At 75.5% G+C, this 56,619-nt stretch carries 57 protein-coding genes and 3 tRNA genes (1 of these 60 only partly in view); 13 read left to right on the forward strand and 47 right to left on the reverse strand.

Annotated features, from left to right (window positions below):
* Positions 1-226: 226 nt before the first annotated feature.
* From lepB to HL054_RS14520, 15 genes are all read right to left on the reverse strand, one after another.
* Complete coding sequence (lepB, locus tag HL054_RS14450; protein ID WP_369139704.1) at positions 227-1,288, reverse strand: signal peptidase I; 1,062 nt, start codon at positions 1,286-1,288, stop codon at positions 227-229.
* A 145-nt stretch (positions 1,289-1,433) separates the two neighbouring features.
* The gene (gene rplS / locus HL054_RS14455) at positions 1,434-1,790 is read right to left on the reverse strand and encodes a 50S ribosomal protein L19 (protein WP_369139705.1); all 357 of its coding nucleotides are present in this window, start codon (positions 1,788-1,790) and stop codon (positions 1,434-1,436) included.
* Between the two features lie 173 nt (positions 1,791-1,963).
* Positions 1,964-2,476 carry an NUDIX hydrolase gene (locus HL054_RS14460; RefSeq protein ID WP_369139706.1) on the reverse strand — a complete coding sequence of 171 codons (513 nt, stop codon included), beginning with the start codon at positions 2,474-2,476 and terminating at the stop codon, positions 1,964-1,966.
* The gene (gene trmD, locus HL054_RS14465; RefSeq protein ID WP_369139707.1) at positions 2,473-3,222 is read right to left on the reverse strand and encodes a tRNA (guanosine(37)-N1)-methyltransferase TrmD; all 750 of its coding nucleotides are present in this window, start codon (positions 3,220-3,222) and stop codon (positions 2,473-2,475) included. Before trmD ends, HL054_RS14460 begins: the two co-directional genes overlap by 4 nt.
* Positions 3,219-3,734 (reverse strand): ribosome maturation factor RimM, encoded by a 516-nt coding sequence (gene rimM, locus HL054_RS14470; RefSeq protein WP_369139708.1) that lies wholly within the window; start codon positions 3,732-3,734, stop codon positions 3,219-3,221. The genes trmD and rimM overlap by 4 nt, the downstream gene beginning before the upstream one ends.
* Positions 3,735-3,778: 44 nt before the next feature.
* Positions 3,779-4,015, reverse strand: a complete 237-nt coding sequence (locus HL054_RS14475) for an RNA-binding protein (RefSeq protein ID WP_091537518.1) — start codon at positions 4,013-4,015, stop codon at positions 3,779-3,781.
* A gap of 3 nt (positions 4,016-4,018) precedes the next feature.
* Positions 4,019-4,507: a 30S ribosomal protein S16 gene (gene rpsP / locus HL054_RS14480; RefSeq protein ID WP_369139709.1), complete on the reverse strand. Its 489-nt coding sequence runs from the start codon at positions 4,505-4,507 to the stop codon at positions 4,019-4,021.
* 208 nt (positions 4,508-4,715) lie between these two features.
* Complete coding sequence (locus HL054_RS14485) at positions 4,716-6,452, reverse strand: proline--tRNA ligase (RefSeq protein WP_369139710.1); 1,737 nt, start codon at positions 6,450-6,452, stop codon at positions 4,716-4,718.
* A gap of 81 nt (positions 6,453-6,533) precedes the next feature.
* Positions 6,534-6,704, reverse strand: a complete 171-nt coding sequence (locus tag HL054_RS14490; protein WP_369139711.1) for a hypothetical protein — start codon at positions 6,702-6,704, stop codon at positions 6,534-6,536.
* A 110-nt stretch (positions 6,705-6,814) separates the two neighbouring features.
* The gene (locus HL054_RS14495; RefSeq protein ID WP_369139712.1) at positions 6,815-7,900 is read right to left on the reverse strand and encodes an amidohydrolase family protein; all 1,086 of its coding nucleotides are present in this window, start codon (positions 7,898-7,900) and stop codon (positions 6,815-6,817) included.
* Between the two features lie 4 nt (positions 7,901-7,904).
* Complete coding sequence (gene ffh, locus HL054_RS14500; RefSeq protein WP_369139713.1) at positions 7,905-9,476, reverse strand: signal recognition particle protein; 1,572 nt, start codon at positions 9,474-9,476, stop codon at positions 7,905-7,907.
* 140 nt (positions 9,477-9,616) lie between these two features.
* Positions 9,617-9,808, reverse strand: a complete 192-nt coding sequence (locus HL054_RS14505) for a hypothetical protein (RefSeq protein ID WP_369139714.1) — start codon at positions 9,806-9,808, stop codon at positions 9,617-9,619.
* A 152-nt stretch (positions 9,809-9,960) separates the two neighbouring features.
* Positions 9,961-12,330: a [protein-PII] uridylyltransferase gene (locus HL054_RS14510; protein WP_369139715.1), complete on the reverse strand. Its 2,370-nt coding sequence runs from the start codon at positions 12,328-12,330 to the stop codon at positions 9,961-9,963.
* Between the two features lie 129 nt (positions 12,331-12,459).
* Complete coding sequence (locus tag HL054_RS14515; RefSeq protein ID WP_369139716.1) at positions 12,460-12,798, reverse strand: P-II family nitrogen regulator; 339 nt, start codon at positions 12,796-12,798, stop codon at positions 12,460-12,462.
* Positions 12,795-14,126: an ammonium transporter gene (locus HL054_RS14520; protein WP_369139717.1), complete on the reverse strand. Its 1,332-nt coding sequence runs from the start codon at positions 14,124-14,126 to the stop codon at positions 12,795-12,797. Before HL054_RS14520 ends, HL054_RS14515 begins: the two co-directional genes overlap by 4 nt.
* A gap of 338 nt (positions 14,127-14,464) precedes the next feature.
* Here HL054_RS14520 and HL054_RS14525 point away from each other — a divergent pair, with 338 nt between their 5' ends.
* From HL054_RS14525 to HL054_RS14540, 4 genes are read left to right on the forward strand one after another with little or no spacing between them, the layout of a single operon-like run.
* The gene (locus tag HL054_RS14525; RefSeq protein WP_369139718.1) at positions 14,465-15,196 is read left to right on the forward strand and encodes an energy-coupling factor ABC transporter permease; all 732 of its coding nucleotides are present in this window, start codon (positions 14,465-14,467) and stop codon (positions 15,194-15,196) included.
* Complete coding sequence (locus HL054_RS14530) at positions 15,193-15,558, forward strand: PDGLE domain-containing protein (protein WP_369139719.1); 366 nt, start codon at positions 15,193-15,195, stop codon at positions 15,556-15,558. Before HL054_RS14525 ends, HL054_RS14530 begins: the two co-directional genes overlap by 4 nt.
* A 1-nt stretch (position 15,559) precedes the next feature.
* The gene (cbiQ, locus tag HL054_RS14535; protein WP_369139720.1) at positions 15,560-16,351 is read left to right on the forward strand and encodes a cobalt ECF transporter T component CbiQ; all 792 of its coding nucleotides are present in this window, start codon (positions 15,560-15,562) and stop codon (positions 16,349-16,351) included.
* A complete protein-coding gene (locus tag HL054_RS14540; RefSeq protein WP_369139721.1) occupies positions 16,348-17,163 on the forward strand; it encodes an energy-coupling factor ABC transporter ATP-binding protein in 816 nt (271 codons plus the stop codon). Before cbiQ ends, HL054_RS14540 begins: the two co-directional genes overlap by 4 nt.
* Positions 17,164-17,170: 7 nt before the next feature.
* Here the strand turns inward: HL054_RS14540 and ftsY are convergent, their stop codons facing one another.
* Positions 17,171-18,376: a signal recognition particle-docking protein FtsY gene (gene ftsY / locus HL054_RS14545; protein ID WP_369139722.1), complete on the reverse strand. Its 1,206-nt coding sequence runs from the start codon at positions 18,374-18,376 to the stop codon at positions 17,171-17,173.
* Positions 18,377-18,448: 72 nt separating this feature from the next.
* On the opposite strand from ftsY, the gene HL054_RS14550 reads away from it, so the two are divergent.
* Together HL054_RS14550 and HL054_RS14555 are read left to right on the forward strand one after the other, a co-directional pair.
* Complete coding sequence (locus HL054_RS14550) at positions 18,449-20,104, forward strand: alkaline phosphatase D family protein (RefSeq protein WP_369139723.1); 1,656 nt, start codon at positions 18,449-18,451, stop codon at positions 20,102-20,104.
* Between the two features lie 11 nt (positions 20,105-20,115).
* Positions 20,116-20,904 carry an endonuclease/exonuclease/phosphatase family protein gene (locus HL054_RS14555; protein WP_369139724.1) on the forward strand — a complete coding sequence of 263 codons (789 nt, stop codon included), beginning with the start codon at positions 20,116-20,118 and terminating at the stop codon, positions 20,902-20,904.
* Here HL054_RS14555 and smc read toward each other — a convergent pair.
* The 12 genes from smc to HL054_RS14615 form a co-directional block, all read right to left on the reverse strand.
* Positions 20,870-24,436 carry a chromosome segregation protein SMC gene (gene smc, locus HL054_RS14560; RefSeq protein WP_369139725.1) on the reverse strand — a complete coding sequence of 1,189 codons (3,567 nt, stop codon included), beginning with the start codon at positions 24,434-24,436 and terminating at the stop codon, positions 20,870-20,872. The two genes, HL054_RS14555 and smc, sit on opposite strands and share 35 nt — an antisense overlap.
* Before the next feature lie 142 nt (positions 24,437-24,578).
* Positions 24,579-24,770 carry a hypothetical protein gene (locus tag HL054_RS14565; protein WP_369139726.1) on the reverse strand — a complete coding sequence of 64 codons (192 nt, stop codon included), beginning with the start codon at positions 24,768-24,770 and terminating at the stop codon, positions 24,579-24,581.
* A 147-nt stretch (positions 24,771-24,917) separates the two neighbouring features.
* Positions 24,918-25,217, reverse strand: coding sequence for an acylphosphatase (locus HL054_RS14570; RefSeq protein WP_369139727.1), 300 nt, complete (start codon positions 25,215-25,217; stop codon positions 24,918-24,920).
* On the reverse strand, positions 25,187-26,059 hold the full coding sequence (gene mutM / locus HL054_RS14575; RefSeq protein WP_369139728.1) for a bifunctional DNA-formamidopyrimidine glycosylase/DNA-(apurinic or apyrimidinic site) lyase: 873 nt from the start codon (positions 26,057-26,059) through the stop codon (positions 25,187-25,189). Before mutM ends, HL054_RS14570 begins: the two co-directional genes overlap by 31 nt.
* Position 26,060: 1 nt before the next feature.
* Positions 26,061-26,882 (reverse strand): ribonuclease III, encoded by an 822-nt coding sequence (gene rnc / locus HL054_RS14580; RefSeq protein ID WP_369139729.1) that lies wholly within the window; start codon positions 26,880-26,882, stop codon positions 26,061-26,063.
* A gap of 17 nt (positions 26,883-26,899) precedes the next feature.
* Positions 26,900-27,079 (reverse strand): 50S ribosomal protein L32, encoded by a 180-nt coding sequence (gene rpmF, locus HL054_RS14585; protein WP_369139730.1) that lies wholly within the window; start codon positions 27,077-27,079, stop codon positions 26,900-26,902.
* Positions 27,080-27,081: 2 nt separating this feature from the next.
* Positions 27,082-27,762, reverse strand: coding sequence for a YceD family protein (locus HL054_RS14590; RefSeq protein ID WP_369139731.1), 681 nt, complete (start codon positions 27,760-27,762; stop codon positions 27,082-27,084).
* 126 nt (positions 27,763-27,888) lie between these two features.
* On the reverse strand, positions 27,889-28,578 hold the full coding sequence (locus tag HL054_RS14595; RefSeq protein ID WP_369139732.1) for a hypothetical protein: 690 nt from the start codon (positions 28,576-28,578) through the stop codon (positions 27,889-27,891).
* Complete coding sequence (gene coaD, locus HL054_RS14600; RefSeq protein ID WP_369139733.1) at positions 28,575-29,060, reverse strand: pantetheine-phosphate adenylyltransferase; 486 nt, start codon at positions 29,058-29,060, stop codon at positions 28,575-28,577. Before coaD ends, HL054_RS14595 begins: the two co-directional genes overlap by 4 nt.
* A complete protein-coding gene (gene rsmD, locus HL054_RS14605) occupies positions 29,057-29,611 on the reverse strand; it encodes a 16S rRNA (guanine(966)-N(2))-methyltransferase RsmD (RefSeq protein ID WP_369139734.1) in 555 nt (184 codons plus the stop codon). Before rsmD ends, coaD begins: the two co-directional genes overlap by 4 nt.
* Positions 29,608-31,803, reverse strand: a complete 2,196-nt coding sequence (gene recG / locus HL054_RS14610; RefSeq protein WP_369139735.1) for an ATP-dependent DNA helicase RecG — start codon at positions 31,801-31,803, stop codon at positions 29,608-29,610. Before recG ends, rsmD begins: the two co-directional genes overlap by 4 nt.
* 3 nt (positions 31,804-31,806) lie before the next feature.
* Complete coding sequence (locus tag HL054_RS14615; RefSeq protein ID WP_369139736.1) at positions 31,807-33,432, reverse strand: DAK2 domain-containing protein; 1,626 nt, start codon at positions 33,430-33,432, stop codon at positions 31,807-31,809.
* 243 nt (positions 33,433-33,675) lie between these two features.
* Between HL054_RS14615 and rpmB the strand changes: the two genes are divergently transcribed.
* Positions 33,676-33,858: a 50S ribosomal protein L28 gene (gene rpmB / locus HL054_RS14620; RefSeq protein ID WP_439331091.1), complete on the forward strand. Its 183-nt coding sequence runs from the start codon at positions 33,676-33,678 to the stop codon at positions 33,856-33,858.
* 115 nt (positions 33,859-33,973) lie between these two features.
* On the opposite strand, the gene HL054_RS14625 is transcribed toward rpmB, so the two are convergent.
* The 3 genes from HL054_RS14625 to HL054_RS14635 are packed head-to-tail and all read right to left on the reverse strand — an operon-like array spanning position 33,974 to position 36,166.
* Positions 33,974-34,600 (reverse strand): AAA family ATPase, encoded by a 627-nt coding sequence (locus tag HL054_RS14625; protein ID WP_369139737.1) that lies wholly within the window; start codon positions 34,598-34,600, stop codon positions 33,974-33,976.
* A complete protein-coding gene (locus HL054_RS14630; protein ID WP_369139738.1) occupies positions 34,588-35,148 on the reverse strand; it encodes a GNAT family N-acetyltransferase in 561 nt (186 codons plus the stop codon). The genes HL054_RS14625 and HL054_RS14630 overlap by 13 nt, the downstream gene beginning before the upstream one ends.
* Positions 35,129-36,166, reverse strand: coding sequence for a thiamine-phosphate kinase (locus tag HL054_RS14635; RefSeq protein WP_369139739.1), 1,038 nt, complete (start codon positions 36,164-36,166; stop codon positions 35,129-35,131). Before HL054_RS14635 ends, HL054_RS14630 begins: the two co-directional genes overlap by 20 nt.
* Before the next feature lie 119 nt (positions 36,167-36,285).
* Between HL054_RS14635 and HL054_RS14640 the strand changes: the two genes are divergently transcribed.
* Together HL054_RS14640 and HL054_RS14645 are read left to right on the forward strand one after the other, a co-directional pair.
* Positions 36,286-36,519: an Lrp/AsnC ligand binding domain-containing protein gene (locus tag HL054_RS14640; RefSeq protein WP_369139740.1), complete on the forward strand. Its 234-nt coding sequence runs from the start codon at positions 36,286-36,288 to the stop codon at positions 36,517-36,519.
* A 73-nt stretch (positions 36,520-36,592) separates the two neighbouring features.
* Entirely contained in the window at positions 36,593-37,114 is a 522-nt protein-coding gene (locus HL054_RS14645) for a DUF3515 domain-containing protein (protein ID WP_369139741.1), read from the forward strand.
* Here the strand turns inward: HL054_RS14645 and HL054_RS14650 are convergent.
* The 7 genes from HL054_RS14650 to HL054_RS14680 form a co-directional block, all read right to left on the reverse strand.
* Positions 37,111-37,755: a hypothetical protein gene (locus HL054_RS14650; protein ID WP_369139742.1), complete on the reverse strand. Its 645-nt coding sequence runs from the start codon at positions 37,753-37,755 to the stop codon at positions 37,111-37,113. The two genes, HL054_RS14645 and HL054_RS14650, sit on opposite strands and share 4 nt — an antisense overlap.
* A complete protein-coding gene (locus HL054_RS14655) occupies positions 37,752-38,927 on the reverse strand; it encodes a D-alanine--D-alanine ligase family protein (RefSeq protein WP_369139743.1) in 1,176 nt (391 codons plus the stop codon). Before HL054_RS14655 ends, HL054_RS14650 begins: the two co-directional genes overlap by 4 nt.
* An 11-nt stretch (positions 38,928-38,938) precedes the next feature.
* Complete coding sequence (locus tag HL054_RS14660; RefSeq protein ID WP_369139744.1) at positions 38,939-40,093, reverse strand: cystathionine gamma-lyase; 1,155 nt, start codon at positions 40,091-40,093, stop codon at positions 38,939-38,941.
* Between the two features lie 30 nt (positions 40,094-40,123).
* Entirely contained in the window at positions 40,124-41,119 is a 996-nt protein-coding gene (locus HL054_RS14665) for an NAD(P)H-dependent glycerol-3-phosphate dehydrogenase (RefSeq protein WP_369139745.1), read from the reverse strand.
* Complete coding sequence (locus HL054_RS14670; protein ID WP_369139746.1) at positions 41,116-41,937, reverse strand: lysophospholipid acyltransferase family protein; 822 nt, start codon at positions 41,935-41,937, stop codon at positions 41,116-41,118. Before HL054_RS14670 ends, HL054_RS14665 begins: the two co-directional genes overlap by 4 nt.
* A 139-nt stretch (positions 41,938-42,076) precedes the next feature.
* A complete protein-coding gene (locus HL054_RS14675; protein ID WP_369139747.1) occupies positions 42,077-43,624 on the reverse strand; it encodes an amidohydrolase in 1,548 nt (515 codons plus the stop codon).
* Positions 43,621-45,057, reverse strand: a complete 1,437-nt coding sequence (locus HL054_RS14680) for a serine hydrolase domain-containing protein (protein ID WP_369139748.1) — start codon at positions 45,055-45,057, stop codon at positions 43,621-43,623. The genes HL054_RS14675 and HL054_RS14680 overlap by 4 nt, the downstream gene beginning before the upstream one ends.
* A gap of 87 nt (positions 45,058-45,144) precedes the next feature.
* Between HL054_RS14680 and cofC the strand changes: the two genes are divergently transcribed.
* The 3 genes from cofC to HL054_RS14695 are packed head-to-tail and all read left to right on the forward strand — an operon-like array spanning position 45,145 to position 48,822.
* The gene (gene cofC, locus HL054_RS14685; RefSeq protein ID WP_369139749.1) at positions 45,145-45,795 is read left to right on the forward strand and encodes a 2-phospho-L-lactate guanylyltransferase; all 651 of its coding nucleotides are present in this window, start codon (positions 45,145-45,147) and stop codon (positions 45,793-45,795) included.
* Between the two features lie 14 nt (positions 45,796-45,809).
* Entirely contained in the window at positions 45,810-47,870 is a 2,061-nt protein-coding gene (locus HL054_RS14690) for an RNA degradosome polyphosphate kinase (protein WP_369139750.1), read from the forward strand.
* Positions 47,854-48,822 (forward strand): NUDIX hydrolase, encoded by a 969-nt coding sequence (locus HL054_RS14695; protein WP_369139751.1) that lies wholly within the window; start codon positions 47,854-47,856, stop codon positions 48,820-48,822. The genes HL054_RS14690 and HL054_RS14695 overlap by 17 nt, the downstream gene beginning before the upstream one ends.
* A 122-nt stretch (positions 48,823-48,944) precedes the next feature.
* Here HL054_RS14695 and leuD read toward each other — a convergent pair whose 3' ends face one another.
* Together leuD and leuC are read right to left on the reverse strand one after the other, a co-directional pair.
* A complete protein-coding gene (gene leuD / locus HL054_RS14700; RefSeq protein WP_369139752.1) occupies positions 48,945-49,550 on the reverse strand; it encodes a 3-isopropylmalate dehydratase small subunit in 606 nt (201 codons plus the stop codon).
* 5 nt (positions 49,551-49,555) lie between these two features.
* Positions 49,556-50,980: a 3-isopropylmalate dehydratase large subunit gene (gene leuC / locus HL054_RS14705; RefSeq protein WP_369139753.1), complete on the reverse strand. Its 1,425-nt coding sequence runs from the start codon at positions 50,978-50,980 to the stop codon at positions 49,556-49,558.
* A 102-nt stretch (positions 50,981-51,082) separates the two neighbouring features.
* On the opposite strand from leuC, the gene HL054_RS14710 reads away from it, so the two are divergent.
* The gene (locus HL054_RS14710; protein ID WP_440347944.1) at positions 51,083-51,745 is read left to right on the forward strand and encodes an IclR family transcriptional regulator; all 663 of its coding nucleotides are present in this window, start codon (positions 51,083-51,085) and stop codon (positions 51,743-51,745) included.
* Positions 51,746-51,755: 10 nt separating this feature from the next.
* On the opposite strand, the gene HL054_RS14715 is transcribed toward HL054_RS14710, so the two are convergent.
* From HL054_RS14715 to gltX, 7 genes are all read right to left on the reverse strand, one after another.
* Positions 51,756-52,094: a hypothetical protein gene (locus tag HL054_RS14715; RefSeq protein ID WP_369139755.1), complete on the reverse strand. Its 339-nt coding sequence runs from the start codon at positions 52,092-52,094 to the stop codon at positions 51,756-51,758.
* 29 nt (positions 52,095-52,123) lie between these two features.
* On the reverse strand, positions 52,124-53,821 hold the full coding sequence (locus HL054_RS14720; protein WP_369139756.1) for a sodium:solute symporter family protein: 1,698 nt from the start codon (positions 53,819-53,821) through the stop codon (positions 52,124-52,126).
* 224 nt (positions 53,822-54,045) lie between these two features.
* Positions 54,046-54,118 (reverse strand) — tRNA-Glu (locus HL054_RS14725).
* 130 nt (positions 54,119-54,248) lie between these two features.
* Positions 54,249-54,321, reverse strand: a tRNA-Glu gene (locus HL054_RS14730).
* A gap of 55 nt (positions 54,322-54,376) precedes the next feature.
* Positions 54,377-54,448, reverse strand: a tRNA-Gln gene (locus tag HL054_RS14735).
* An 85-nt stretch (positions 54,449-54,533) separates the two neighbouring features.
* Positions 54,534-55,805, reverse strand: coding sequence for a CPBP family intramembrane glutamic endopeptidase (locus HL054_RS14740; protein ID WP_369139757.1), 1,272 nt, complete (start codon positions 55,803-55,805; stop codon positions 54,534-54,536).
* Positions 55,802-56,619: the 3' portion of a glutamate--tRNA ligase gene (gltX, locus tag HL054_RS14745; protein ID WP_369139758.1), read on the reverse strand. The gene runs 676 nt beyond the window's last position; 818 of the gene's 1,494 nt are visible here — the last part of the coding sequence; the start codon falls outside the window, past its right edge; its stop codon occupies positions 55,802-55,804. The genes HL054_RS14740 and gltX overlap by 4 nt, the downstream gene beginning before the upstream one ends.

Raw genomic sequence — 56,619 nt, forward strand, 5'->3', positions numbered from 1 at the left:
GCCGACCAGGCCACGGCGCAGGACCGGGGCGTCGGCGAGGATGAGGACGCGGGTGACGCCGCGGGGGGTGCCGACCATGGGCGTGGACACAGCTGGTTCTCCGTTTCGATTCCGATGAGGTGCTGATTCCTCCATCGGAAGGGTGAACGGAGTGCTTTAGTTCTTTTTCTCTACTCCGCGCCCATTACCGCGCCATTCTCGGAATGGCGCCGAATGGGCGGAGTCGTCATCCGGTGCCGTTCTCCCGGGCGGGCCGGGTCTGCACCGGGCGGCTGACGCGCCGCCAGCCGGTCCGCGGCGGGCGGCGCGAGGGCCCGGTGAGCCGGGCCCGGCGGGCCCGCCGGCGGCGACGCCAGGCGGTCACCGGCACGGCACCGGTCAGGCCGAGCACCAGCGGTGCCGCCACGGCGGCAGCGCCCGGTGCGGACGGCGCGGTCACCGGTCCGGCCAGCCCCTGGTCGTCGGTGCCCTGGATGTCGGGGCTGTCGAGCAGGGTGAAGCGGTCCAGCGGCCAGACGATGAGCGCGCCCTTGCCGATGACGTCGTCCACGGCGATCGTGCCGCTGTACTGGTCGGAGACGTGCCGGCGGGAGTCCGCCGAGGCCGAGCGGTGGTCGCCCATCACCCAGAGCCGCCCCTCGGGCACGGTCACCGGGCCGAACTCCCGCCCGTTCGGCCCGCCGCCGAGCGGGGAGTCCTGGTAGAGGTACGGCTCGGTCAGCGGCTCGCCGTCGACGAGCACCCGGCCCTCGGCGTCACAGCACTCGACGGTCTGCCCGGCCGTGGCGATGACCCGCTTGACGTAGTCGTCCTCGCTGGGCGGGGCCACCCCGATCGCCCGGCCGAGCCCCAGCAGCGCACCGGAGACCCAGTTGCTCGGCTCGGTCACGACGATCTCCGGCGACCAGGTGTCCGGACCGCGGAAGACCACGATGTCGCCGGGCTCGGGCTCGCCGAACCAGTACGGCACCTTGTTGACCAGCACCCGGTCTCCGGTGCACCCGGTGCAGCCGTGCAGCGTCTGCTCCATCGACCCCGACGGGATGAAGAAGGCCTGCACCAGGAAGGTCTTCACCAGCAGCGCCAGCACGAAGGCGATGACGAGCAGCACCGGCAGCTCGCGCAGCAGCGAGCCCTTCTTCTTCTCCGCCGTCCGGCCGCCGCGTCGCCGGCCGGGAACAGCGGCGGAGCCGGTCGCCGGGGTGACCTCGCCGGTCGCGGACTCGTCGGTGGCTGACTTCCCGGTTGCGCGGGGGTCGGCAGGCTCTTCGGGCCCGTGCGTGCTCATCGGGGCCAGCCTACGGTCCGCCCGGGAGCCCGCCCGTCGACCCGCCCGGGGCGCACGGCGTCACCCGGTCGGCGCCGTCCGGCCCCGGACATGCGACCGGGCCGGCTGCGCAGTGCAGCCGGCCCGGTCGGTGGAGAGCAGATCGTCAGCGGGTGACGACCTCGCGCTTCTCCTTGATCTTGGCGGCCTTGCCGCGCAGCTCGCGGAGGTAGTACAGCTTGGCCCGGCGGACGTCACCGCGGGTCAGCACCTCGATCTTCTCCACGACCGGGGTGTGCACCGGGAAGGTGCGCTCCACGCCGACGCCGAAGCTGACCTTGCGGACGGTGAAGGTCTCCCGGATGCCGCCACCCTGGCGCCGGATGATGACGCCCTGGAAGACCTGGACACGCGAGCGGGTGCCCTCGATGACCCGCACGTGCACCTTGACGGTGTCGCCGGGGCGGAAGTCGGGGATGTCGTCGCGGAGCGACGCAGCGTCGAGGGCGTCCAGGGTGTTCATCGCAGCAGTCCTCAGTCCTAGCGGGAAACTCAGCTCGGTCAAGCTCAGTGGTACGGGCAGCGGTGTCCCGGTGCGTCCGTACCGGGTGGCTGCGCTCCGCCGCCCCGGGAGGGCAGGGAGCCACCGTCGACGCGAGCCGACGGCCTGCAGCAGCTCTCTACTGTGCCACATCTTCAGTCGACGATGCGCGGCGGCCCTGCCCAGCGGCCGGCCAGCACCTCGGGCAGCAGCTCGGCGAGGCGGCCGGGGACGAAGTCCGCCGTCCCCGCGGCGATCTCCGCGGCGATCTCTGCCAGGCCCCACCAGCGGTGCGGTTCGTCGCCGCGCAGCTCCAGCTCGGTCCGGGCGAGCGGGACGACGTCGTGCACCACGTCGCGCAGCACGAAGAATGTCTCGCGGGAGTCGATGACCGCCTCGCCGAAGGAGCCGACGTGCCGGCGCAGCCAGACCGGTCCCTCCAGCGCCGCGGGCTCGACGGTCAGCCCGGTCTCCTCCGCCAGCTCGCGGACGGCGGCCGCGCGCAGGCCCTCGCCGTCCTCGACGCCGCCGCCGGGGGTGTACCAGAACAGCACGTCACCGGGGACGGCGTCCGGGCCGGTGAGCCGCGCACCGAAGAGCAGCAGCCGCTGCTTCGGGTCGAGCACGAGCACCCGGCTGGTGGGCCGGACCCAGGCCGGTGCGGTCACGGGAGGGGGTCGGCGTCCAGGACCGCCCGGTCGGCGGCGGTGAGCGCGCCGTCGGGCAGGGCGGCCAGCAGGTCGGGACGGCGGTCGGCGGTGCGGCGCAGCGACTGCGCCCGGCGCCAGCGGGCGATCGCGGCGTGGTCGCCGGAGAGCAGCACCGGCGGCACCACGTGGCCGCGCCAGTCGGCCGGGCGCGTGTAGGACGGGCCCTCGAGCAGCCCGTCGGCGTGCGAGTCGAACTCCACCGACTCGGCGTTGCCGACGACGCCGGGGATGAGCCGGGTGACCGCCTCGACCATGACCAGGACCGCCGACTCCCCGCCGGCGAGCACGTAGTCGCCGATGGACACCTCCGACACCGGGCCCGACCCGGCCGCCCAGTCGGCGACCCGCTGGTCGATGCCCTCGTACCGGCCGCAGGCGAACACCAGCCCGGGCTCGGTGGCCCACCGGGCGGCCGCCGCCTGGGTGAACGGCCGACCGGCCGGGGTCGGGACGACGAGCCGGGTGCCGGGCGGGCGGACCGCCTCCAGCGCCCTCCCCCACGGTTCGGGGCGCATGACCATCCCGGGGCCGCCGCCGTACGGGGAGTCGTCGACCGTGCGGTGCACGTCGTCGGTCCACTCCCGCAGGTCGTGCACGCCGACCTCGACCAGGCCGCGCTGTACCGCCTTGCCCAGCAGCGACTGGCCCAGCGGGGCGAGGTACTCGGGGAAGATCGTCAGGACGTCGACGCGGAACGGCGTCACAGGTCCAGCAGCCCCTCCGGCGGGTCGACGACCAGCCGCCCGCCGGCCAGGTCGACCGTGGGCACGATCGCGCTGACGAAGGGCACCAGCAGGTCCGCGACGTCCGGCCGACGCACGACGAGCAGCTCGGTGCCCTCGTGGCGCACCCCGGTGACCTCGCCCAGCGGCGTGCCGTCGGGCAGCACCGCGGCCAGGCCGACCAGCTGGTGGTCGTAGAAGGAGTCCGGGTCGTCCAGCTCGGGCAGCGCCTCGACCGGCACCAGCAGCTGGGTGTTGCGCAGCGCGTCGGCGCCCTCCCGGTCGGCGACGACGACGCCGTCCGGACCGGCCAGGGTGAGCAGCAGGGTGCCGCTGTGCCAGCGCATGCCCTCGACCGTGAGCGGTCCCCGGGCGGCGGGCTCGGTGAGCAGCGTCGCGCCGGGGGCGAAGCGCAGGTCGGGGTCGTCGGTGCGGACCTCGACGGTCACCTGACCACGGACACCGTGGGGTCGGCCGATGCGGCCGACCACCACGGTGTCGGTGGACTGCGGGGTGGCGCCGGAGGCGCCGGGAGTGCTCAGCGCCCGTCGGTGTCGACGACGTCGACCCGCAGGCCGCGGCCGCCGACACCCGTCATGACCTGGCGCAGCGCCTTGGCGGTACGACCGCCGCGGCCGATGACCTTGCCGAGGTCGTCGGGGTGCACCCGGACCTCGAGGGTCTTGCCGCGCCGGCCGTTGACCAGGTCGACGGCCACGTCGTCGGGGTTGTCGACGATGCCCTTGACCAGGTGCTCGAGCGCCTCTTCGAGCACGTCTTACTCGGCGGGCGTCTCGGCGGCCGGAGCCGCCTCGGCGGCAGCCGGCTCAGCAGCCGGGGCCTCCGCAGCGGCGGGGGCCGCGGGAGCTGCCTCGGCCTTGGGGGCGGCCTTCTTCTTGGGCGTGGTGGCCTCGGTGGAGGGCTCGCCCATGGAGGCGCGGGCGGCCTCCTCGTAGATGGCCTTCTTGTCCGGCTTGGGGGCCGCGACCTTCATCGGGGCCGGAGCCGGCTCGCCCTTGAACTTCTGCCAGTCGCCGGTGACCCGGAGGATGGCGCGGACGGCCTCGGTCGGCTGGGCGCCGACGCCGAGCCAGTAGGCGGCGCGCTCGCCGTCGACCTCGATGAAGGAGGGGTCCTCCTTCGGGTGGTACTTGCCGATGGTCTCGATCGACCGGCCGTCCCGCTTGGTGCGGGCGTCGGCGACGACGATGCGGTAGTACGGCGCGCGCATCTTGCCCAGGCGCATGAGCTTGATCTTGGTGGCCACGGTGTGTGGTGTGCTCCTCGAACGGGGTGTGGGTGCTCGCCGGACGGACGCGTGGGGGTACGCCGTGACGGAGCGATGGACACGGGCGGGGATGGTGAGAGGGCCGCCCACCGCCGTGTTCGACGGTCCATGATGCCAGACGGAGGACCCCTCGCCTCCCCACCCCCTCGCGAGCTCGGCGGCGGGCCCCGGGCGAGGGGCCGAGGGGCTAGGCCCGGACGGCGGCGAGGACCGCGGCGGCCGCCTCGGCGACGGGGACCTCGGTGCGCTCGCCGGTCGCCCGGTCCCGGACCTCGATGACGCCGTCGGCGACACCGCGGCCGACGGTGACGATCGTCGGCATGCCGAGCAGCTCGGCGTCCTTGAACTTCACCCCGGGGCTGACCTTGGGCCGGTCGTCGAACAGCACGGTCAGCCCGGCGGCGACGAGCTCGGCGGCCAGCGTCTCCGCGGCCTCGAACACGGCGGCGTCCTTGCCGGTCGCGATCAGGTGCACGTCGGCCGGGGCCACCGAGCGGGGCCACCTGAGACCCAGCTCGTCGTGGGTGGACTCGGCGATGGCGGCGACGGCGCGGGAGACCCCGACGCCGTAGGAGCCCATGGTGACGGTGACGAGCTTGCCGTTCTCGTCGAGCACCTTGAGGTCCAGCGCCTCGGCGTACTTGCGGCCGAGCTGGAAGATGTGGCCCATCTCCACGCCGCGGGCGAGTTCCAGCGGGCCGGAGCCGTCGGGCGCGGGGTCGCCGGCGAGCACCTCGGCGGCCTCGATCACGCCGTCCCAGCTGAAGTCGCGGCCGGCGACCAGGTCGAACACGTGCTTGCCGGGCTCGTTGGCGCCGGTGATCCAGCGGCTGCCCGGCACGACCCGGGGGTCGACCAGGTAGCGGATGCCGGCCTTGCCCTCGCTGCCGAGCACCTGCGGGCCGATGTAGCCCTTGACCAGGTCGGGGTGGGCGGCGAAGTCGGTGAACGGCTCGACCTCGGCCGGGGCGACCTGCGCCTCCAGCCGCTTGGTGTCGACCTCGCGGTCACCGGGCAGACCGATGACCAGCGGCTCGCGGGTGCCGTCGGGGTGCACCAGCGTGACGACGACGTTCTTCAGCGTCGACGCGGCGGTGTACCCGGCGCCCGGGAACAGCTCCCCGGCCACCGCGACCAGGCTGTCGATGGTGGGGGTGTCGGGGGTGTCCTCGACGTGCGCGTCAGGCAGCCCGTCGAACGGGATCGACTCCGGGACGACGGTGCTCACCGCCTCGACGTTGGCCGCGTAGCCGCCGGGCGAGCGGACGAAGGTGTCCTCCCCGATCGACGTCGGGTGCAGGAACTCCTCGCTCTTGGAGCCGCCCATCGCCCCCGACATCGCCGAGACGATCACGTACTCCAGGCCCATCCGGTCGAAGATCCGGATGTAGGCGTCGCGGTGGGCGGCGTAGGAGCGGTCCAGCCCGGCGTCGTCCACGTCGAAGGAGTAGCTGTCCTTCATGGTGAACTCGCGGCCGCGGAACAGGCCGGCGCGGGGCCGTGCCTCGTCCCGGTACTTGGTCTGGATCTGGTACAGCGAGACCGGCAGGTCCTTGTAGGAGCCGTAGAGGTCCTTCACCAGGAGCGTGAACATCTCCTCGTGGGTGGGACCGAGCAGGAAGTCGTTCCCGCGGCGGTCCTTGAGCCGGAACAGGTTGTCGCCGTACTCGGTCCAGCGGCCGGTCGCCTCGTAGGGCCCGCGGGGCAGCAGCGCGGGGAAGTGGACCTCCTGCGCGCCCATCGCGTCCATCTCCTCGCGGACGATGCGCTCGACGTTCCGGAACACCCGCCAGCCCAGCGGCAGCCAGGTGAAGCCCCCCGGCGCGGCCCGCCGGATGTAGCCGCCGCGGGCGAGCAGGCGGTGGCTGGGGACCTCGGCATCGGCCGGGTCGTCGCGCAGGGTGCGCAGGAACAGGGAGGACATCCGAAGGAGCACGGCACGAGTCTCCCAGGCGGCCGGTCGCCGTCGTCCACGGGTTTGCGGCCGGCCCGGGAGACCCTGCGGTCAGGCCGGCTCGGGCACGGCGCCGGGGTCGCCACCCGGGTCGTCCGGCGTCGCCTCGATCGGCGGAGGCGGCAGCTCCTCCGGCGCGTCGGGGAGCAGCTCACCCGGGTCGTCGGGCACCGGCTCGTCCGGGTCGATCATCGGCGGCGGGTCAGGCAGGGGTTCGACCATCCCCGCAGTCAACCAGCGCCGGTCCGGGCTCACCTCCCGTGCGCCTGGCTCACCTCCTGACGTGAGCCCGGAGCACGTCGGATCAGGTCACCTGATCCCGGGGGACGACGTCAGGCGACGACGACGCCGCGCAGCACCGTCCGCCGGGGTCGCTGCAGCGTGTCCAGGTCGGTGCGCGGGTCGGCGTCGAACACCACCAGGTCGGCCGGCGCGCCCTCCTCGATGCCGGGGAGGCCCAGCCACTCCCGCGCCGCCCAGGACGCCGCGGCCACCGCCGCCTCGGCCGGCAACCCGGCCGCGTGCAGCGCCCGCACCTCCTCGGCGATCAGCCCGTGCTCGATGCCGCCCCCGGCGTCGGTGCCGGCGAACACCGGCACCCCCGCCTCGTACGCCGCCCGGACGACGGCCCCGGCGCTCGCGTACAGCCGCCGCATCGTGGAGGCGTAGGCCGGGAACCGCCGCTCCCCTGCCGCCGCGAAGCTCGGGAAGTTCGCCACGTTGACCAGCGTCGGGACGACGGCGGTGCCCCGGGCGGCCATCTCGCCGATCAGCTCCTCGGTCAGGCCGGAGCCGTGCTCGATGCAGTCGATGCCGGCGCGGACCAGCCCGGGGAGCGCGTCGGTGCCGAAGGTGTGCGCGGTGACCCGGGCCCCCTCGGCGTGGGCGGCCGCGACCGCCGCGGCGAGCACGTCGTCGGGCCACTCCGGAGCCAGGTCGCCGACGCCGCGGTCGATCCAGTCACCCACCAGCTTGACCCAGCCGTCGCCGCGGCGGGCCTGGACGGCGACCTCGGCGGCCAGGTCGGCGGGCTCCAGCTCGACGGCCAGGCCGGGGAGGTAGCGCCGGGGCGCGGCAAGGTGCCGGCCGGCCCGCACGACCCGCGGCAGGTCGAGGTGGGAGTCCAGGAACCGGGTGTCGACCGGCGACCCGCAGTCGCGCAGCGCCAGCACCCCGGCGTCCCGTTCGGCGAGCGCCTGGGCGCGCAGCGCGTCCGGCTCGGTCACGTGCTCGCCGCCCGCCCCGATGCCCACGTGGCAGTGCGCGTCGACCAGCCCGGGCAGCAGGAAGCCGCCGCGGCTGACCGTCTCGGCCCCCGGCACCGGCTCGAACGTGAACCGGCCCCGGTGCACCCACACGTCGCGGTGCTCGCCCGCGGGCAGCAGCACCCCGGACAGGTGCAGGGCCGGGGCGGTCACCGGGTCAGCGGCCCTCGTCCTTGAACTGGCTGAAGTCGAGCTTGCTCAGGTCGGGCAGCGCCTGGCCCGGGGGCAGACCCGGCACGCCGCCCGGCATCCCGCCGGGGAGCTGACCGGGGAACCCGCCGCCCATGCCGCCCGGGGCGCCGATCGGCCGGCGGGCGGGGCCCGCCTTCTTGCCTCCCTTGCCCTTCTTGCCCTTGCCGCGGGCCTGGGCCTGCTGCTGCCGGCCGCGGGCCTTCTTCGACATCGGGCCCATGCCCGGCATGCCCATGCTGCCGGCCATCTGCCCCATCATCTTCTGGGCCTGGCCGAACCGCTCCAGCAGCTGGTTGACGTCGGTGACGCTGACGCCGGAGCCGTTGGCGATCCGGACCCGCCGCGAGGCGTTGATGATCTTCGGGGTGACCCGCTCGGCCGGGGTCATCGACCGGATGATCGCCGCGGTGCGGTCCAGGTCGCGGTCGTCGACCTGGGCGAGCTGCTCCTTCATCTGCCCGGCGCCGGGCAGCATCCCGAGCAGGTTGGCGATCGGGCCCATCTTGCGGATGGCCAGCATCTGCTCGAGGAAGTCCTCGAGGGTGAAGCCCTCGCGGCTGGCCAGCTTGCCGGCCATCTTCTCGGCCTGGTCGGCGTCGAAGGCCTGCTCGGCCTGCTCGATGAGGGTGAGGACGTCGCCCATGCCGAGGATGCGCGAGGCCATCCGCTCGGGGTGGAAGACGTCGAAGTCGGCGAGCTTCTCACCGGTCGAGGCGAACATGATCGGCTGGCCGGTGACGTGCCGCACCGAGAGCGCGGCACCACCGCGGGCGTCACCGTCGAGCTTGGTGAGCACGACGCCGCTGAACCCGACGCCCTCCTGGAAGGCGGTCGCCGTGGTGACGGCGTCCTGGCCGATCATCGCGTCGACGACGAAGAGCGTCTCGTCGGGGTGGACGGCGTCGCGGATGCCGGCGGCCTGCGCCATCAGCTCCGCGTCGATGCCCAGCCGGCCGGCGGTGTCGACGACCACCACGTCGTGCATGGTGCGGCGGGCGTGCTCGATCGACTCCCGGGCCACCGCGATCGGGTCGCCGACGCCGTTGCCCGGCTCCGGCGCGAAGACGTCGACGCCGGCCTGCCCGGCCACCACCGACAGCTGCTGCACCGCGTTGGGGCGCTGCAGGTCGCAGGCCACCAGCAGCGGGGCGTGCCCCTGCGCCTTGAGCCAGCGGCCGAGCTTGCCGGCCAGGGTCGTCTTCCCGGCGCCCTGCAGGCCGGCCAGCATGATCACCGTCGGCGACTGCTTGGCGTAGCGGATCCGGCGGGTCTCCCCGCCGAGGATGCCGACGAGCTCCTCGTTGACGATCTTGATGATCTGCTGGGCGGGGTTCAGCGCCTGGGAGACCTCGGCGCCGACGGCCCGCTCCTTGACCGACGCGATGAACGAGCGGACGACCGGCAGCGCGACGTCGGCCTCGAGCAGCGCGATGCGGATCTCCCGCGCCGTGGCGTCGATGTCCTCCTGGGACAGCCGGCCCTTGCCGCGCAGGCCGGTGAAGACCTTGTCCAGGCGGTCGGAGAGGGTCTCGAACACAGCACGTCCTCACAGCGGTCGGGCGTGCAGCCGTCGCCGGCCGCGGGCCGGCGGCTCGGCTCGGGCGCCCGGGGCCACCCCGGGGCCGTCACGCCACCTCACCCCAGGGTATCGGCGCCCGGGGGTCGAGCGGTGCGGTGCTAGGCGGCGCGGTCCCAGACCTCGCGCCGGGCGACCGGGACGCCGCCCACCACCAGGGCGGTGCCGCAGTCGGTGCAGGCCCACTCGGGGCAGGCGCCGCCGTCCTCGGTGTGGCCGTCGATGCAGGTCGGCTGCTCGAACGTGGTCTCGGTGGCGCAGGTCGGGCAGGGCAGGGTCTGCAGGTCGCTCATCGACGTCCCCTCTCGTCAGGTCGCCGGCTCGTCGCTCCGGCCCCTGCAACGTAGATCGGGGGTCCGACAGGACCGGGCAGCCGGCGTACCGGCGTGTCGGCCCGCCCGGGACGTCCGCCCCGCGCCGGCCGCCCCGGCTCGTCCGGAGCGGCCTACCGGGCGCCCAGCGTCGCCGGGTCCGCCGTGTCCCCGCCGGCTGCCGCCACCAGGGCCCGCTCGATCCGCGCGCGCTGGTCCGGGTCGAGCGGGGTGCCGGTCGGGTCGCAGACGTAGAAGGAGTCCAGCGCGTCAGCGCCCAGGGTCTCGATCCGGGCCGACGTGACGTCCAGCCCCTCGTCGGCGAGCGCGGTGGTGAGCTGGTAGAGCAGCCCGGCCCGGTCGCCGGCGCGCACCTCGACGATCGTGCTGGCCGCCCCGGCCACCTCCGCGTCGTGCCAGGACACCCGCGGCGCGGCCGCCCGCGCCCCGTCCTGGCGGTAGTCGGCCTCCCGCTGGCGCAGCCGCTCGGCCAGCGGCAGGGTGCCCTCCAGCGCGGCCCGCAGGCCGTCGACCAGGATCTCGGGCACCGGTGCCCGGCCGAAGCGCGGGCGGACGGCGAAGATGGACGTGGCCCGCCCGTCCTCGACGGAGATGCTCGCCGCCCGGACGTCGAGCTGGTTGAGGGCCAGCACCCCGGCGCAGCGGCTGAACAGCCCGGGCCGGTCGGGCGCCCCGAAGGTGATCTGCTGGCCGTCGGCGACGTTCTGCATCCCGACCGTGACCTCGCTCCCGCCGTCCCGGCCGGGCGTCGACGCGGTGACCTGCGGCTCGGTCGGCTCCAGCACCGGCGCAGGGGGTGGCCCGGCGACCAGGTGCGCGTGCACCCGGGCGACCAGGGCGGCGACCAGGTGGGCCTTCCACGGCGACCAGGCCGAGGCGCTGGTGGCCGCACCGTCGGCCTGCGCCACGGCGTGCAGCAGCTGCAGCAGCGCCGGGCTGCTCCCGATGGTGGCGGCCACCCGTTCGATGGTGGCCGGGTCGTCGATGTCGCGGCGGGTGGCGGTCGCCGGCAGCAGCAGGTGGTGCCGCACCACCGCGGCGAGCACGGCGACGTCCGGCGGCGAGAACCCCATCCGGGCGGCGATCTCCGCGGCGATGACCTCCCCGACGACGCTGTGGTCGCCGGGCCAGCCCTTGCCGATGTCGTGCAGCAGCGCACCGACCAGCAGCAGGTCGGGCCGGTCGACGTCCCGGGTGAGCTCGGCGGCGGCCGCGGCCGCCTCGACCAGGTGCCGGTCGACGGTGAACCGGTGCCAGGGGTGCCGCTGCGGCAGCGACCGCACCCGGTCCCACTCCGGCAGCATCCGGGCCAGCAGGCCCTCCTGGTCCAGCTGCTCGAGCACCGGCACGGCGCTGCGCCCGCTGGCCAGCAGCCGCAGGAACGACCAGCGGACCTCCGGTGGCCACGGCTCGGGCAGCGGCGGGGCGTGCACGGCCAGCACCTTGAGCGTGTACGGCGACAGCAGCAGGTCGGCCCGGGCGGCGGCGGCGGCGCCGCGCAGCACCAGCCCGGGGTCGGCGGCCGGGCGGGCGTCCCGGGCGAGCACGACCTCGTCGCCCTGGCGGACCAGCCCCTCGGCCAGCGGCTCGCGGCGCACCCGCCGGTACCGCGCCCGCGGGCGGCGGACCAGCGAGGCCTCGACCCGCCGCCAGGTCTCGTCGGCCACGAACGCCAGCCGGCGCCCGGCCAGGCTCACCTGGCGCAGCAGGACGTCGTCGTCGGCCAGCCCGAGCGCCTCGGCGACCGGGCGCTGCTCCTGGCGCACCAGCGCGTCGGTCGCCCGGCCGGTGCTCTGCTGCAGCGCGTCGCGCACGTCCAGCAGGAACGCGTACGCCTCCCCCGCGTCGGCCGGCGGCTCGTCGGCCAGCTGCGCGGCGGCCAGCGCACGCAGCACCTGCCCCTCGCGCAGCCCGCCGTAGGCCTCCTTGAGGTCGGGCTCCAGCAGGAAGCCCAGCTCGCCGACCTGCCGGCTCCGCCCCCGGCGCAGGTCCCGCAGCTGGGGCAGCAGCCGGCCGGCGTGCTGGCGCCAGGAGCCCAGGGTCGCCGTCCGCAGGCCCGCGGTGACCTCCGGGTCGCCCGCGACGTGCCGGGCGTCGAGCAGGCCGAGCCCGGCCTTGACGTCGTCCGCGGCGACCGAGACCGCCTCGCCCACCGTGCGCACCGAGTGGTCCAGCCGGAGCCCGGCGTCCCAGACGGGGTACCAGAGCGCGTCGGCCAGGGCGGCGACCTCCGGCCGGCCGTCGTGCACCAGCACCAGGTCCAGGTCGCCGTGCGGGGGCAGCTCGCGGCGGCCCAGGCTGCCCACGGCCACCAGGGCCACGCCGGTGCCGGCCGGCCCGGCGGGCGGGCTGCCGCGGCGGCGGGACACCCGGGGCGTCCCGGCCAGGGCGTCGGCCAGCAGGCCGGTCAGCCACTCGTCGACCAGCCGGACGCGCTCGGGGCGGCTGGCGGCGGTCAGGGCGTCGAGGTCGAGCACGGGCACCTCTCGGTCGTCCGGCCGCGGGTGCGGCTGGGGGGAACGGAGCCGGGGGAACGTAGCCGGGGGAACGGAATCGGCCGGGACGGCGGGTCTCCCCACCGCCCCGGCCGACGTCAGCTCACCGGGTCTGCGTTACAGGGCGTCGGCCCCGCGCTCGCCGGTGCGGACCCGGACGATCTCGTCGATCGTCGTCACCCACACCTTGCCGTCGCCGATCTGGCCGGTGGAGGCGGACTCCACCACGGCGTCCACCACGCGGGCCGCGTCGATCTCGCTGACGACCACCTCGATGCGGACCTTCGGGACGAAGTCCACCTGGTACTCCGCGCCGCGGTAGACCTCGGTGTGGCCGCGCTGGCGGCCGAACCCCTGCACCTCGCTGACGGTGAGCCCGGCGATGCCGATCAGCTCGAGTGCGTTCTTGACGTCGTCGAGCTTGAACGGCTTGACGATCGCGGTGACGAGCTTCATGCCCGGCTCCCTTCCGTGTTGCGCGCCTCGGCGCGTGCCTGTCCGCCCAGGGGCGCGGTGCTGCCACCGCCGCCCAGGGAGGCGAAGTCGTACCCGGACTCAGCGTGCACCACCGTGTCGATGCCGGTGACCTCGTCCTCCTCGGTGAGCCGGAAGCCGATCGTCTTCTGGATGGCCAGGCCGATGACGTAGGTGAGGACGAACGAGTAGGCGAGCACCGCCAGCGCACCGACGACCTGGCGCCAGAGCTGGTCGACACCGCCGCCGTAGAAGAGCCCGTCCACCGCGGCCGGGGCGTCCTCGGTGGCCAGGAAGCCGATCAGGATGGTGCCGACCAGACCACCGACGAGGTGGACGCCGACGACGTCGAGCGAGTCGTCGTAGCCGAAGCGGAACTTCAGCCCGACCGCCAGGGCGCACAGCGCACCGGCGACGGCGCCGACGATGATCGCGCCGATCGGCGAGACCGCGGCGCAGGCCGGGGTGATCGCCACCAGGCCGGCGACCACGCCGGACGCGCCACCCAGCGACGTGGAGTGCCCGTCGCGGAGCTTCTCCACCAGCAGCCAGGCCAGGGTGGCCGCACCGGTGGCGACCAGCGTGTTGACCCAGGCGACGGCGGCGGTGTTGTTGGCGCCCAGGGCCGAGCCGGCGTTGAAGCCGAACCAGCCGAACCACAGCAGCCCGGCGCCGATCATCACCAGCGGCAGGTTGTGCGGGCGCATCGCGTCCCGGCCGAAGCCGCGGCGCTTGCCCAGCACCAGGGCCAGCGCCAGGCCGGCCGCACCGGCGTTGATGTGCACCGCGGTGCCACCGGCGAAGTCGAGCGCGGCCAGGTCGTTGGCGATCCAGCCACCGACGTGCTCGTCGGCGTCGAAGTCGAAGACCCAGTGCGCGACCGGGAAGTACACGACGGTCGCCCAGATGCCGGCGAAGACCATCCACGAGCCGAACTTGGCCCGGTCGGCGATGGCGCCGGAGATCAGCGCGACGGTGATGATGGCGAAGACGGCCTGGAAGCCGACGAACGCCAGGACCGGCAGGCCGCCCTCCTCGGTGGTGACGTCCTCCATCAGGCCCGCGAGGCCGAAGAACTCCGTGGGGTCGCCGACCAGACCGGCACCGACGTCGTTGCCGAAGGCCACGGAGTAGCCGTAGACGACCCAGAGCACGCTGATCAGCGCCGCGGCGCCGAAGCTCATCATCATCATGTTCAGCACGCTCTTCGCGCGGACCATGCCGCCGTAGAAGAGCGCGAGACCTGGCGTCATCAGCAGCACGAGCGCCGCGCTGGTGAGGATCCAGGCGGTGTCGCCGGTGTTGACCACGGCAACCTCCTGAGGGTGTCGTCGGCCGGGGGCCGCAAGCGGGGGACCCGAGGGGCCTCGGGGGAACGACACCGGTTGCCCGGTGACGCGGTGCAGACGGTGCCGACCTCGTGTTTCCGGACATGGCGTCGACGTGTTTCGCCACCGTGAACTCCGGTGCGCGTGTCGCCCGGTTGTGTTCCGGCCGTGTTGCACGCCCTCCCCCGGTGCGCGCACGGGTGCACCACGTCACGTCCCGCGGGGTCCGACGACTCTTGTTGCAACTCGCCTGCAGTTGCGACGAGACTGCAAGAAGGTCCGCGCCCCGGCGGACGTCGCCCGGTTCCTGGAGGTCCCCCGTGCACGTGCCCGACGGCTACCTCGACGCGGCCACGACGGCGGGGACCGCAGCGGTCGCCGCTGCCGGGGTCGCGCTGGCCCTGCGCGGGGCGCGCCGCGAGCTGGACGAGCGCACCGCGCCGATGGCCGGCCTCACCGCGGCCTTCGTGTTCGCCGTGCAGATGATGAACTTCCCGGTCGGGCTGGGCACCAGCGGCCACCTGGTCGGCGGTGCGCTCACCGCGGTCCTGGTCGGGCCGTGGACGGCGGTGCTCTGCATGACCGTCGTGCTGCTGGTGCAGGCGGTGGTCTTCGCCGACGGCGGGCTCACCGCGCTGGGCACCAACACCGTGCTGATGGGGCTGGTCGCGATCGGCGTCGGCTACGGCGTCTTCCGGCTGCTGCGCGCGGTGCTGCCGGCCACCCGCACCGGCGTGCTGGCCGCGACCGGCGTCGGGGCGTTCCTGTCCGTGCCGGCGGCCGCGCTGGTGTTCGTGCTCCTGTTCGGCCTCGGCGGCGTCGCCGACGTGCCGGTCGGGTCGGTCGCCGCCGCCATGGTCGGCGTGCACCTGCTCATCGGCCTCGGCGAGGCGGCGATCAGCGTCGCGGTGCTCGGCGCGGTGCTCGCCGTCCGCCCCGACCTGGTCCGCGGCGCCCGGGACCTCGCGCGCGGCCCGGCGCTCGCCCCGCGGCCGGCGTCGGCCGGCCGGCCGACCGCCCCGACCGCCCCGACCGCGACGGACGCCCGGTGACCCGCACCCGCACCGTCGTGCTGGTCGGCGTGGTCGTCGCGCTGCTGATCGCCGGGGTGGGCAGCTGGTACGCCAGCTCCTCCCCCGACGGGCTGGAGGCCACCGCCGCCGAGCAGGGGTTCGACGGCACCGCCCGGGACAGCGTCACCGCGGACTCGCCGCTGGCCGACTACGCGACCGACGGCGTCGAGGACCCGCGGCTCTCCGGCGGCCTGGCCGGGGTGGCCGGCGTGCTGCTGGTGCTCGCGTTGGCCGGCGGGCTCACCCTGGTGCTCCGCCACCGGTCGTCCGGCGCGCCCACCGACGTCGAGGCCGACTCCGACGCGGACGCCGCGGCCGACGTACCCGCCGGACGCGACTGACGTGGGCGCCGGGCACGGTGCCGGCGGCTCCGGCATCACGGCGATGTACGTGCCGGGCACCAGCCCGGTGCACCGCCTGGAGCCGCACACCAAGCTCGTCGCCGTCCTGGCCTTCGCCCTGGTCGTGGTGCTGACGCCGGTGCACGCCGGCTGGGCTCCGCCGGCCTACGCGGCGTTCCTGCTGCTGCTGGTCGCCGTCGCGGGGGTGGCCCGGCTCCGGCCCGGCCGGCTGCTGCGCGGGCTCGTCGTCGAGGTGCCGTTCGTCCTGTTCGCCCTCCTGCTGCCGGTCGTCGCCCGCGGCCCCCGCACCGAGGTGCTCGGGCTGTCGCTGTCCGAGAGCGGCCTGGTCGCCGGCGGCAGCATCCTGGCCAAGGCCACCCTGTCGGTGCTCGCGGCGACGGTGCTGGCGGCGACCACCGAACCCCGGGCCCTGCTGCGCGGCCTGGAGCGGCTGCGGCTGCCCAGCGTGCTGGTGCAGATCCTGAGCTTCATGATCCGCTACGCCGACGTCGTCGGTGGCGAGCTGCGCCGGATGCGGGTGGCCCGGGAGTCCCGCGGCTTCCGGGCCGGCCGGACGGGCGCGCTGAAGGTGCTCGGCCCCGCGGCCGGGTCGCTGTTCATCCGCTCCTACGAGCGCGGCGAGCGGGTGCACCTGGCGATGCTGTCGCGCGGCTACACCGGCCGGCTGCCCACCGGCCCGGCCGCGGTCGTCGGCGGCCGCTCCTGGGCCGCGGCGCTCAGCCTGCCCCTGGCGGCGGCTGCGGTGCTCGTGGCGGGTTCACTGCTGGGGTGAGCACTCCCCCGCCGTCCCTCCTGGTCGACGACCTCGCCTTCGCCTACCCCGACGGTCACCAGGCCCTGTTCGGCGTCGACCTGCGGGTGCAGGCCGGCGAGCGGGTGGCGGTGCTGGGCCCCAACGGGGCGGGCAAGACGACGCTGGTGCTGCACCTCAACGGCATCCTGCGCGGCGGGCGCGGTCGGGTCGAGGTGGCCGGGCTGCCGGTCGAGGACCGGAACCTGCAGGAGGTCCGCCGGCGGGTCGGGATCGTGTTCCAGGACCCCGACGACCAGCTGTTCATGCCGACGGTCGGCGAGGACGTCGCCTTCGGTCCGCGCAACCTGGGCCTGCCCGAGCCCGAGGTCGCCCGCCGGGTCGCCGACGCGCTGGCCGCCGTCGACATGGCCGGCGCCGCCGACCGGCCGCCGCACCACCTGTCGTTCGGCCAGCGCCGCCGGGTCGCGGTGGCCACCGTGCTGTCGATGCAGCCGGAGGTGCTGGTCCTCGACGAGCCGAGCAGCAACCTGGACCCGGCCGGCCGGCGCGAGCTCGCCGAGGTGCTCGAGGCGCTGCCGATCACCCTGCTGATGGTCACCCACGACCTGCCGTACGCGCTCCAGCTGTGCCCGCGGTCGGTCGTGCTGGACGGCGGGGTGGTGGTCGCCGACGGCCCGACCCGCGAGCTGCTCACCGACACCGCGCTGCTGGGCGCCCACCGGCTGGAGCTGCCCTTCGGCTTCGACCCCCGCGCCCAGAAGGACCCCCCTGCCCCCCACCACTCGCGAGCTCGCGGTGGACCCCTGCAGGGGGGCCACATCCGGCCGTAGCCGGCCGTCAGCCGACGAGCGCCTCGGCGAAGGCCTCGGGCTCGAACGGCGCCAGGTCGTCGGGGCCCTCGCCCAAGCCGATCAGCTTCACCGGGATGCCGAGCTCGCGCTGCACCGCGACGACGATGCCGCCCTTGGCGGTGCCGTCGAGCTTGGTCAGGACGACGCCGGTGACCTCGACCGCCTCGGTGAAGACCCGCGCCTGCACCACGCCGTTCTGGCCGGTCGTCGCGTCGAGCACCAGCAGCACCTCGTCGACCGGGCCGTGCTTCTCGACCACCCGCTTGACCTTGCCCAGCTCGTCCATCAGCCCGGACTTGGTGTGCAGCCGGCCCGCGGTGTCGACGATGACCGCGTCGACCTCGCCCTCGATGCCGGTGCGCACCGCCTCGAACGCCACCGACGCCGGGTCGCCGCCCTCCCGGCCGCGCACGGTGAGCACGCCGACCCGCTCGCCCCAGGTCTCCAGCTGGTCGGCGGCGGCCGCGCGGAAGGTGTCGGCGGCACCGAGCACCACGCTCTTGCCGTCGCCGACGAGCACCCGGGCGATCTTGCCGACGGTCGTGGTCTTGCCGGCGCCGTTCACGCCGACCACCAGCAGCACGGCCGGCCGACCGTCGTGCCGGTCGGTGCGCAGCGTCCGGTCCAGGTCCGGCCCGAGGACGGCGGTGAGCTCGCGGACCAGCAGGTCCTTGAGCTGGGGGCCGGAGGCGGTGGCCAGCACCAGGCTCTGGGTGCGCAGCCGCTGCACGATCTGGGTGGTCGCGGCCACGCCGACGTCGGCGGCCAGGAGCGTCTCCTCGACCTCCTCCCAGTCGTCCTCGGTCAGCCTCTCCCGGGCCAGCACGGTGAGCAGCCCGCGGCCCAGCGAGGACTGCGAGCGGGCCAGCCGGCCGCGCAGCCGCACCAGCCGGCCGGCCGAGGGCAGCGGGGTGTCGAAGACCAGGCCCGGCTCGGGCTCGGCGGGCGGCAGCTCGACCGGTGCCCCGGGCTCGGCCCCCGGCGTCGCGGTCGGGGCCGGCGGCCCGGTGTAGAGGTCGGACGCGGTGGCCCCCGACGTCGGGTCCGGGGCGATCGGCGGCCGGGTCAGCGTCGTGCCGGAGGCGGCGTCGTCGTCCAGCCGGAGGGTGCGCCGGCCGCGGCCGACGAGCAGGCTGATCCCGGTGACCAGGGCGACGACGAGGATCGCCAGGGCGATGAGCACGAACTCCATGGGGTGAGTCTCCCAGCCCCGGCACACGCTCGTCCGGGCGGAGGACGCGGTCCATGGGGCAGGCTGTCGACCATGCCCGAGACCGCCGGCACCGGCCCGCTCCTCCTGCTCGGCCCGCTGCTGCGGCACGTCGACCCCGTGTCCGCCACGCTGTGGGTCGAGACCGACCGCAGCTGCGAGGTCGAGGTGCTCGGCCGCCGCGCCCGCACCTTCTGCGTCAACGGCCACCACTACGCGCTGGTCGTCGTCGAGGGCCTGGAGCCGGGCACCAGCACTCCCTACGAGGTCCACCTCGACGGCCGGCAGGTCTGGCCGCAGCCGCACTCGGCGTTCCCGCCCAGCCGGATCCGCACCGCCGGCCGGCCGGGGCCCTTCCGGCTGGCCTTCGGCTCCTGCCGGTACGCCACCCCGACCACCGTCGACGTCCGGGACGGCATCCCGCCGGACGCGCTGGACAGCTACGCCCGCCAGGCCTGCGCGCTGCCGGAGGACCAGTGGCCCGACGCGCTGGTGCTGCTCGGCGACCAGGTCTACGCCGACGAGGTGACCCCGGCGACGCGGGAGTGGATGGCGGCCCGCCGCGACCTCGACCAGCCGCCGGGCGCCCAGGCCGCGGACTTCGAGGAGTACACCCGGCTGTACATGGAGTCCTGGAGCGACCCGCAGGTCCGCTGGCTGCTGTCCAACGTGCCGTCCTCGATGGTCTTCGACGACCACGAGATGATCGACGACTGGAACACGTCGGCGGCCTGGCGCGCGGAGACCACGACGACCGACTGGTGGCGCCGGCGGATCAGCGGCGGCCTGGTCAGCTACTGGGTCTACCAGCACCTGGGCAACCTGTCGCCGAACGAGCTGGCGCAGAACGAGACCTGGCAGGCCATCCAGGCGCGGGTCACCGACGACGCCGGGCCGATGCTGGACGCGATGGCGCTGGCCGCGGACCGGGAGCCGCAGACGGTGCGCTGGAGCTACGTCCGGCACTGGGGCCGGACCCGGCTGATCATGGTCGACAGCCGGGCCGGGCGGGTGCTCGAGGAGGGCGACCGCAAGATCCTGGACGACGACGAGTTCGGGTGGGTGGAGGCCGCGGTGCAGAACGCGGTCACCGACGGGGTCGACCACGTGCTGATCGGCACCTCGCTGCCCTGGCTGCTGCCGCACTCGGTCCACGACCTGGAGCGGTGGAACGAGACGCTGTCGGTGCGCCACCACGGCAAGCCGCTGGGCCGGCTGGCCGAGAAGCTGCGGCAGGCCGCGGACCTGGAGCACTGGGCGGCGTTCGGGCAGTCCTTCGACCGGCTGGGGCGGCTGATGGTGTCGCTGGGCCGCGGCGAGCTGGGCACCGCCCCGGCCACCGCGATGGTGCTGTCCGGCGACGTGCACCACGCCTACGCCGCCGAGCTGGTCAACCCCGGCGGGCTGGACACCCGGGTGCACCAGCTGACCGTCTCGCCGCTGCACAACTCCGCGCCGCACGCGATCGAGATCGGCTTCAAGGTCGGCTGGAGCCGCTGGGCCCGCGCGCTCACCGGCGGTCTGCGCGCCCTGGCCCGCGTCGAGCGCAGCCCGTACGAGTGGCGCAAGCAGTCCGGGCCGTACTTCGGCAACGAGCTGGGCGAGCTGCTCCTCGACGGCAGCGACGCCCGGTTCCTGCTCTGGGCGACCAGCCGGGACGACGACGGCACCCCGCACTTCACCCAGGTGCTGGACACCCGGCTGTCGTAGACGATCGGGGTGTGAGCGCCGTCCGACTGGTCACCTTCAACGTCCACCACGGTGTCGGGGACGACGGCCGGCACGACCTGGCGCGGGTGGCGCGGGTGCTCGACGACGCCGACGCCGACGTGATCTGCCTGCAGGAGGTCGACCGGCACTTCGGCGGCCGCAGCGAGCACGTCGACCAGGCGCTGCTGCTGGCCGAGGCGCTGGACCGCGAGCTGGTCTGGTCACCGTCCATCGACCGGCCCGGCAGCGGGGAGTCCCACCGGCGGCAGTACGGGAACGCGGTGCTGTCCCGGCTCCCGGTCCGCGGCAGCCACGTGCACCGGCTGCCGGGCGGCGGGGAGCCGCGCAGCGCCGTCCACGTGGAGGTCGCGACCGCGGCCGGGCCGCTGCAGGTGGTGGCCACCCACCTGTCCAGCGGGTCGGCCGCCGACCGGGCGGCGCAGGCGGCCGCCGTCTGCGCGCTGCGCACGGGCGAGGGGGCCTGGGTGCTGGCCGGCGACCTCAACGCCGATGCCCGGGCGGCCGAGCTGCGGGTGCTCCGGGCCGGGCTGGCGGACGCGTGGGAGCTGGCCGCCGACCGCCGGGACCAGGCCCGCCGGTTCTCGCTGCGGGGCGGCCGCGGGCTGACCCACCCCGCGCGGCGGCCGCGGGTGCGGATCGACCAGGTGTGGGTGTCGCCCGAGGTGACGGTCACCGGCGCGCGGGTGCTCGACGGGTCGACCAGCTCCGACCACCACCCGCTGCTGGTCGACCTGGAGCTGCGGGTCAGGCCTGCTGCAGCTCCCGGAGCCGCTGGCTGATCACGCCGGTGATGCCGTCGCCCCGCATGCTCACGCCGTAGAGCGCGTCGGCGATCTCCATCGTGCGCTTCTGGTGGGTGATGACGATCAGCTGCGAGGTGTCCCGCAGCTGCTCGACCAGGGTGAGCAGCCGGCCGAGGTTCACGTCGTCCAGCGCCGCCTCGACCTCGTCGAGCACGTAGAACGGCGAGGGCCGGGCGCGGAAGATGGCCACCAGCAGCGCCACCGCGGTGAGCGAGCGCTCGCCGCCGGACAGCAGCGACAGCCGCTTCACCTTCTTGCCCGGCGGGCGGGCCTCCACCTCGACCCCGGTGGTCAGCAGGTCGTCGGGGTCGGTCAGGTAGATCCGCCCCTCCCCGCCGGGGAACAGAGTGGCGAAGACCTGCGCGAACTCGCGCTGGGTGTCGGCGAAGGCCTCGGCGAACACCTGGTGGATCCGGGCGTCGACCTCCCGGACGACGGTCAGCAGGTCGCGCCGGGTGTTCTTCAGGTCCTCCAGCTGGGTGGCCAGGAAGGTGTGCCGCTCCTCCAGGGCCGCGAACTCCTCCAGCGCCAGCGGGTTGACCCTGCCCAGCGCTGCGAGGTCCCGCTCGGCCCGGGCGGCCCGGTCCTCCTGCCGCGCCCGGTCGTAGCGCACCGGCTGCGGCTCGGCCTCCCCCGCCGCGGCGGCCGCCGCCACCTGCGCCTGGGTGGGCTGCACCAGCGCGGCCGGGCCGTACTCGACCACCAGCGTGGGCAGGTCGACGCCGTACTCCTCGGCGGCCCGGGCCTCCAGCGCCTCGATCCGCAGCCGCTGCTCGGCGCGGGCCACCTCGTCGCGGTGCACCTCGTCGGTCAGCCGGTCCAGCTCGGCGGTGTGCTCGCGCACCCGCGCGCGGACGACGAGCAGCTCGGCCTCCCGCCCGGTGCGCGCCTCGGCCAGCGCGTCCCGCTCGGCGGCGGCCCGGGCCAGCGACGTCGCGAGCGCGGTCTGCGCCTCCTCGGCACCCCGGCGGACGGCGGCGGCCACCCGGGCGCCGCGCTCGCGGGCGACCCGGGCGGCGGCGGCGCGCTCCCGGGCCGCACGCTCCTGCCGGGCCTGCCGGCGCAGCGACTCGGCGCGGCCGGTCAGCGAGCGGGCGCGCTCCTCGGCGGTGCGCACGGCCAGCCGCGCCTCGGTCTCGGCCTGCCGGGCCGCGGCGGCCTCCGCGCGGAGCCGGTCGCGCTCGTCGGTGTCGGGTTCCTCCGCCACCGGCGCGGCCTCGGCGGCGGCCAGCCGCTCCTCCAGCTCCACCAGCCCGGCGACCGCGACGTCCCGGGCCTGCTCGGCGCGCACCCGGGCGGCGTCGAGCCGGTCGGCCTCCGCGACGGCCGACCGCGCGGCGGCGCCGAGCTCGGCGAGCTCGGCCGCGGCGGCCGACCGGGCCCGGTCGCCGGCCTGCCGGGCGCTCAGCGCGGCATCGACGTCGGCAGACCGCAACGCCGCGACCTCGCGGGCCGCGGCCAGCTCGTCGGCCAGCCGGACGGCGGTGGCCGCGGCCCGGTCGAGCTCGGTGGCCGCCTCGTCGACCCGGGCCCGCACCTCCAGCCCGGACGGGGCGTTCACCTGGCCGCCCACCGACCAGTCGGCGCCGAGGAGGTCGCCGGTGGCGGTGACGGCGCGCACCCGCGGGTGGGTGCGGACCAGCGCGACCGCGGCGGCGAGGTCGGGCACGACGGCGACGCGCTCCAGGGCCCGGGCCAGCGCCGGCCCCAGCTCGGCGGGCGCGCCGAGCAGGTCCAGCGCCCAGCGGGCGCCGTCGGGCAGCTCGGGCCAGCCGTCGCGCGGGACCGCGGGCAGCCCGCCGGTGACCAGCAGCCCCGCGCGCCCGCCCGCGGACTCCCCGAGGTGGGCCAGGACGGCGGCGGCCTCGGCGACCCCGGAGACGACCACGGCGTCGGCCAGGCCACCGAGCGCGGCGGCCAGCGCGACCTCGGCACCGGCGGTGACGGTGAGCCGGTCGGCGACCGGGCCGAGCACACCGGGCAGGCCGGCGGCGAGCACGGCGGCCGCACCGTCGGCGGGGGCCAGCCCGAGGGCCAGCGCGTCGCGGCGGGCCTGCCAGCCCGCCCGGTCGCGCTCGGCGGCCCGCTCGGCGGCGGTCAGCTCGGCCACGGTCGCCGTCGCCGCGCGGGACGCGGCCACCGCGGCGGCCTGGGCGGCGGCGAGGTCGGTGTCGCCCCCGGCCTCCTCGTTCAGCTCGGCGCGGCGGGCCTCCAGCCGCTCGGCGGCGGTGTCGGCGCGGGCGGCGGCCTCGGTGGCCGCCGCGGCCAGCCGGTCGATCTCCGCCTCGCCGGCGGCCGCGCGGGACCGGCCGGCGGCGACCTGCCCGGAGAGCCGGGCGAGCTGCTCCCGGCGGTCGGCGAGGGCCCGGGCGGCGGCGACCAGCGCCCGCTCGGCGTCGGACAGCGCGGCCTCGACCTCGGCCCGGACGGCGACGGCGGTGGCCAGCCGGGCCCGCTCGGTGTCCAGCGACTCGGCGAGCTCGCGCTCGGTGGCCTCCACCCGGTCGGCCTCGGCGTCCAGCGCGTCCGGGTCGCGACCGGCGGGGCCGGCGGGAGCGGCGGCGGAGAGGTGGCGGTGCCGCTCACCGGCCAGCTGGCCGACGCTGCGGAAGCGCTCGGCCAGGGTGGAGAGCCGGAACCAGCTCTCCTGCGCGGTGGCCAGCCGGGGCGCGTCGGCGGCCAGCTCGCGTTCCAGCGTGGACTCGGTGCGGGCGGCGGCGCCCAGGGCGGCCTCCACCTCGGCCCGCCGCGCGCGGGCGGCGGTCTCGTCGGCGACGTCGGCGTCCAGCGCGTCGCGCAGCGCCACCAGGTCGTCGGCCAGCAGCCGCAGCCGCGCGTCGCGCAGGTCGGCCTGCACCCCGGCCGCGCGCCGGGCGACCTCGGCCTGCCGGCCCAGCGGCTTGAGCTGGCGGCGCAGCTCGGCGGTGAGGTCGCCGAGCCGGTCGAGGTTCACCTGCATCGCGTCGAGCTTGCGGAGCGCCTTCTCCTTGCGCTTGCGGTGCTTGAGGACGCCGGCCGCCTCCTCGACGAACGCGCGCCGGTCCTCCGGGCGACCGGACAGCACGGCGTCGAGCTGCCCCTGGCCGACGATGACGTGCATCTCCCGGCCGATGCCGGAGTCGCTCAGCAGCTCCTGGACGTCGAGCAGCCGCACCTTGTCGCCGTTGATCTCGTACTCGCTCTCCCCGGAGCGGTACATGCGCCGGGTGATCGACACCTCGGTGTAGTCGATCGGCAGCGCGCCGTCGGCGTTGTCGATCGTGAGCGTCACCTCGGCGCGGCCCAGCGCGGGGCGGCCGGCGGTGCCGGCGAAGATGACGTCCTCCATCTTGCCGCCGCGCAGGCTCTTCGCGCCCTGCTCGCCGAGCACCCAGGCGATGGCGTCGACGACGTTGGACTTGCCCGAGCCGTTGGGGCCGACGACGGCGGTGATGCCCGGCTCCAGCCGCAGCGTCGTCGGCGACGCGAAGGACTTGAAGCCCTTGAGCGTCAGGCTGGACAGGTACACGTGGGGAGGCTCCCGGATGGGTACGACAGTCCTGCTCGGCGCAGGGTCGCCCCCATGATGGCGGACGCACGCCGAGCGCCCCTCGATCCGCGGACCGGAGGGGTGGGTGGTGCTGGTGGGCCGGGTGCGGCCCGCCGCAGGCCTAGGCCAGGACGGGGTCGGCCGACTCGTGGGCCATGGTGAGCAGCTCGCGGGCGATCGCGGCGTCCCGCTCCTCGCGGAGGGCGGCGAGCTCCTCCTCGAGGCGGCGCACCTTGGCGCGCAGGGCGGCGTTCTCCTCGGCTACTCGCAGCTCGTGGGGAGCGACGATCGAACCGAACAGGGCCTTGGCCATGACTCAGCGGCCTTTCACTGCAGGAGGTGGGACCCTCGCACCGCCGGGGGCGGTCTGCGCGGGCTGGTGACATCAGGGTGACAGCCGTCGCGACCTGGGTCAACGCCGCGCCCGCCACTCCCCCGTGTCGGGTGGATGTCGTCTTGGTCACCCGACGGTGAAGCCGGGCACCCCCTGCACCACGTCCTCGCGGTGCTGCACGTCCTCGACCCGGCCGGGCGCGTCCGGGCCGGACAGCCCGGCCAGCACCGCGGCGACGTCGTCCGCCGGGCCCTCCAGGACCACCTCGACCCGGCCGTCGGGCAGGTTGGTCGCCGACCCGGCCAGCCCCCGCGCCGTCGCGGTCTGCCGGACGAACCAGCGGTAGCCGACGCCCTGCACCCGCCCCGACACCAGGGCGACCACCCGGACGACGTTCACCGACGGGCCCGCGGCCGGGGCTGGCACTGGGGGCAGCTGTAGCTGGAGCGGTTCATGAACGACTCCCGGCGGACCGGGGTGCCGCAGCGCGGGCACGGCCGGTCCTGCTGGCCGTAGACGGCCAGGTGCCGGGAGAAGTACCCGCTCTGCCCGTTGACGTCGACGTAGAGGGAGTCGAAGGAGGTGCCGCCCTGCGCGAGGCTCTCGCCGAGGACGTCGCGCACCCCCTCGAGCAGGTCGGCGACCTGGGCCCGGGTCAGCTTGTCGGTCGGCCGGGCACCGTGCAGCCGGGCCCGCCACAGCGACTCGTCGGCGTAGATGTTGCCCACCCCGCCGATCAGCGTCTGGTCCAGCAGGGCGCGCTTGACCTCGGTGTGCCGCCGGCGCAGGGCCGCGCTGAACGCGTCCACGTCGAAGCCGGGGTCCAGCGGGTCCATCGCGATGTGCGCGACCCGCGGCGGGACGCCGTCGCCGGGGGCGTCCTCGACGGCGAGCCCGCCGAAGGTGCGCTGGTCGACGAAGCGCAGCTCGCGGCCGCCGTCGGTGAACCGGAAGCGCGCCCGCAGGTGCACCTCGTCGGGCTCGCCGGGCTTCTCCACCAGCAGCTGCCCGCTCATGCCGAGGTGGGCGACGAGCGCCCGGCCCGCCGCGGTGCCGTCGGTCTCGGCCAGCGGCAGCCACAGGTACTTGCCGCGGCGGTGGGCGGCGGCGACGGTGCGGCCGGTCAGCGCGGCGACGAAGTGCTCGGCGCCCTCGAGGTGCCGGCGGACCGCCCGCGGGTGGTGCACCTGCACCTCGGCGACGGTGCGGCCGGCGACCCAGCGCTCCAGCCCGCGCCGGACCACCTCGACCTCGGGCAGCTCGGGCACGTCAGCCGGCCGCGGGGGCGCCGTCGGCCGTCGCGGTCAGCGACCGCCAGGCCACCTCGGCGGCCTCCTGCTCGGCGGCCTTCTTGGTGCGGCCGGTGCCCCGCCCGCGGGGCTCGCCGGCGAGCAGCACCGCGGCGGTGAAGGTCTTCGCGTGGTCGGGGCCGTCGTCCTCGACGTCGTACACCGGCGCGCCCAGGCCACGCCCGGCGGCCAGCTCCTGGAGGCTGGTCTTCCAGTCCAGGCCGGCGCCGCGGGTGGCGGACTCGGCCAGCAGCGGGTCGAACAGCCGGTGCACGATCGCCGAGGCGGTGTCCAGGCCGCAGCCGAGGTGGACGGCGCCGATCAGCGCCTCCAGCGCGTCGGCGAGGATCGAGTCCTTCTCCCGGCCGCCGGTGGTCGTCTCGCCGCGGCCCAGCAGCAGGTGCGGGCCGATGCCGCCGTCCCCGAGGGCGCGGGAGACCCGGGCCAGGGAGTTCATGTTGACCACCGAGGCCCGCAGCTTGGCCAGCTGCCCCTCGGGAAGCCGGGGGTGGCTGCGGTAGAGCTCGTCGGTGACCACCAGCCCGAGCACCGAGTCGCCGAGGAACTCCAGGCGCTCGTTGGTGGGCAGCCCACCGTGCTCGTAGGCGTAGGACCGGTGGGTCAGCGCCAGCTCGAGCAGCGCCGCCGGGAGCTCGACGTCCAGGGCGTCGGCGAGCCAGCGGGCCGACCGGGCGGCGTGCTCCTCACCGGCGGGCAGACGACCACCGGCGTCCTCGGTGGCGGACCCCGTCGTCGGGGAGTCCGCGCCCGGGGACGCCGGTGCGCTGGTCGGCTGCGCCATGGTGCAGGTGCGCTGGGTCAGACCGCGAGGACCTGACGGCCGTCGTGCTGACCGCAGGTCGGGCAGGCGATGTGCGGGGGCTTGAGCTCGCCGCAGGCCTTGTTCGGGCAGGGCGCCAGCGTGGTGGCGGTCGCCTTCCACTGCGAGCGACGCGAGCGGGTGTTGCTCCGCGAGGTCTTCCTCTTCGGGACCGCCATGATCAGTTCTCCTCGGTGTCGGTGCTCCCGGGACCCGGCTGGGCCCCGTCGGCGTCGTCGTTCAAGTCGGCGAAGCGCGCGGCCAGCCCGGCGAACCGGGGGTCGATCACCTCGTGCGAGTGGTCGGCGGGCAGGTCGTCGAGCCGCTCGCCGCAGTCGACGCACAGCCCGGCGCAGTCCGGCGTGCAGGTGGGCGACAGCGGCAGGGTCAGCACGACGGTGTCGCGGACCAGCGGGGCCAGGTCGAGCCGCTCGCCCTCGATCCGGCGCACCTCGTCCTCGCCGCTGGTCGCCTCGGTGGTGCTGCCCTCGTAGGCGTAGAGCTCCTGGACGTCGAGGGTGTAGGTGTCCTCGACCGGGTCCAGGCAGCGGGCGCACTGGCCGGTCACCGGGACGTCGACCGTGCCGGAGACCAGCACGCCCTCCATCACCGACTCCAGCCGAAGGTGCAGCTCGACCGGTGCGCCCTCGGGCACGCCGATCATCTCCACGCCCCAGCCGGGCAGCGCCGGCAGGGTCTTCTCCCACTCGCGCATCGAGCCGGCCCGCCGGCCGAGCTCGCGCAGCTCGACGGTCCACGCCTTGGCGGCGGCCTTCTCGGCAGCCGACTCGCTGGGGACGCCGACGGGACGCCGGGCGTCCGTGGACGCGGCGCCGGGGAGGGGCTGGGAGGCAGCAGGCATGTCAGTACTCGTCGTCGTCGATGGTGGGTTCGCCGGGAGCGCACGGGAGGGCAGCGGCGGGACGAGGATCGAGCTTACCCGATCCCCGGACGGCCCCGTCCCGGCCTCGGGGCGGCGCAGGTCGCGTCAGGGCGAGCGCAGGTTGTCCCGCGCCCGCTCCACCGAACGCACCATGTGCGCCAGGGTGTTCCCGAAGTCCGCGAGGCGGGTGTCGACGTAGTCGTCCACCTCTGCGCGCATCCGGGCGACCTCGGCGGCGGTCCGGGCGCCGAGCTCGTCGGCCCGGTCGACGGCGGTCCGGTAGACCTCGGTCTCGGTGAGCAGCCGCTCGTGCTCCGCCTGGCCGGCGGCGACCAGCTCGGCCTGCGCCTGCTGCCCGTCGGCGATGAGCTGCTCGCGCACCCGGCGCGCCTCGACGACCAGCCGCTCGGCCTCGGCCTCCGCCTCGGCCAGCAGGTCGTCGGCCTCGGCCTGCGCCTGGGTCAGGATCTCGTCGCGCTGCCGGCGCGCGGTGCCGATGAGCTCCTCGCGCTGGCGGCGCGCGGTCGCCACCACCTGCTCGCTCTCGGCGCGGGTGCGCCCGGTGAGCCGCTCGGCCTCGGCCTGGGCCTGGGTGAGGATCTCGGTGCGCTGCTCGACGATGGCCCCGGCCTGCTGCACCTCCTCGGGCAGCGACTCCCGCAGGTCGTCGAGGAGGTCGAGCAGGTGGTCCCGGGGCACCATGCAGGAGCTGGACATCGGCACGCTGCGGGCGTTCTCGATGACCGTGGTCAGCTCGTCCACCGTCTCGTAGAGCCGGTAGACGACCTCCGTCACGGCGTGTCCCCCTTGGCCTGGGCGACCAGGCGGTCGTTGACGGCCTTGGGCACCAGCGACGAGACGTCGCCGCCGAACCGCGCGATCTGCTTCACCAGGCTGGAGGACAGGTGGCCCACCTGCGGGGCGGTCGGCACGAAGAGGGTCTCGACGCCGGCCAGCTCGCGGTTCATCTGGGCCATCTGCAGCTCGTACTCGAAGTCGCCGACCGCGCGCAGGCCCTTGACGATCACCGGGATGCCGCGGTCGCGGCAGTAGTGGACCAGCAGGCCCTCGAAGCTGTCGACGGTGACGTTGGGCAGGTCGACGACCGCCTCGCGGAGCAGCGCCATCCGCTCCTCGACGTCGAACAGGCCGGCCTTGCCGGGGTTGACCAGCACCGCGACGACCAGCTCGTCGTACAGGCCGGCGGCGCGCGAGATCACGTCGACATGGCCGTTGGTGACCGGGTCGAACGAACCGGGACAGACCGCTCGCCTCACGACAAGCGACCGTACCGGAGCACCGCCTCCCCGTACCGGCGATCGCGAACTCCGTCCAGCGGTGTCGGCCACCCGAACGGCTGCTCCCGACTGGAGCGCTCGACCACCACGACCGCCTCGCGGGCCAGCCAGCCCCGCGCCACCAGCGACCGGAGCACGCCCAGGACCTCGTCCACGTCGACCGAGTACGGCGGGTCGGCGAGCACCAGGTCGAAGGCCGCCGGCGCCGGCCCGGCGACGACGGCCGCGACGTCGCCCTGCACCACGCGGGCACCGGGCAGCCCGACGGCCTCGACGTTGCTGCGCAGCACCGGCAGCACCCCGGCGCCCTTCTCCACGAAGACCGCCTCGGCCGCACCGCGGCTCAGCGCCTCCAGCCCGAGCGCGCCGGAGCCGGCGTAGAGGTCGAGCACCCGGGCGCCGTCGAGGTCCAGCAGCGAGCCCAGGGAGTTGAACAACCCCTCCCGCGCACGGTCGCCGGTCGGCCGCACCCCGGTCCGCGGCACCTTCAACCGCCGCCCGCCCGCCACACCGGAGATCAGTCGCGTCATGCCTTCTCCAGGTAGTCGGCGCGGTCGTCCAGGGCGAGCGCGGCGACGGCGGCGGCCAGCTCCGGGTGGTCGGCGAGGCCCGCGCCCTGCTCGACCAGCGCGGTGGCCTCGACCCGGGCCTCGGCGATGAGCGCCTCGTCGTCCAGCAGCGACAGCAGCCGCACACCGGACCGGCGGCCGGACTGCGCCGCCCCCAGCACGTCGCCCTCACGGCGGGTCTCCAGGTCCAGCCGGGCCAGCTGGAAGCCGTCGGTGGTGGCGGCGACCGCGGCCAGCCGCTGCCCGGTGGGCGAGGTGCTCGGCGCCTCGGTGACCAGCAGGCACAGCCCGGCGTGCCGGCCGCGGGCCACCCGGCCGCGCAGCTGGTGCAGCTGGCTGACGCCGAACCGGTCGGCGTCCATCACCACCATCACGGTGGCGTTGGGCACGTCGACGCCGACCTCGACGACGGTGGTGGCGACCAGGACGTCGACGTCGGCGGCGGCGAAGGCGCGCATCCGGGCCTCCTTCTCGTCCGCGGGCATCCGGCCGTGCAGCACCTCGACCCGCAGCGCGGACAGCGGCCCGGTGCGCAGGTGCTCGGCGACGTCGAGCACGGCCAGCGGCGGCCGCCGGTCGCTGGTGCCCTGCTCCTCCGGTGGGGCGCCGTCGGCGTCGTCGGGGCCGTCGTCGTCCTTGCCACCGCCGTCGAGGTCGCCGATCCGGGGGCAGACGACGTAGGCCTGCCGCCCCGCGGCGACCTCCTCACGCACCCGCGCCCAGGCGCGGTCGACCCAGGCCGGCTTGTCCCGCACCGGGACGACGGAGCTGGACACCCCGCCGCGGCCGGCCGGGAGCTGGCGCAGCGTGGAGGTCTCCAGGTCGCCGTAGACGGTCATCGCCACCGTGCGCGGGATCGGCGTCGCGGTCATCACCAGCACGTGCGGCGGCCGGGTGCCCTTGGCGCGCAGCGCGTCCCGCTGCTCGACGCCGAAGCGGTGCTGCTCGTCGACGACCACCAGGCCGAGGTCGGCGAACTCGACGCCCTCCTGCAGCAGCGCGTGGGTGCCCACGACGATGCCGGCGCTCCCGTCGGCGACCGCAGCGCGCGCCTCCCGGCGGACGGCCGCCTTCTGCGAGCCGGTGAGCAGCACGACCCGGGTGCCCGCGGGGTCGCCGTCCAGCTCCCCGGCCCGGCCCAGCGGGCCCAGGACGGCGGCCAGGCTGCGGGCGTGCTGCGCGGCGAGCACCTCGGTCGGCGCCAGCAGCGCCGCCTGCCCGCCGGCGTCCACGACCTGGGCCATCGCCCGCAGCGCGACGACGGTCTTGCCCGAGCCGACCTCGCCCTGCAGCAGCCGGTTCATCGGCTGCTCGCGCGCCAGCTCGGCGGCCAGCTCCTCGCCCACCTCGCGCTGGCCGTCGGTGAGGGAGAACGGCAGCGCGGCGTCCACGGCGTCCAGCAGGCCGCCCCCGCGCCGGGGCCGGGAGATGCCGGGCTCCAGGGCCGCGGCGCGGCGGCGGGCCGCCAGGGTGGCCTGCAGCACCAGCGCCTCGTCCCACTTCAGCCGCTCGTCGGCCTCGTCGACCTGCTCCTGGGTCTCCGGCCGGTGCTTCTGCACCAGGGCGGTCGCCAGCGGGACCAGGCCGTGCCGGTGCCGGACGGCCTCGGGCAGCGGGTCGTCGAGCGCCTGCTCCAGCGAGCGCCGGTCGTCCAGCAGCATCTTCACCGACTTCTGGACGACCCAGCTGGAGACGTCCTTGCTCGCCGGGTAGATCGGCACCATCGCCCGGGCCCAGTCGTCGTCGTCCCCGGTGATGATGTGGCAGTCGGGGTGGGTGAACTGCTTGTCGCCCTGCCAGGTGCCGACCGTGCCGGCGAACAGGCCCCACTCGCCGACGTCGAGGTGGGCGTGCCGGTGGTTGAAGAAGACCAGCCGCATGCTGCTCGCGCCGTCGCCCACCGTGACCTCGGTCAGCGTCCCCGGGCGGCGGTTCATCTTCCGGGTGCTGACCTTCTTCACCTGGGCCAGCACGGTGACCCGGTCACCGACCTGCAGGTCGTCGAGCCGGGTCATCTCCCCGCGGCGGGCGTAGCGGCGCGGGTAGTGCCGCAGCAGGTCGCGCACCGTCCGCAGCTGCAGCTGGTCGGCCATGACCTTCGCCGTCTTGGGGCCCAGCACCCGGGCGAGGTCGGTGTCCATCGAGATGGCCACGGCTCACTCCACCCCCACCAGCAGCGGCACCGCCCCGGCACCACCGGCGTAGCGGACCACCTCCACGGTGGGGTGCACCGCCGCCAGGTGGGCGCAGACCGTGTCGCCGAGCGCCGGGTCCTCCCCCACGACCAGGGTCGCCATCTCCCCGCCGGCGGACAGCAGCCGGTCGAGCAGGTCGCGGGCGACGGTGGCCGGGTCGGCCCCGATCACCACGACGTCGCCCTCGGCGCTGCCCAGCACGTCGCCGGGGTGGCAGCGGCCGGCCGAGGTGAGCGCCTCCTGCTCGGCGACGGTCACCTCCGCCCACCGGGTGGCGGCCGCGGCCTCGGCGAGCGCGACGACGTCGTCGCCGAACCGGCGGGCGGGGTCGGTGACCGCCAGCGCGGCCAGGCCCTGCACCGGGGAGCGGGTCGGGACGACGACCACGTCGCGGCCCTCCTCGCGGGCGCGCTCGGCGGCCCGGGCGGTCAGCGCGGTGACGTCGGGGTGGTTGGGCAGCAGGACGACCTGCTCGGCGCCGGTGCCGAGCACCGCGGCCAGCACGGCCTCCTCGTCGACGTCGTCGACCGCCGCGGTCACCACGCTGACCCCCTCGCCGGCGAACAGGTCGGCCAGCCCGGCGGAGCAGGCCAGCGCCACCACGGCACGGACGCCGGGCGCCGCCGGGGGGCGCACCGGGGCGAGCGGGGTGACCGAGATCCGGTGCGGCCGGCCGGCCTCGATGCCCGCCTCGATCGCCGCGCCGACGTCGGAGACGTGCACGTGCACGTTCCACTCCCGGCCGTCGGGGGTGTCGACGCCGACGACGACCAGGCAGTCGCCGAGCTCGGCGAGCCGGGTCTGCAGCCGGGACACGGCGGGCTCGTCGGAGTCGGCCAGCAGGAACTGCACCTCGCTGCCCGGGCCGGGGGCCGGCGGACCGGGGACGTGGGCCGGGCCTCGGTGCGGCCGGGACGGTCGGCCGACCAGCGGTGCGCGCACCGGCTCGACGCCGGTGACGGTGGCCAGCAGGGCGTCCAGGACGACGCACCAGCCTGCCCCGCCGGCGTCGACCACACCCGCGTCGCGCAGCGCGGCGAGCTGGCCGGTGGTGGCCTGCAGCGCGGTGAGCGCGCCCTCGGCGGCGGCCTCGACGACCTCGGCGAGGGTGCGCTGCCCCGCGGCGACGGCGGCCGCGGCGGCCTCGGCGCCGGACCGGGCGACGGTGAGGAAGGTGCCCTCCTCCGGGTCGGCGACTGCTGCGTAGGCGGTGCGGGCCGCGCCGGTGAGCGCCGCGGCGAGCACCTCGCCGTCGACCTCGGGGTGGTCGGCGAGGGAGTCGGCGAGCCCGCGCAGCAGCTGGGCGAGGATCGCGCCGGAGTTGCCCCGGGCGCCGAGCACCGCGCCGCGGGCCAGCACCGCCCACGGGGACTCCGAGCGGCGGCCGCCGTCGTCCTGGGCGGCCTGCAGCGCCGCCTCCAGGGCCGCGTGCCCGGCCTCCGCGGTGAGCAGCAGGTTCGTGCCGGTGTCGCCGTCGGGGACCGGGAAGACGTTGAGCTCGTCGAGCCGCCCGCGGGACGCCGACAGCCGGTCGACGACGGCGCGACTCCACCGGCCGACCGCCGCCTCGTCCAGCGCCCTCAGCACGCCCGGCAGGCTACCCGGGTGCACCGACGGCCCCGGTCCACCGCACGCGCCCGCAGGCGTCCGCACCGGGGCGGTCTGACAGCCGGACCGGTCACCGGTTACAGTGTTCTCCAGCGTGTGCGTGGCTGGGCCCTGCCTGGTGGTGGGTGCGCCCGGAGGGAGCAACTGCCCTCGGGCGTCCGGCGGCACCGCGACCTGACTTCAGCTGGACCAATTCTCTGGGAGTGATCGACCGTGGCTGCCGTGTGCGACGTGTGTGGCAAGGGCCCCGGTTTCGGCATGTCGGTGTCCCACTCGCACCGCCGTACGCCGCGCCGTTGGAACCCGAACATCCAGGCCGTGAAGGCCGTCGTCGGTGCCGGCACCCGCCGCCGCATCAACGCCTGCACCTCCTGCATCCGCGCGGGCAAGGTCGTCCGAGGCTGACGGAGGACCCCCTCGCCCCCGGCACTCGCGAGCTCGCGCCGGGACCCTGCGAGAGGGCCGTTCAAGTGCGTCACCTGACCCCGGAGGCCACCGGCCTCCGGGGTCTGTCGCGTGCTCAGCCGCCGATGCCGAGCGACCGGGCCGCGGTGACCACCAGGTCCACCACGGCGTCGTGCGGCAGGACCGTGCTGTCGACGACCAGCTGGTAGTGGTGGGCGTCGGCCGGGTCGCACCGGTAGAAGTGCCGCACGTAGGCCTCGCGGGCGCGGTCGGCGGCGTCCCGCTCGCGGCGCACCTCGTCCACCGGGCGGTGGAGGTGGGCCACCGCGGCGGCCAGCCGGCGCTCCGGCGGACCGTCCAGCCGCACATGCAGGACGTCGGGCCGGTCCCGCAGCACCATCGCCGCCGCCCGGCCGAGCACGACCCCGCCCGGGCCGGCCGCGATCTCGCCGAGCACCTTCTCCGTCTGCACCCGGTAGGCCCGCTCGTCGGGCAGCGTCGAGGTGGGCAGCACCCCGCCGACCGGGTCGGGCATGGTGCCCAGCGAGCTCACCAGCCGCCACAGCCCGCGGGTGATCGTCTCGTCGTTCGCCTCGGCCTCGGCGACCGGGACCCCCAGCCGCCCGGCGACCCGCGCCGGGATGACCCGGTCGTGGAAGGGCAGGCCCAGCCGCTCGGCCACGGCGGGGGCTATCTCCGCCCCGCCCGACCCGAACGACGCCGACACCGTCACGACGCCCATGCGTCCTCCTCGTCCCCGACGGGCCGGGTGGCCCCACCCACGCCACCGACCCCGTCACTGCCCACGTCCGCACCCAGGTCGCTGTCCAGGTCCTTGCCGAGGAAGACCGCGCCGGGGGCGTCGGCGTAGATGCCGTAGCCCGCCGCCGGCACGTACCCGGCCCGGGCGTAGAGGGCGAGCGCCTCGGGCTGCCGGTCGCCGGAGTTGAGCAGCAGGTGCCGGTGGCCGGCCGCCGCCGCGGTGCGCTCGAGCTCGGTCAGCACCAGCGCCGCGATGCCGCGCCGGCGGAACGCCGGCTCGACGTACATCCGCTTGAGCTCGGCCACCCCGTCGCCCTGCGCCCGCCACCCGCCGCAGCCGGCGGGCACCCCGTCGACCTCGGCGACCAGGAACAGCCCGAGCGGCGGGCTGAACTCGGCCGGGTCGACCACCGCGGCGTCCCGGCCGCCGTACCGGACGACGTACTCCTGCTGCACCCGCTCGACCAGGTGCTGGGCCACCGGGTCGGCGTACCCGACGGCGCGCAGCTCAGGGACCGAAGTGGACATGGCCGGTCGCCTCCCCCAGCTCCGCCGCCACCGCCGCCGCCGGCACGCCACCCACCCGCACGCCCGGTCCTGCCCCGTCGCTGTCGTGCACGCTGCCGATCCTCGTCCACCCGTCCGGCAGCTCCGCACCGGGTGGGAAGGTCGCGACCAGGGCGTGGTCCTCGCCGCCGGTGAGCACCCAGGCCAGCGGGTCGCCGCCGAGCGCCGCGGCCACCTGGGGCAGCGGGCCGACGACGAAGGTCTCCCGGAGCACGGCCGGGTCCAGGTCGAGCAGCACGCCGCTGTCCCGGGCCAGGTGCCCGGCATCGGCGAGCAGACCGTCGCTGGTGTCGCACATCGCGGTGGCACCGGCGTCCGCGGCGGCCGGGCCGGCCGCGTAGGGCGGGGTGGGGCGGCGGTGCGCGCCGACCGCGGCCGCGGGCGCGGAGAAGCCGCGGCGCAGCACCGCGAGCCCGCAGGCCGACCAGCCCAGCCGGCCGGCGACGGCGACGCAGTCCCCCGGCCGGGCACCGGACCGGGTGACCGGCGCGCGGCCGCCCAGGTCGCCCAGCGCGGTCACCGACAGCACGACCGACGCCGAGTCCGGGGCGCAGGCCGAGGTGTCCCCGCCGACCACGGCGGCCCCGAACGGCGCGCACTCCGCCGCCATCCCGGTGGCGACGCCCTCCAGCCAGGCGGCCGGGGTGCTCGACGGGCAGGCCAGCCCGACCAGCAGCGCGGTCGGCACGGCCCCCATGGCGGCGACGTCGGCCAGGTTGGCGGCGGCCGCCTTGTGCCCCACGTCCTCCGCCGAGGACCAGTCGCGGCGGAAGTGCCGGCCCTCGACCAGCACGTCGGTGCAGGCGACCACCCGGCCGTCCGGCGTGCGCACGACGGCGGCGTCGTCGCCCGGGCCGACGTCGGCCAGGACCGCGGTGCCCGACCGCGCCACCACCCGCGCGATCACGCCGAACTCGCCGACGACACCGACGCTGTCGGCCGGGTCCGGGCCCGGCACCAGCGGCCGGGGCCGCGTCACGCGGTCCCCCGTCCGGCTCGGTACCGTTGCCGCTCGGCGCACTGATCGGCGCGCCGCTCGCACCCCCAGTCATCGCCGAGGCCGGTGGCGCACGCGCCCTGCCCGAGGAAGGTCAACCCGTGGTCCACGCGTACATCCTCATCCAGACCGAAGTCGGCAAGGCAGCCGCGGTCGCCGCGAGCATCAGCGAGATCGCCGGCGTGACCCGCGCGGAGGACGTGACCGGGCCCTACGACGTCATCGTGCGGGCCGAGGCCAACAGCGTCGACGAGCTCGGCCGGCTGGTCGTGGCCCGGGTGCAGTCGGTCGACGGCATCACCCGCACGCTGACCTGCCCCGTCGTCAACCTCTGAGCCGCTGAGCACGACCGGCTCGCCCGACCCGCTGCGGCGGGCGGCGCTGATCGCCCTCGCCGTCCTGGTGCCGGTGGTCGCCGTCCTGCTGGTGCTGGTCAACCTGCGGGACGGCGACGCGGTCGACGACGCCCGGGGCCCGGTGGCCGACGTCTCCGGGTCGCCGGAGGCACCGCGGGGCGACCTGCCGCCGGTGGAGGTCGACACCCCCGACGTCACCCCGGCCGCCGACCTGGCCTGCCCGGTGCTGATGGGCCAGCTGCCGCTGGAGCTGGCCGGTGAGACCTCCCGGCTGGTCGACTCCGACACCCTGTTCGCCTACGCGTGGGGCGACCCGGCCGTCGTGCTGGTCTGCGGGGTGGCGCCGCCCGCGGGCTACGTCGTCGGTTCCCAGGGCATCGTGGTCAACGGGGTCGAGTGGTTCGTCGACACCGCCGACCCGGAGACGGTCGTCTGGACGACGGTCGACCGCCTGGTGCCGGTGGAGATGCGCGTGCCGGCGAGCACCGACAGCGCGCTGGTGACCGCGGCCAGCACGATCATCGCCACGACGCTGCCGTACGCGGAACCGGCGCCGGCCCCGCCGGCCGACTAGCCCGGCAGCTGCTCCAGCTGGTCGCCGGTGACGGCGGTGACCTCGGCCCGGGCGTCGGCCGGGGTGTCCGCGACGGCGGCGACGGCGACCGTGAAGCTGTCCGCCGCGCACCACGCGAACGCCGCCGGGCCGCTGAGGCCCTGCTCGGGCGCCGGCTCGTCGCGGACCATCAGCACGCACCCGTCGGGCAGGTCGCCGGGGTCGCGGTCCAGCTCGCCGCCGTAGTGCTCGGCGTCGTTGCGGGCGAGGTCCTCGGCGTAGGTCGCGGCGCCCGGGGGCTCGCGGAACTGGTCGAGGAAGACGGTGGTCAGCCCGTTGCCGGACCGCCAGAACCGCTCCCAGCCGCGCAGGTAGCCGTAGTCGGTGAGCACGGCTCGCTGCTCGGCGGCGTCCTCGCCGTAGTGGGCGACGTCGTCGACCGTCTTCTCCCCGGCGGGCGGGTCCAGCTCGTCGTCGGGCACCTGCGGCAGCCCGGACGGGACGTCGTCGACGACGAGCTCCTCCAGCTCCGCCGCCGAGGACGGCAGGGCCGCGGCCGGCGCCGCGGGGCCGTTCCCGCCGCCGTCGGACGCGCAGCCGCTGCACAGCGGACCGAGCAGCACCAGCGCGGCGGCCGCGAGCGGGGCCAGCCGGTCGGTCACCCGCCGTCCAGCACGGCACCGTCCAGGGCGGCGGCCTCGAGGACGGCGCCGGGCGCGGCCCCCTCCAGCGCACCGGCGACCAGCCGGTCGACCAGCTCGGGGTAGCTGAGACCGGAGGCCGCCCACATCCGCGGGAACATCGAGATCGGCGTGAAGCCGGGCATCGTGTTCACCTCGTTGACCACCCACCGGTCGGCGCCGGTGTCCGGGTCGGTGCCGAGGAAGAAGTCGACGCGGGCCAGGCCCGCACAGTCCATCGCGAGGTAGGCCCGGCGGGCGATCTCCTGCACCGCGGCGGTCTGCTCGTCGCTCAGCCGGGCCGGCACGTCGAACTCGACGGCGTCCTCGAGGTACTTGGCGTCGAAGTCGTACCACTCGGTGCCTGGCCGCAGCCGGATCTCGGCCGGGAGGCTGGCGTCGGGCAGCCCGCCACCGGGCCGGGCCAGCACGCCGATCTCGATCTCCCGGCCGGGGACGGCGGCCTCCACGACGACCTTGGGGTCGTGCGCCGCCGCGGTCGCGACCGCCTCGGGGAACTGCGCCCAGTCGGTGACCCGGGTGATGCCGATGCTCGACCCGGCCCGGGAGGGCTTGACGAAGACCGGCAGGCCGAGCCGCTCGCGGGCGGGCCCGTCCAGGACGGCGGGGTCGGCGCAGAGGGCGCCGGTGGTGTCGCGCAGCACGACGTGGTCGCCCTGGGCGATGCCGGCCGCCGACAGCAGCTTCTTGGTGAACTCCTTGTCCATCGAGGCCGCGCTGGCGAAGACGCCGGAGCCGACGTAGGGCAGCCCGGACATCTCCAGCAGGCCCTGGACGGTGCCGTCCTCGCCGTAGGCGCCGTGCAGCACGGGGAAGACGACGTCGACCTCGGTGAGCCGGCCGACGGCCTGCCCGGCGCCGAGGACGGCGAGCCCCCGGCCGGCCGGGTCGCCCACCAGGGTGACCGCGGTGCCGCCGGTGACCTCGGGCAGCCGACCGTCCTCGATGGCCAGCGCCGCGCCGTCGTGCAGCACCCACCGGCCCTCCCGGGTGATGCCCACCGGCACCACCTCGTAGCGGTCCCGGTCGAGCGCGGCGAGCACGCTCCCGGCCGAGACGCAGGAGATGGCGTGCTCCGCGCTCCGCCCGCCGAAGACGACAGCGACCCTGGTCCTACGCGCCTTCCCGGTCATCGCCGCCGACCCTAGCCGAGCGTCCCGAGGGCCCGGCTCAGGTCCGCGGTCAGGTCGGCGGTGTCCTCGATGCCGCACGAGAAGCGGACGAACCCGGCGGGCACCGCGTCGCCGCCCCACTGGGCCCGCCGGTCGACGGTCGTGTGGATGCCGCCGAAGCTGGTGGCGGCCACCACCAGCCGGCTGCTGCGCACCAGCTGCGCGACCGCGGCCTCGTCGGCGAGCTCGGCCGACACGATGCCGTTGGGCCGCAGCATCTGCCGCTGCGCCAGCGCGAAGGAGGGGTCCTCCGGGCGCCACGGCCAGCGCACGCCCCGGACGGCGGGGTGGTCGGCGAACAGCTCGGTGAGCGCGGCGGCGTTGGCCGCCTGCCGGGCCAGCCGCAGGTCCAGCGTGCCCATCGACCGGTGCGCCAGCCACGCCTCGAAGACCCCGGGGGTGTTGCCGGTGGTCTTCCGCCAGGCCGCGATCCGGCCGTGCAGCTCCCGGCCGCGCTCGGTGGGGGCGGCGCTGACGTGCCCGAGCAGGACGTCGCTGTGCCCGGTGAGCGCCTTGGTGTCCGACCCGACGGTGAGGTCGGCGCCGAGGGCCAGCGGGCGCTGCCCGATCGGTGAGGCGGTGGTGTTGTCCACCGCGAGCACCGCCCCCGCGGCCCGGGTGGCCCGGGCGACGGCGGCGATGTCGCAGACGTCCAGCATGGGGTTGCTCGGCGTCTCCAGCAGCACCATCCGGGCGCCGTCCAGGTCCCCGCGGGCGGCGACGTCCCCGATCTCCAGCGTGGGCACCAGGTCGACCCGCACGTCCAGCCGCTCGAGCTCGTCGCGGGCCAGCACCCGGGTGGCGTAGTAGCCGTCCGAGGGCAGCACCACCCGGTCACCGGGGCGCACCAGCGCCAGCACCGCGGAGCTGATCGCGGCCATGCCGGTGGCGAAGGACAGGCAGTCGCCGCCGTCGAGCTCGCCGACGGCCCGCTCGAAGACCCGCAGCGTGGGGTTGTCCGGCCGGGCGTACCCGTCGGCGCCCTGCCAGCCGGGGGCCTCCTCGCCCAGGTGGTACGGCGCGGCGAATACCGGTGAGGGCCGCAGCGGCGTCCCGGGCACGACCGGCTCGTCGCCGGCGTGCACCAGCCGGGTGCCGTCGCCGAGCGGGGCGTCAGGGGTGGTCACAGGGGGTCCTCTCCGGGATGCGACGGGCCGCTACTCCGGCTTCGCCTCGCGGGACATCATCTCGCGGACCATCCGCTCGGCCGACTCGCCCTCGTGGCAGACCCGGACGACGGCCTCGGTGATCGGCACGTCGACGCCGTGCGCGCGGGCCAGGTCCAGCACCGACCGGCAGGTCTTGACGCCCTCGGCGGTCTGCTTGGTGATCTCCAGGACCTCGGCCACCGACATGCCCTGGCCCAGGTGCTCGCCGAACGTGCGGTTGCGCGACAGCGGCGAGGAGCAGGTGGCGACCAGGTCACCGAGCCCGGCGAGCCCGGCGAAGGTGGTGACGTCGGCGCCCAGCGCCATGCCCAGCCGCGCGGTCTCGGCGAGGCCGCGGGTGATCAGCGAGGCGCGGGTGTTGTCGCCGAAGCCGAGCCCGGCCGCCACCCCGCACGCCAGCGCGATCACGTTCTTCACGGCCCCGCCCAGCTCGCAGCCCACCAGGTCGGAGTTGGTGTACGGCCGGAAGTAGCGGGTGTGGCAGGCGGCCTGCAGCGCCGCGGCCCGGTCGGTGTCGGCGCAGGCGATGACGGTGGCCGAGGGCTGCTCCTCGGCGATCTCGCGGGCCAGGTTCGGTCCGGACAGCGCCGCGACCCGGTCGGCCCCGGCGCCGGTGACCTCGCAGATCACCTCGCTCATCCGCTTCGTCGTCCCGAGCTCGACGCCCTTCATCAGCGACAGCAGCGAGGCGTCGCCGGGGAGCAGCGGGGCCCAGTCGGCCAGGTTGCCGCGCAGCGTCTGGCTGGGCACGGCGAGGACGACGACGTCGGCGCCGTCGAGCGCCTCGGCCGCGTCGCCGGTGGCGCGCACCGCGTCGGGCAGCCGGACGCCGGGCAGGTAGTCGGCGTTCTGCCGGGTCTCGGAGATCGAGGTGACCAGCGCGGCGCGGCGGGCGTGCAGGGTGACGTCGCAGCCGGCGTCGGCGAGCACCTTGGCGAAGGTGGTGCCCCAGGAGCCCGCGCCCAGCACGGCGGCGCGGGTCACGCGGCGGCTCCCGGCAGGTCCCCGGCGGTGCGGCGCACCGGGCGGGCGGCGAACGCGGCGGGTGGCCGCTCGCCGCGCAGCTCCCCGAGCTGGTCGCGCACCCGGACCATCAGCAGGTCGGTGACCTCGTGCAGCAGCTCCCCGGACAGCGGCTGCCCGGCGCGGACCCGGGCCCGCTGGGCGGACAGGTCGACCGGCTCGCCGACCAGGTAGTCCGCCGGCGTGCGGGGCCGCAGGTGCAGCCGCTTGGTGTGGTAGTCGTGCACCCGCTGCGGGCCCCACTGGGCCACCGGCACCACCACCGCGTCGGTGGTCAGCGCCAGCCGGGCGACCCCGGAGCGGGACTGCATCGGCCACCAGTCCGGGTCCCGGGTCACCGAGCCCTCGGGGTAGATGACCACGACGTCGCCGCCGTCCAGCGCGGCCTTGGCCGCGTGCACCGACGAGCTGGCCGCGCTGGTGCCCCGGGAGACCGGGATCTGGCCCGCGGCCCGCAGGATCGTGCCGGCCAGGCCGGTGAACACCGACTCCTTGGCCAGGAAGTGCGGCACCCGGCCGGCGTCCCAGACCAGCCGCGCACAGGCCAGCGGGTCGAGGACGGACACGTGGTTGGCCACCAGCAGCACCCCGCCGGTCGGCGGGATCCGCTCGGGGTGCCGGTACCGCAGCCGGAACACCAGCGAGGCGACCGGGTAGACGACCAGCACGCAGAGCCACATCGCGGCGGGCACCGGACGACGCGTCACCCGGCGCGGCGGCCGCGCGGTGGTGGCCACCCCCGTCCCGGCCGGCCCGGTGGGCGGCAGCTCCTGCGGCACCTGGCACCTCTTCCGTCTCGCGGGCCCGGTCGGCGCTCGGATGCGGTGCTGCGCGGCGTGACCCCGCTCATGATCGTGCCCCCCGCACCGCACCGGCCCGCAGGGGGCCCTGCTGGGGGCGCGGCTGGGGGCGCTGCCGTCAGCGGTGAGTCGCACCCCCGGCCAGCGCGGGGCCCCGGTGGGTGAAGCGGCCGGCGACCAGGGTGCCGAGCACCTCGGGGGTCCGCAGCCCGCCCACCCCGTCGCGGGCCAGCACGTCGGCGGGGTGCTCGGCGACCACGACCAGGTCCGCGGCGTCGCCGACCCGCACGCCCCGGCGGCCGCCGCTGGCCGCAGCGAGCGCGACCGGCAGGTCCAGGTGCTGCTCGGGGTGCCAGGCCGCCCGGCCGTCGAGGGAGCGGTGCACGGCGCTGGCGATGCCGTCCCACGGGTCCAGCGGCGCGACGGGGGCGTCGGAGCCGAGCAGCACCTGCGCGCCGGCGTCGACCAGCGCGCGGTAGGGGAACGCCCGGCCGGTGGCGCCGGCCCAGAGCTGGTCGGCGGCGTCCCGGTCGTCGACGGCGTGCCGGGGCTGGACGCTGGCGACCACCCCGAGCTCGGCGAACCGGGCCAGGTCCTCGTCGTGCACCTGCTGGGCGTGCTCGACCCGGCCGGTGCAGCCGGTGGCCGCGAAGGCGTCCAGCGCGATCGCGATCGCCCGGTCACCGATGGCGTGCACGGCCAGGTCGAGCCCGCTGGTGCTGGCCCGGCGGAGCAGCCGCTCGAGCTCCGCCGGCGGGGTGCGCAGCACCCCGTGCGCCCCGGCCCCGGTCACCCCGGGGTAGGCGGCGCTGCAGAAGGCGGTGCGGGTGCCCAGCGAGCCGTCGACGAAGAGCTTGAGCGGCCCCATCCGCAGCCGCTCCGCCGCGACCGGGTCGGTCACGCCGGGCAGTGGGTCGCCGCTGCGCAGCCCGGCGGCGATCGTCTGCTCCAGCCGGTCGGCCCACACCGCGGTGTGCACCCGCAGCGGCGGCCCGCCCGGCGACCGCTGCGCCCGGCGGGCCCAGCCGGCCACCAGGTCGCCGTACTCGAAGTCGACGACGGCGGTCACCCCTGCCGCCGCGGCCGCCGCGGTCGCCGCCAGCACCCAGTCGTCCAGCACCTCGGGGGCGACGGCACCGGCCCGCGCCATCAGCTCCATCGCCTCCTGCTCGACGACCACCCCGGTCGGCGTGCTGAGCCCGAACCGGGCGACGGCGGCGGTGCTGCACCAGGCGGTGTGCAGGTCGGCGCTGGAGACCACGACCACCTGGCCGGGCAGCAGGTCGTCGAGCAGGGCGGCGTCCGGGGGCTGGGACCACAGCGCGTCCCGGAAGCCGTGGCCGACCACGACCCCGCCCGGACCCGGTGGGGCCGCGGCGACCGCGGCGGCCACCGCGGCGGCGGCCTCGGCGGCCGACCGGGCGGCGGAGACGTCGATCCGGCGCCGCGCGGCGGCCCACTGCTCCAGGTGCACGTGCGCGTCGACGAGCCCCGGCAGCAGCGCGGCGCCGTCCAGGTCGACGACCTCGAGGTCGCCGGGCAGCGCGGCGAGGCCGGGGGCACCGGCGGCGAGGTCGCCGGCCACCGCGTGCACCCGCCCGGCGACGACCAGCACGTCGCGCACGGCCCCGCCCAGCCGGGCGCGGCGCAGCAGCAGGGCGCTCACCGGGCGACCCGGACGGCCTCGGCAGCCCCGGCGACCTGGGCGGCGCGGCGGGTCCGGAACACCTCCAGGGGCCAGGCGGAGATGCCGCCGATGCGCACCGAGGCCGCCGTCCCGTCGTCCGCCCACCGGTACTCCAGGGTCTCCCCCGGGCTGCCGAAGCCGGCCACCGTCTCCAGCCGGAGGGTGTCCGGGCCCTCCACGGTCAGCTCGGCGTGCTCCTCGGCGGGCGCGGGGGCGTCCGGGTGCAGCAGCACCAGCCGGTCGCCGAGCAGCGCCACGTCGGTGACGCCCCACAGGTTGGCGAACCGGCCGGTGTACCGGCGCAGCTCCTCGGCCGGGTGCCGGGGTGCGTCCGCCGGCGCGGCGAGGGCCAGGTCGAGCAGCGCGAGCACCCCGCGGGCCAGCGCGTCGGCCGGGCCGTCGACGGCGTTGGTCAGCACGCTGACCACGACCTGGCCGTCCGGGTCGATCCAGGTCCGGGTGACGTGCCCCGGGTAGCCGCCGCTGTGCCCGACGAGCCGCCGCTCGCCGATGGTGCGGACGTCGAGCCCCAGGCCGTAGTACCGCGGGTCGTTGCCGTGGGCGCGGATCTCGGACTCCGGGCGGCGCATCAGCCGCTTGGCACCGTCGCCGAGCAGCGTGCCGTCGCCGGTGAAGTGGGCCGCACCGAACGTCGTCAGGTCGCGGGCGGTGGAGGTGAAGCCGGTGGCCGCGGCCATCGCGCCGGTGTCGACGTGCGGGACGGTCAGCCGGGCGTCCTCGCCGTCCAGCAGCCCGGTGTGCCCGGCGGCGTACTCGGCGGCACGGGCGGGGACCCAGTCCGGCGCGGTGTCGGCCAGGCCCAGCCGGTCGACCACCGCGGCCTGCACGGCCTCCCGGTAGCCGGTGCCGGTGACCGCCTCGACCACCAGGCCGAGCAGCGAGTAGCCGATGTTGGAGTACTTGAAGTGCTCGTTGCGCTCCAGCACCGCCCCCTCGGCGACGGCGATGCCGGTGAGCCGCTCGACGTCCGGGAAGGGCTGCAGCAGCTGCCAGTGGTCGTTGTCCGCGCCGTCCCGGACGACGCCCCCCTGGTGGCCGAGCAGCTCGCGGACGGTCACCCCGGCCAGCCCGCTGCCCCGCAGCCCCGGCACGTGGACCTCGACCGGGTCGTCCAGCCGCAGCCGGCCCGCCTCGACCAGCTGCAGGACCACGGTGGCGGTGAACGTCTTGGAGTGCGAGGCGATCCGGAACAGGTGGCGGCGGGTGAGCGGCTCGCCGCTGTCGACGTCGGCGACGCCCAGCGCGGTGTCCAGCACGACCCGGTCCCCGACCCGGACGGCGGCCTGCACGCCGGGCACCCGGGCCCGGCGGCGCTGGTGGTCCAGCCACGACTCCAGGTACGGGGCGAGGGCGGCGGCGACCTCAGCGGTGCGGCCGGGGGTCGTGCTCATCGTCGGGGTGCTCCTCGGGACGGGACGGTGCCGGGGAGCACCCCACCACACCGCCCCGCCCGCGCGCCGGTGTGGTGGGCTGGGGGCGTGCAGCAGTGGTCGGTCGTCGTCCCCGCGAAACGCCTGGTCGCGGCGAAGACCCGGCTCACCCCGCTGACCGCCGCCCTCGGCGGCGCGCTGCCCGCCGGCCACGGCGACCTGGTGCTGGCGCTGCTCGGCGACACGCTGGCCGCCGCGCGGCGCAGCCCCGCGGTCGGCCTGGTGCTGGTGGTCACCGACGAGCCGCAGGCCGCCGCCGTGGCGAGGGCGCTGGGCGCGGAGACCGTCGGCGACGAGCCGGACGACGGGCTGAACGCCGCGCTGGCCCACGGCGCCGGGCAGGCCCGGCTGCGCACCGGCGGTCCGGTCGCCGCGCTCTCCTCCGACCTGCCGGCGCTGCGGGCCGACGAGCTGACCGCCGCGCTGACCGCCGCCGCCGCCCTGCCCCGCGCGTTCGTCGCCGACGCGGCCGGCACCGGGACGACGCTGCTGGCCGTCCGCGACGGTCAGCTCGAGCCGCGGTTCGGCGCCGGCTCGGCGGCCGCGCACGCCGCCGCGGGGGCGGTGCCGCTGGACGGCGACTGGCCCGGTCTGCGCCAGGACGTCGACACGCCTGCCGACCTGCACGCCGCCTGCTGGATCGGCGTCGGTGACCGGACGGCCGGATTCCTGCAGGACACCTCCTGGCCACCTGGGTGAGGCAGGATCGCCCCGTGCCCGCCGCCTCCTCCCCGCTCCCCGCCGACCGGTTCCTCAACCGCGAGCTGTCCTGGTTGGACTTCAACACCCGCGTCCTGGAACTGGCCGAGGACGACGCCCTGCCCCTCCTCGAGCGGGTCAAGTTCCTGTCGATCTTCGCCAGCAACCTCGACGAGTTCTTCATGGTGCGGATCGCCGGCCTCAAGCGCCGGCAGAGCACCGGCCTGACCGTCCGCTCCCCCGACGGGCTGACCATCCGCGAGCAGCTGGCCCGGGTCACCGAGCGCACCCAGGACCTGGTGCACCGGCACGCCAGCGTGTTCGAGAAGGACGTCGTCCCGCAGCTCGAGGCGGAGGGCATCCGGATCGTGCACTGGTCCGACCTCGCCGACAGCGACGCGATGCGGCTGCGCGAGTACTTCCGCGACCAGGTCTTCCCGGTGCTCACCCCGCTGGCGGTCGACCCGGCGCACCCGTTCCCCTACATCAGCGGGCTGTCGCTCAACCTCGCCGTCTCGGTGCGCGACCCGGAGACCGGCGCCCCGCGGTTCGCCCGGCTCAAGGTGCCCAACAACGTGCCGCGGTTCATCCCGGTCGGCCCGGTCACCGAGCGGGCGGTGTTCCTCCCCCTCGAGGACCTCATCGCCGCCCACCTGTCCTCGCTGTTCCCGGGCCTGGACGTCATCGACCACCACCTGTTCCGGGTCACCCGCAACGCCGACCTGGAGGTCGAGGAGGACCGCGACGAGGACCTGCTGCAGGCCCTGGAGCGGGAGCTGGCCCAGCGCCGGTTCGGCCCGGCCGTCCGGCTGGAGGTCACCGAGACGATGGACCCGCTGATCCTCGACGTGCTGGTGCACGAGCTGGAGATCAGCCCGGCCGACGTCGTGTCGGTGCCCGGCCTGCTCGACCTCGGCTCGCTCATGGCGCTCTACGACCTGGACCGCCCCGAGCTCAAGGACGAGCCCTTCGTGCCGGCCACCCACCCGCGGCTGAGCGAGGGCGAGACGCCCAAGAGCGTCTTCGCCACCCTGCGCGAGGGCGACGTGCTGCTGCACCACCCCTACGACTCCTTCGCCACCAGCGTGCAGCGGTTCATCGAGCAAGCCGCGGCCGACCCGCACGTGCTGGCGATCAAGCAGACGCTGTACCGCACGTCGGGTGACTCCCCCATCGTGGCGGCGCTGATCGAGGCCGCGCAGGCGGGCAAGCAGGTCGTCGTCCTGGTGGAGATCAAGGCCCGCTTCGACGAGGAGGCCAACATCAGCTGGGCCCGGTCGCTGGAGCGCGCCGGCTGCCACGTCGTCTACGGCTTGGTCGGGCTGAAGACGCACTGCAAGACCGCGCTGGTGGTGCGGATGGAGAACGGCGTGATCCGCCGCTACTGCCACATCGGCACCGGCAACTACAACCCGAAGACCGCCCGGATCTACGAGGACATCGGCATCCTCACCGCCGACCCGCGGGTGGGCGCCGACCTGACCGACCTGTTCAACACCCTCACCGGGTACTCGCGGCAAACCACGTACCGGTCGCTGATGGTGGCCCCGCACGGCATCCGCACCGGACTGGTGGAGAAGATCCGCCGCGAGGCGCGGCACGCCGCCGAGGGCAAGCCGTCCGGCATCCTGATCAAGGTCAACTCGCTGGTCGACGAGCAGATCATCGACGCGCTCTACGAGGCCTCGCGGGCCGGCGTGCCCGTCGAGCTGCTGATCCGCGGCATCTGCACGCTGCGCCCGGGTGTGCCGGGGATGAGCGAGACCATCCACGCCCGCTCGATCGTCGGCCGGTTCTTGGAGCACTCGCGGGTGATGAACTTCGCCAACGCCGGTCAGCCGGAGTGGTGGCTGGGCAGCGCCGACCTCATGCACCGCAACCTGGACCGCCGCGTCGAGGTGCTGCTGCGGGTCAACGACCCGGCCGCCCAGCGGCAGCTGCAGCGGGTGTTCGACGCCGCGATGGCGCCCGACGTGCGCAGCTGGCAGCTGGCCGGCGACGGCACCTGGACCCGCACCGGCGAGCGGAACTCGCAGGCCGAGCTGCTCGCGATGCGGGGTGAGAGCGCTGGCTGAGGAGGCCGCGCTCATCCCGGCCGCCGGCGGCGCGCTCTGGCGCACCGGCGCCGACGGCGAGCTGGAGACCGCCCTGGTGCACCGGCCGAAGTACGACGACTGGTCGCTGCCCAAGGGGAAGCTGGACGCCGGGGAGCACCCGCTGGTCGCCGCCGTCCGCGAGGTGGACGAGGAGACCGGCCTGCGGGTGGCCGTGGGGCGGCGCAGCGTGCAGACCCGCTACGACCACCGCAGCGGCCCCAAGCGGGTCGACTACTGGGTGATGGAGGTCGTCGGCGGCACGTTCGCGGCCAACGACGAGGTCGACGAGCTGCGCTGGCTGCCGGTGCCGCAGGCGGCCCGGCTGGTGTCCCACGACCACGACCGCGCGGTGATCGAGGACCTCGCCCGCACCGACGTCCCGCGGATGCCCCGGGTGCTGCTCGTGCGGCACGCGTCGGCCGGGAACCGCGGCGACTACGCCGGCCCGGACGCCGAGCGCCCGCTGGACCGCCGCGGCCGGGCGCAGGCCGCCGTCCTGGCCGGGGTGCTGCCGGTGTTCGCGCCGGCCCGGCTGCTCACCGCGCCGCCGGTGCGCTGCCGGCAGACCCTCGCCCCGCTCGCCGACGCCCTCGGCCTGCCGGTGGGTGAGGTGCCCGAGCTCGGCGAGGCGGGCTTCGACGCCGACCCGCAGGCCGGCGTGGAGACCGTCCGGCGGCTGCTGGCCGGCGACGCCGGCCCCGGGCTCACCGTGGTCTGCAGCCAGGGCGGGGCGATCCCGTCGGTGCTGCTGGCGCTGGGGGTGCGCTGGCACGGCACCGCCGGGGCGCTGTGGCCGCCGTCGGCGAAGGGCAGCGTGTGGGCGGTCGGTGGGACCCCGGGGGCGCTCACCGCCGACTACTACCGCGACTTCGGCGCCGACCCCGCCGCCCCGGCCCCGGCCACCGCCGCCCGGTCGGCCGCGCGCCGCTGACCGCGCGCCGTTCGCGGCACGGGGGCGGAGCGCCGCTCCCCCTGCAGCAGAGGCCGTCCTCCCGCAGCAGCGTCGGTGCGGGAGGACGGCCTTCGATCAGGTGACCTGATCCAACGCCGGGGTCACGCAGGCAGGGCGGGCAGCGCCTTCGGCTTCCAGGACGGCCGCTGGGCCTCGAAGGCGGTGATGTCGTCGAGGTGCCGCTCGGTGAGGCCCACGTCGTCCAGGCCCTCGAGCAGCCGCCACCGGGTGTACGGGTCGATCTCGAACGGGACGGTGACGTCGCCGTAGGTGACCTGCTCGGCGCGCAGGTCGACGGTCACCGGCAGCGCCGGGTCGGCCTCGACCGCGGCCCACAGCGCCTCCACGTCGGCTTCGGGCAGGACGACGGTGAGCAGCCCGGCCTTGGTCGAGTTGTTGCGGAAGATGTCGGCGAACCGCGGGCTGATGACCACCCGGAAGCCGCCGTCCAGCAGCGCCCAGTTGGCGTGCTCGCGGGAGGAGCCGGTGCCGAAGTCGGGGCCGGCTACAAGGATCGAGGCGCCGGCGTACTGCGGCTGGTTGAGCACGAAGTCCGGCTCGTTGGTGCGCCAGGCGATGAACAGGCCGTCCTCGAAGCCGGTGCGGGTGATCCGCTTGAGGTACTCGGCCGGGATGATCTGGTCGGTGTCGACGTTGCTGCGGCGCAGCGGGGCGGCGGTGCCGGTGTGGGTGGTGAAGGCGTCCATCGTCGTCAGACTCCAGCGGTGGCGGGGACGTCGGGCAGGTCGGCCGGCGCGGTGAGCCGGCCGGTGAGCGCGGTCGCCGCGGCGACGGCCGGGGACACCAGGTGGGTGCGCCCGCCCTTGCCCTGCCGGCCCTGGAAGTTGCGGTTGCTGGTGGAGGCCGAGCGCTCCCCCGGCTTGAGCTGGTCGGGGTTCATGCCCAGGCACATCGAGCAGCCCGCCCCGCGCCACTCGGCGCCGGCGTCGAGGAACACCCGGTCCAGGCCCTCGGCCTCGGCCTGCTGCTTGACCGCCACCGAGCCCGGGACGACGAGCATCCGGGTGCTGGCGTCGACGTGCTTGCCGGCCAGCAGCGCGGCGGCGACCCGCAGGTCCTCGATCCGGCCGTTGGTGCAGGAGCCGAGGAAGACCGTGTCGACCTCGATCTCGCGCAGCGGGGTGCCGGCGGTCAGGCCCATGTAGGCCAGCGCGGACTCCGCGGCCTGCCGCTCGTTCTCGTCGGCGATCTGCGCCGGGTCGGGCACGCTGCCGCCGATCGGCAGGCCCTGGCCCGGGTTGGTGCCCCAGGTGACGTAGGGGGTCAGCGACGCGGCGTCGATGTGCACCTCGCGGTCGAAGACGGCGTCGGCGTCGGTCGCCAGCGTCTTCCACTCGGCGACGGCGGCGTCCCAGTCGGCGCCCTGCGGCGCGTGCGGGCGGCCCTGGAGGAAGGCGAAGGTGGTCTCGTCCGGGGCGATCAGCCCGGCGCGGGCACCGGCCTCGATCGACATGTTGCAGATCGTCATCCGGGCCTCCATCGACAGCCCCTGGATGGCGCTGCCCCGGTACTCGATGACGTGGCCCTGGCCGCCACCGGTGCCGATCTGGGCGATGACGGCGAGGATGACGTCCTTGGCCGAGACGCCCGGGGGCAGCTCACCGTCGACGGTCACCGACATCTGCTTGGCGGGGTACTGCGGCAGCGTCTGGGTGGCCAGCACGTGCTCGACCTCGCTGGTGCCGATGCCGAAGGCCAGCGCGCCGAACGCCCCGTGGGTGGAGGTGTGGCTGTCGCCGCAGACGATGGTCATGCCCGGCTGGGTGAGCCCCAGCTGCGGGCCGATGACGTGCACGATGCCCTGGTCGCGGTCGCCCATCGGCGCGAGCCGGATGCCGAACTCGGCGGCGTTGCGGCGCAGCGCGTCGACCTGGGCGCGGCTGACCGGGTCGGCGATCGGGCTGAGGATGTCCAGTGTCGGGACGTTGTGGTCCTCCGTGGCCATCGTGAGGTCCGGCCGGCGCACCGTGCGGCCGGCGACGCGGAGCCCGTCGAAGGCCTGCGGGCTGGTCACCTCGTGCACCAGGTGGAGGTCGATGTAGAGCAGGTCGGGCTCCCCTGTCGTCCGCCGGACGACGTGAGACTCGTACACCTTCTGCGCCAGGGTCTGGCCCACGGGATCTCCTCGTTGCTCTGCACGCTCTTTGCATCTCATAGAGTGAGATGCCAGTATTGCTACGTGGGACAGCCTAACCCCGTCGCCGTTCTGGACAAAGCCGTGGCGATCCTCCGCGCGGTCGCCGACGAACCGGCCAGCCTCGCCGAGCTGGTCGCGCGCACCGACCTGCCCCGGGCCACCGCGCACCGGCTGGCCACCGCGCTCGAGGCGCACCGGCTGCTCCGCCGCACCTCGGCCGGCGCGTGGGCGCCCGGGCCGGCGCTGGCCGAGCTCGGCCGCGGCGGGGCCGACCTGTCCGAGCTCGCCGGCCGGCACCTCACCGCGCTGCGCGACACCACCGGGGAGAGCGCCCAGTTCTACGTCCGGGACGGCGGCAGCCGGGTCTGCATCGCCGCCGCCGAGCGGTCCCACGGGCTGCGCGACACCGTGCCGGTCGGCGCCCGGCTGCCGCTGACGGCCGGCTCGGCCGCGCACGCGCTGCTCGCCTTCGCCCCCGCCGAGGAGGTGACGCCGCTGCTGCCCGCGGCCAGCTTCACCGCCCGCACGCTGCTCGACGTCCGCCGGCGCGGCTGGGCGCACAGCGTCGCCGAGCGCGAGGCCGGCGTCGCGTCGCTGTCCGCGCCGGTGCGCGACGGCTCCGGCGGGGTGCTCGGGGCGGTGTCGATCTCCGGGCCGGTCGAGCGGCTGGGCCGGCGGCCCAGCCCCGAGGTCGTCGGCGCCGTGCTCGAGGCCGCGGTCGCCATCTCCCGCGCCACCCGCTGACGGGGGACCGCTACGGGCGGGCGGTCTCCGAGCCGTCGCTGGTGCCCTCGCCCTTCTCCTTCTCCAGCGCCACCGGGTCGACCACCACCGGCCGCAGCTTGAGCCAGACGGCGAAGACGATCGCCACCAGGAGCATCGCCAGGCCCGACCAGAGGTTGGCGTTCCAGTCGTCGGTCTTGGCCCGGTCGTCGTCGCTGTAGGCGAACAGCCCCATCAGGGTCAGCACGACCCCGTACAGGCCGATCAGCCCGGCGATGACGGTGCGGACGTCGTAGGCGCCCGCGGTGTGCTTGCGGGCCTCGGCCGGCGCCCGGCCCGCGTCGTCGTGGGCATCGGATGCAGTGCTCATGTCCAGCTCCTCTCAGCAGCGGGCGGACGTCAGCGGAAGATGACGTTGAGGACGACGACCATGACCAGCGAGATGCCGGCCAGCTTGGTCGGCGACTGGTACCAGGGCAGCTCGTGCGCGTGCGGGTCGGTGCGCTGCTCCTTCGGCGTCTCCGAGTAGACCAGCCCGGCGAGCTCGGCGACCGGCTTGGGCGCGGTCACCTTGCTGACCACGACGCTGACCAGGATGTCGACGACGAAGGCGGCCCCCGCGGCGACGAAGCTGGCGCCCTGGCCGCTGATCGGGAGCACCCCGAGCGACGCGCTGCCGAACGAGTCCTCGCTCAGCAGCGCCACCAGGACGGCGGCCAGCGTGCCGGACACCAGCCCGGCCCAGCCGGCGGTGGGCGTCATCCGCTTCCAGAACATGCCGAGGATGAACGTGGCGAACAGCGGGGCGTTGAAGAAGCCGAACAGCGTCTGCAGGTAGTCCATCAGGTTGCTGTACTGCGACGCGATCAGCGCGGTGAAGATCGCGGTGACCGTCGCGCCGACCGTCGCGAGCCGGCCGACCTTGAGGTAGTAGCCGTCCGGCCGGTCCTTCTTCACGTACTGCTGCCACAGGTCGTAGCTGAAGACGGTGTTGAAGGCGGAGATGTTGGCCGCCATGCCGGCCATGAAGGCGGCCAGCAGGCCGGCGATGGCCACGCCGAGCAGGCCGTTGGGCAGCACCTCCTCCATCAGCATGAGGATGGAGTTGTTGTAGTCGACCTCACCGCCGGCGGCCTTCGCCTCGCTGATGTCGGGGATCAGCACCGCGGCGATCATGCCCGGGACGATGACGATGAACGGGATGAACATCTTCGGGAACGACCCGATGATCGGGGTGCTGCGGGCCGCGGACATCGACTTGGTCGCCATCGCCCGCTGGACCTCGACGAAGTTCGTCGTCCAGTAGCCGAAGGAGAGCACGAAGCCGAGGCCGAAGACGATGCCGATGACCGAGAGCACCGGGTTCTCGATCGACGACAGCCCCGTCCCCGGCCAGGCGCGCAGCTGCTCCTCGCCGCCGACCGATGCCTCGATCTTGTCGACCAGGCCACCGATGCCGCCGACGCGGTGCAGGCCGATCAGCGTCAGCGGCAGCAGCGCCGCGACGATGACGAAGAACTGCAGCACCTCGTTGTAGATGGCCGCGGAGAGCCCGCCCAGGGTGATGTAGCTCAGCACGATCGCCGCGGCGACGATGAGCGCAAGCCACAGCGGCCAGCCCAGCAGCGCGTTCACCACGGTGGCCAGCAGGTACAGGTTGATGCCGGCGATGAGCACCTGGGCCAGCGCGAAGCTCAGCGCGTTCACCAGGTGGGCGCCGGTGCCGAACCGGCGGCGCATGAACTCGGGGACGCTGCGGACCTTCGAGCCGTAGTAGAAGGGCATCATCACCACGCCCAGGAACAGCATCGCCGGGACGGCGCCGATCCAGAAGTAGTGGAACGTGGCCATGCCGAACTGGGCGCCGTTGGCCGACATGCCGATGATCTCGACGGCCCCGAGGTTGGCCGAGATGAACGCCAGACCGGTGACCCAGGCGGGCAGCGAGCGCCCGGACAGGAAGAAGTCGAGGCTGTCGGAGACCCGGCGCCGGGCGGCGAACCCGATGAGCATGACGACGGCGAAGTAGGCGATGACGAGCCCGTAGTCGACGGCGTTCGCGTCGAGGCGCAGGGTGTCGTCGGCGGCGAGGACCACCGTGGTTCCCTCCAGGTTCCGGAGATCGGGCCACCCGCCCACGTCGAGCGGCTGGCCCCTGCCCGCTGTCAGGGCGGGCACGGTGGTGCGGCGCGATGATCAGCTACGGGAAGCTAGCACCGCTCCGCCGCCGCCACATTCCGGTGGTCACTGCAACGGGTGACCACCGGCGGCCGGACGCACGAGAGCCCCCGACCCGGGTGGGTCGGGGGCTCTGCCACGGGTACCCCCGAAGGGATTCGAACCCTCGCTACCGCCGTGAGAGGGCGGCGTCCTGGGCCGCTAGACGACGGGGCCGTGCACCTGCCCGACGATTCTGGCACGGGCCCACGCAGCGCGCGCCGAGGGGTCGGCACCCCGACCGGCAGCCAGGCGCCGGAGACGACGAGAGCCCCCGACCCGGGTGGGTCGGGGGCTCTGCCACGTGTAGCCCCGAAGGGATTCGAACCCTCGCTACCGCCGTGAGAGGGCGGCGTCCTGGGCCGCTAGACGACGGGGCCAGGCCGTGCAGGTGGTGCTGTCGTGCAGTGGTGCGGAGGAGGTGGTGCTTCCTCGCTGGGGTACCAGGACTCGAACCTAGACTAACGGAACCAGAAACCGTCGGGCTGCCAATTACCCCATACCCCAAGGGTCTTCCAGCACCATGCGGTGCCGGGAGAGAACACTACCCGATGCCCGTCGGGTGGTCGCGCGGGGGGCGGGGTCGCGCGCGTCACGTCCAGCCGCTGCGGGGTGGTGGCGCCCAGCCGTGCGGGCCGCCCGGACCGGTCGCCCAGCCACCCGGGAACGGCGGCGGGCCGCCCGGGAACGGCAGCGGACCGGCGCCCGGGAGGCGTCCCCGCAGGTCGACCGCGGGGCTGACCAGCTCCGGCCGGAACCGCGACCGGGAGACGTACACCCACGCCACGAAGGCGGCCATCCCCGCGATGCCCAGCAGGCTGGTGGCCCACCCGAGCACCCCGCCGGGCTCGGCCGCCGCCACCCGGTCACCGAGGGCCCCGGCCAGCAGGAAGATCACCACGTTGTTGACCGCGTGCAGCACGATCGAGGCCTCGAGCCCGCCGGTCAGCCAGGCGACCGCGGACAGCGCCAGGCCGATGGCGAAGCGGTAGAGGAAGGTCTGGAAGTCCGCGGGTGCGTGCGCCAGCGAGAACAGCGTGGCGGTCACCAGCGCGGCGACCAGGGCCCCGGCGCGTGGCCGGCCGATCCAGCCGGCGACGGCCTGGGTCAGGTACCCGCGGAAGACGTACTCCTCCGCCGCCGACTGCAGCGGCGTGGTGGTGAGCACCACGAGCAGCATCCAGGGGAACGAGGCCACCGGACCGGTGACGTCGACGTCGGTGGCCGCGACCGTGATCAGCAGGCTCGCCGCGACCGCCACCCCCAGCGTGGCCAGCGCCCGCCAGGTCCAGGGCAGCAGGAGCCGCCAGCGCAGCCGGCCCAGCACCGACGACGACCAGCCGATCCGCAGCCCGTGCGGCACCGCCCAGCACAGCCACACGACCGGGATGGCGACGATCAGCGAGAGGTTGGTGATGAGCAGGAAGGCGACGTCGGTGAGGTCGACCTGGGCCAGGTCGGGCACCACCCCGCTGACCAGGAAGCCCAGGCCGAGCACGAGGGTGAGGACGCCGTAGACGGCGCCGAAGAGGACCACCCCCAGCAGCGGGCGCCACCAGGCCCAGTCCCGGGTGCGCATCAGCAGCTCGTAGGGCTGCGGGGTGTCGTGCGGCGGCGCCCCGGGCGGTGTCACCGGCCGCTTCGGCACCGGCACGGGGGCGGCACCGTACGGCTGCCCCCAGGCCGGCCCGTACGGGGCGGGCGGCCCGTACGGCCCGGCCTGCCCGTACGGCCCGGGCGGCCCGTACGGCGGCGGCCCGGGCATCCCGAACGGGACCGCGGGTGGCGCTCCGTACCGGCCGGTGGGCGGCGGGCCGCCGTACGGCTGCTCGGGCGGGACGCCGCCCCAGCCCCCGGCGGTCATCCCGTCGCTGCCCCGCGGGCGGCGGCCAGCCGGGCAAGGGTGCGGTCCCGGCCGAGCAGCTCGATCGACTCGTACAGCGGCGGGGAGACCGTGCGGCCGCTGACGGCCACCCGGACCGGCCCGAAGGCCTGCCGCGGCTTGCGCCCGAGCCCCTCGACGAGGGCCTCCTTGAGCGCGGTCTCGATCGCCGGCGTCGTCCACTCCGGCAGCGCCTGCAGCGCCGCGGTCGCCGCGTCCAGCACCTCGCCGGCGCCGGCACCGAGCTGCTTGTCCGCGGCGGCCGGCTCGATCTCGACGTCGTCGGTGAAGAGGAAGCCGAGCAGGCCGACGGCGTCGGAGAGCACGATCATGCGCTCCTGGGCCAGCGGTGCGATCTGCGCCAGCACCTCGGCCTGCTCCGCGGTGGGCGGGTCGGCGACGAGCCCCGCGCCGGCCAGGTACGGCGTCACCCGGGCGATGAACTCCTGCACCGGCAGCGCGCGCAGGTGCGTGGCGTTGATCGCCTCGGCCTTCTTCAGGTCGAAGCGGGCCGGGTTGGCGCTGACCCGGGTCACGTCGAAGGCGGCGACCAGCTCGGCCACCGAGAACACGTCGCGGTCCTCGGCGATCGACCAGCCCAGCAGCGCGAGGTAGTTGGTCAGCCCCTCGGGCAGGAACCCGCGCTCGGGGTAGACGTCGAAGTTGGCCTGCGGGTCGCGCTTGGACAGCTTCTTGGTGCCCTCCCCCATCACGTAGGGCAGGTGCCCGAACCGCGGGGTGCCGGCCGCGACGCCGATGTCGGTCAGCGCCGCGTAGAGCGCCAGCTGACGGGGCG

Origin of the sequence: Modestobacter versicolor, from assembly GCF_041028285.1 — a bacterium.
GTDB lineage: Bacteria > Actinomycetota > Actinomycetes > Mycobacteriales > Geodermatophilaceae > Modestobacter > Modestobacter versicolor_A.

Excerpts from the sequence above, each read along its gene's own strand:
- lepB (WP_369139704.1), bottom strand. The coding sequence starts at position 1,288 with ATGAGCACGCACGGGCCCGAAGAGCCTGCCGACCCCCGCGCAACCGGG.
- rplS (WP_369139705.1), bottom strand. The coding sequence starts at position 1,790 with ATGAACACCCTGGACGCCCTCGACGCTGCGTCGCTCCGCGACGACATC.
- HL054_RS14485 (WP_369139710.1), bottom strand. The coding sequence starts at position 6,452 with ATGTCCTCCCTGTTCCTGCGCACCCTGCGCGACGACCCGGCCGATGCC.
- HL054_RS14490 (WP_369139711.1), bottom strand. The coding sequence starts at position 6,704 with ATGGTCGAACCCCTGCCTGACCCGCCGCCGATGATCGACCCGGACGAG.
- HL054_RS14505 (WP_369139714.1), bottom strand. The coding sequence starts at position 9,808 with ATGAGCGACCTGCAGACCCTGCCCTGCCCGACCTGCGCCACCGAGACC.
- HL054_RS14515 (WP_369139716.1), bottom strand. The coding sequence starts at position 12,798 with ATGAAGCTCGTCACCGCGATCGTCAAGCCGTTCAAGCTCGACGACGTC.
- ftsY (WP_369139722.1), bottom strand. The coding sequence starts at position 18,376 with ATGGAGTTCGTGCTCATCGCCCTGGCGATCCTCGTCGTCGCCCTGGTC.
- HL054_RS14550 (WP_369139723.1), top strand. The coding sequence starts at position 18,449 with ATGCCCGAGACCGCCGGCACCGGCCCGCTCCTCCTGCTCGGCCCGCTG.
- HL054_RS14565 (WP_369139726.1), bottom strand. The coding sequence starts at position 24,770 with ATGGCCAAGGCCCTGTTCGGTTCGATCGTCGCTCCCCACGAGCTGCGA.
- rnc (WP_369139729.1), bottom strand. The coding sequence starts at position 26,882 with ATGGCGCAGCCGACCAGCGCACCGGCGTCCCCGGGCGCGGACTCCCCG.
- rpmF (WP_369139730.1), bottom strand. The coding sequence starts at position 27,079 with ATGGCGGTCCCGAAGAGGAAGACCTCGCGGAGCAACACCCGCTCGCGT.
- HL054_RS14590 (WP_369139731.1), bottom strand. The coding sequence starts at position 27,762 with ATGCCTGCTGCCTCCCAGCCCCTCCCCGGCGCCGCGTCCACGGACGCC.
- rsmD (WP_369139734.1), bottom strand. The coding sequence starts at position 29,611 with ATGACGCGACTGATCTCCGGTGTGGCGGGCGGGCGGCGGTTGAAGGTG.
- HL054_RS14625 (WP_369139737.1), bottom strand. The coding sequence starts at position 34,600 with ATGGGCGTCGTGACGGTGTCGGCGTCGTTCGGGTCGGGCGGGGCGGAG.
- HL054_RS14630 (WP_369139738.1), bottom strand. The coding sequence starts at position 35,148 with ATGTCCACTTCGGTCCCTGAGCTGCGCGCCGTCGGGTACGCCGACCCG.
- HL054_RS14655 (WP_369139743.1), bottom strand. The coding sequence starts at position 38,927 with ATGACCGGGAAGGCGCGTAGGACCAGGGTCGCTGTCGTCTTCGGCGGG.
- HL054_RS14680 (WP_369139748.1), bottom strand. The coding sequence starts at position 45,057 with ATGAGCACGACCCCCGGCCGCACCGCTGAGGTCGCCGCCGCCCTCGCC.
- leuD (WP_369139752.1), bottom strand. The coding sequence starts at position 49,550 with ATGGACGCCTTCACCACCCACACCGGCACCGCCGCCCCGCTGCGCCGC.
- HL054_RS14715 (WP_369139755.1), bottom strand. The coding sequence starts at position 52,094 with ATGAGCACTGCATCCGATGCCCACGACGACGCGGGCCGGGCGCCGGCC.
- HL054_RS14740 (WP_369139757.1), bottom strand. The coding sequence starts at position 55,805 with ATGACCGCCGGGGGCTGGGGCGGCGTCCCGCCCGAGCAGCCGTACGGC.